At 55.8% G+C, this 52,439-nt stretch carries 55 protein-coding genes and 3 tRNA genes (1 of these 58 cut by a window edge); 26 read left to right on the forward strand and 32 right to left on the reverse strand.

Annotation, left to right across the window (positions count from 1 at the left end):
* Nucleotides 1–39 carry the 3' portion of a glutamate--tRNA ligase gene (gene gltX / locus ACR0NF_RS08645; RefSeq protein ID WP_480778086.1) on the forward strand. It extends 1,287 nt beyond the left edge of the window, so only the last 39 of its 1,326 coding nucleotides appear in the window; the start codon falls outside the window, past its left edge; its stop codon occupies nt 37–39.
* A gap of 80 nt (nt 40–119) precedes the next feature.
* On the opposite strand, the gene ACR0NF_RS08650 is transcribed toward gltX, so the two are convergent.
* Complete coding sequence (locus ACR0NF_RS08650; protein WP_480470835.1) at nt 120–689, reverse strand: gamma-glutamylcyclotransferase family protein; 570 nt, start codon at nt 687–689, stop codon at nt 120–122.
* Nucleotides 690–783: 94 nt separating this feature from the next.
* On the opposite strand from ACR0NF_RS08650, the gene ACR0NF_RS08655 reads away from it, so the two are divergent.
* Nucleotides 784–1,230 (forward strand): RrF2 family transcriptional regulator, encoded by a 447-nt coding sequence (locus ACR0NF_RS08655; RefSeq protein WP_480470834.1) that lies wholly within the window; start codon nt 784–786, stop codon nt 1,228–1,230.
* 2 nt (nt 1,231–1,232) lie between these two features.
* Here ACR0NF_RS08655 and ACR0NF_RS08660 read toward each other — a convergent pair whose 3' ends face one another.
* Together ACR0NF_RS08660 and ACR0NF_RS08665 are read right to left on the reverse strand one after the other, a co-directional pair.
* Nucleotides 1,233–3,761 carry an ABC transporter permease gene (locus tag ACR0NF_RS08660; protein WP_480778087.1) on the reverse strand — a complete coding sequence of 843 codons (2,529 nt, stop codon included), beginning with the start codon at nt 3,759–3,761 and terminating at the stop codon, nt 1,233–1,235.
* Nucleotides 3,758–4,453 (reverse strand): ABC transporter ATP-binding protein, encoded by a 696-nt coding sequence (locus ACR0NF_RS08665; protein WP_480659352.1) that lies wholly within the window; start codon nt 4,451–4,453, stop codon nt 3,758–3,760. Before ACR0NF_RS08665 ends, ACR0NF_RS08660 begins: the two co-directional genes overlap by 4 nt.
* Before the next feature lie 54 nt (nt 4,454–4,507).
* Here ACR0NF_RS08665 and ACR0NF_RS08670 point away from each other — a divergent pair, with 54 nt between their 5' ends.
* The gene (locus ACR0NF_RS08670; protein ID WP_480659353.1) at nt 4,508–5,143 is read left to right on the forward strand and encodes an arylesterase; all 636 of its coding nucleotides are present in this window, start codon (nt 4,508–4,510) and stop codon (nt 5,141–5,143) included.
* A gap of 10 nt (nt 5,144–5,153) precedes the next feature.
* Nucleotides 5,154–5,768: an SOS response-associated peptidase gene (locus ACR0NF_RS08675; protein ID WP_480778088.1), complete on the forward strand. Its 615-nt coding sequence runs from the start codon at nt 5,154–5,156 to the stop codon at nt 5,766–5,768.
* Here the strand turns inward: ACR0NF_RS08675 and ACR0NF_RS08680 are convergent.
* The gene (locus ACR0NF_RS08680) at nt 5,765–6,319 is read right to left on the reverse strand and encodes a L,D-transpeptidase (protein ID WP_480470829.1); all 555 of its coding nucleotides are present in this window, start codon (nt 6,317–6,319) and stop codon (nt 5,765–5,767) included. The genes ACR0NF_RS08675 and ACR0NF_RS08680 overlap by 4 nt on opposite strands.
* A gap of 167 nt (nt 6,320–6,486) precedes the next feature.
* The gene (locus ACR0NF_RS08685; RefSeq protein WP_480470828.1) at nt 6,487–6,693 is read right to left on the reverse strand and encodes a cold-shock protein; all 207 of its coding nucleotides are present in this window, start codon (nt 6,691–6,693) and stop codon (nt 6,487–6,489) included.
* Nucleotides 6,694–7,047: 354 nt separating this feature from the next.
* Between ACR0NF_RS08685 and ACR0NF_RS08690 the strand changes: the two genes are divergently transcribed.
* On the forward strand, nt 7,048–7,470 hold the full coding sequence (locus tag ACR0NF_RS08690) for a tellurite resistance TerB family protein (RefSeq protein WP_480470827.1): 423 nt from the start codon (nt 7,048–7,050) through the stop codon (nt 7,468–7,470).
* On the opposite strand, the gene dacB is transcribed toward ACR0NF_RS08690, so the two are convergent.
* From dacB to ACR0NF_RS08705, 3 genes are all read right to left on the reverse strand, one after another.
* Nucleotides 7,467–8,945 (reverse strand): D-alanyl-D-alanine carboxypeptidase/D-alanyl-D-alanine endopeptidase, encoded by a 1,479-nt coding sequence (dacB, locus tag ACR0NF_RS08695; protein ID WP_480778089.1) that lies wholly within the window; start codon nt 8,943–8,945, stop codon nt 7,467–7,469. The two genes, ACR0NF_RS08690 and dacB, sit on opposite strands and share 4 nt — an antisense overlap.
* A gap of 67 nt (nt 8,946–9,012) precedes the next feature.
* Entirely contained in the window at nt 9,013–9,633 is a 621-nt protein-coding gene (locus ACR0NF_RS08700; protein WP_480778090.1) for a nicotinate-nucleotide adenylyltransferase, read from the reverse strand.
* A gap of 32 nt (nt 9,634–9,665) precedes the next feature.
* Complete coding sequence (locus ACR0NF_RS08705; RefSeq protein ID WP_480470824.1) at nt 9,666–10,136, reverse strand: MOSC domain-containing protein; 471 nt, start codon at nt 10,134–10,136, stop codon at nt 9,666–9,668.
* Nucleotides 10,137–10,274: 138 nt separating this feature from the next.
* On the opposite strand from ACR0NF_RS08705, the gene ettA reads away from it, so the two are divergent.
* Nucleotides 10,275–11,942: an energy-dependent translational throttle protein EttA gene (gene ettA / locus ACR0NF_RS08710; RefSeq protein ID WP_480470823.1), complete on the forward strand. Its 1,668-nt coding sequence runs from the start codon at nt 10,275–10,277 to the stop codon at nt 11,940–11,942.
* 12 nt (nt 11,943–11,954) lie between these two features.
* Here ettA and ACR0NF_RS08715 read toward each other — a convergent pair whose 3' ends face one another.
* Nucleotides 11,955–12,515, reverse strand: a complete 561-nt coding sequence (locus ACR0NF_RS08715) for a hypothetical protein (protein WP_480470822.1) — start codon at nt 12,513–12,515, stop codon at nt 11,955–11,957.
* A gap of 1 nt (nt 12,516) precedes the next feature.
* Nucleotides 12,517–12,954, reverse strand: a complete 438-nt coding sequence (locus ACR0NF_RS08720; protein WP_480470821.1) for a hypothetical protein — start codon at nt 12,952–12,954, stop codon at nt 12,517–12,519.
* Between the two features lie 468 nt (nt 12,955–13,422).
* On the opposite strand from ACR0NF_RS08720, the gene ACR0NF_RS08725 reads away from it, so the two are divergent.
* From ACR0NF_RS08725 to ACR0NF_RS08735, 3 genes are all read left to right on the forward strand, one after another.
* Nucleotides 13,423–14,997 (forward strand): lysine--tRNA ligase, encoded by a 1,575-nt coding sequence (locus ACR0NF_RS08725; RefSeq protein WP_480778091.1) that lies wholly within the window; start codon nt 13,423–13,425, stop codon nt 14,995–14,997.
* Nucleotides 14,998–15,045: 48 nt separating this feature from the next.
* On the forward strand, nt 15,046–15,447 hold the full coding sequence (locus tag ACR0NF_RS08730) for a DUF4864 domain-containing protein (protein WP_480470819.1): 402 nt from the start codon (nt 15,046–15,048) through the stop codon (nt 15,445–15,447).
* 128 nt (nt 15,448–15,575) lie between these two features.
* Nucleotides 15,576–17,861, forward strand: coding sequence for a glycosyl hydrolase family 28-related protein (locus ACR0NF_RS08735; RefSeq protein ID WP_480778092.1), 2,286 nt, complete (start codon nt 15,576–15,578; stop codon nt 17,859–17,861).
* Between the two features lie 10 nt (nt 17,862–17,871).
* Here ACR0NF_RS08735 and ACR0NF_RS08740 read toward each other — a convergent pair whose 3' ends face one another.
* Entirely contained in the window at nt 17,872–18,558 is a 687-nt protein-coding gene (locus ACR0NF_RS08740) for a hypothetical protein (RefSeq protein ID WP_480667297.1), read from the reverse strand.
* A gap of 130 nt (nt 18,559–18,688) precedes the next feature.
* Here ACR0NF_RS08740 and ACR0NF_RS08745 point away from each other — a divergent pair, with 130 nt between their 5' ends.
* From ACR0NF_RS08745 to ACR0NF_RS08755, 3 genes are all read left to right on the forward strand, one after another.
* On the forward strand, nt 18,689–19,015 hold the full coding sequence (locus ACR0NF_RS08745; protein ID WP_480470816.1) for an antibiotic biosynthesis monooxygenase family protein: 327 nt from the start codon (nt 18,689–18,691) through the stop codon (nt 19,013–19,015).
* A 63-nt stretch (nt 19,016–19,078) separates the two neighbouring features.
* Nucleotides 19,079–19,486, forward strand: coding sequence for a universal stress protein (locus ACR0NF_RS08750; RefSeq protein WP_480470815.1), 408 nt, complete (start codon nt 19,079–19,081; stop codon nt 19,484–19,486).
* A gap of 69 nt (nt 19,487–19,555) precedes the next feature.
* On the forward strand, nt 19,556–19,993 hold the full coding sequence (locus ACR0NF_RS08755; RefSeq protein ID WP_480667298.1) for an excalibur calcium-binding domain-containing protein: 438 nt from the start codon (nt 19,556–19,558) through the stop codon (nt 19,991–19,993).
* A gap of 22 nt (nt 19,994–20,015) precedes the next feature.
* On the opposite strand, the gene ACR0NF_RS08760 is transcribed toward ACR0NF_RS08755, so the two are convergent.
* Together ACR0NF_RS08760 and ACR0NF_RS08765 are read right to left on the reverse strand one after the other, a co-directional pair.
* Nucleotides 20,016–20,444 carry a hypothetical protein gene (locus ACR0NF_RS08760; RefSeq protein WP_480778093.1) on the reverse strand — a complete coding sequence of 143 codons (429 nt, stop codon included), beginning with the start codon at nt 20,442–20,444 and terminating at the stop codon, nt 20,016–20,018.
* Nucleotides 20,445–20,494: 50 nt separating this feature from the next.
* Entirely contained in the window at nt 20,495–20,635 is a 141-nt protein-coding gene (locus ACR0NF_RS08765) for a hypothetical protein (protein WP_480778094.1), read from the reverse strand.
* Between the two features lie 224 nt (nt 20,636–20,859).
* On the opposite strand from ACR0NF_RS08765, the gene ACR0NF_RS08770 reads away from it, so the two are divergent.
* Nucleotides 20,860–21,150, forward strand: coding sequence for a hypothetical protein (locus ACR0NF_RS08770; RefSeq protein ID WP_480778095.1), 291 nt, complete (start codon nt 20,860–20,862; stop codon nt 21,148–21,150).
* 121 nt (nt 21,151–21,271) lie between these two features.
* On the opposite strand, the gene ACR0NF_RS08775 is transcribed toward ACR0NF_RS08770, so the two are convergent.
* The 3 genes from ACR0NF_RS08775 to ACR0NF_RS08785 all read right to left on the reverse strand — a co-directional run bounded on the left by ACR0NF_RS08775 (nt 21,272) and on the right by ACR0NF_RS08785 (nt 24,905).
* On the reverse strand, nt 21,272–22,138 hold the full coding sequence (locus ACR0NF_RS08775; protein ID WP_480778096.1) for a hypothetical protein: 867 nt from the start codon (nt 22,136–22,138) through the stop codon (nt 21,272–21,274).
* 32 nt (nt 22,139–22,170) lie between these two features.
* The gene (gene uvrB / locus ACR0NF_RS08780) at nt 22,171–24,357 is read right to left on the reverse strand and encodes an excinuclease ABC subunit UvrB (protein WP_480470809.1); all 2,187 of its coding nucleotides are present in this window, start codon (nt 24,355–24,357) and stop codon (nt 22,171–22,173) included.
* A 77-nt stretch (nt 24,358–24,434) separates the two neighbouring features.
* Nucleotides 24,435–24,905 carry an SRPBCC family protein gene (locus ACR0NF_RS08785; protein WP_480470808.1) on the reverse strand — a complete coding sequence of 157 codons (471 nt, stop codon included), beginning with the start codon at nt 24,903–24,905 and terminating at the stop codon, nt 24,435–24,437.
* A 157-nt stretch (nt 24,906–25,062) separates the two neighbouring features.
* Between ACR0NF_RS08785 and ACR0NF_RS08790 the strand changes: the two genes are divergently transcribed.
* The 5 genes from ACR0NF_RS08790 (at nt 25,063) to ACR0NF_RS08810 (ending at nt 26,729) form a co-directional block, all read left to right on the forward strand.
* A complete protein-coding gene (locus ACR0NF_RS08790; protein WP_480470807.1) occupies nt 25,063–25,374 on the forward strand; it encodes an ETC complex I subunit in 312 nt (103 codons plus the stop codon).
* Nucleotides 25,375–25,851 carry a GNAT family N-acetyltransferase gene (locus ACR0NF_RS08795; protein ID WP_480659379.1) on the forward strand — a complete coding sequence of 159 codons (477 nt, stop codon included), beginning with the start codon at nt 25,375–25,377 and terminating at the stop codon, nt 25,849–25,851.
* 21 nt (nt 25,852–25,872) lie between these two features.
* A tRNA-Arg gene (locus ACR0NF_RS08800) sits at nt 25,873–25,949 on the forward strand.
* A gap of 241 nt (nt 25,950–26,190) precedes the next feature.
* Nucleotides 26,191–26,316, forward strand: coding sequence for a hypothetical protein (locus ACR0NF_RS08805; RefSeq protein ID WP_480470805.1), 126 nt, complete (start codon nt 26,191–26,193; stop codon nt 26,314–26,316).
* A 173-nt stretch (nt 26,317–26,489) separates the two neighbouring features.
* Nucleotides 26,490–26,729, forward strand: a complete 240-nt coding sequence (locus ACR0NF_RS08810; protein WP_480470804.1) for a hypothetical protein — start codon at nt 26,490–26,492, stop codon at nt 26,727–26,729.
* A gap of 54 nt (nt 26,730–26,783) precedes the next feature.
* On the opposite strand, the gene ACR0NF_RS08815 is transcribed toward ACR0NF_RS08810, so the two are convergent.
* Nucleotides 26,784–26,882, reverse strand: a tRNA-Val gene (locus ACR0NF_RS08815).
* Between the two features lie 304 nt (nt 26,883–27,186).
* On the opposite strand from ACR0NF_RS08815, the gene ACR0NF_RS08820 reads away from it, so the two are divergent.
* Nucleotides 27,187–29,205 carry an ATP-binding protein gene (locus ACR0NF_RS08820; RefSeq protein ID WP_480778097.1) on the forward strand — a complete coding sequence of 673 codons (2,019 nt, stop codon included), beginning with the start codon at nt 27,187–27,189 and terminating at the stop codon, nt 29,203–29,205.
* Nucleotides 29,206–29,374: 169 nt separating this feature from the next.
* On the opposite strand, the gene ACR0NF_RS08825 is transcribed toward ACR0NF_RS08820, so the two are convergent.
* The gene (locus ACR0NF_RS08825; protein ID WP_480778098.1) at nt 29,375–29,953 is read right to left on the reverse strand and encodes a recombinase family protein; all 579 of its coding nucleotides are present in this window, start codon (nt 29,951–29,953) and stop codon (nt 29,375–29,377) included.
* Nucleotides 29,954–30,681: 728 nt separating this feature from the next.
* Nucleotides 30,682–31,938, reverse strand: a complete 1,257-nt coding sequence (locus ACR0NF_RS08830; protein ID WP_480778099.1) for a hypothetical protein — start codon at nt 31,936–31,938, stop codon at nt 30,682–30,684.
* 1,085 nt (nt 31,939–33,023) lie between these two features.
* Here ACR0NF_RS08830 and ACR0NF_RS08835 point away from each other — a divergent pair.
* Nucleotides 33,024–35,408: a hypothetical protein gene (locus tag ACR0NF_RS08835; RefSeq protein WP_480778100.1), complete on the forward strand. Its 2,385-nt coding sequence runs from the start codon at nt 33,024–33,026 to the stop codon at nt 35,406–35,408.
* A gap of 52 nt (nt 35,409–35,460) precedes the next feature.
* Here the strand turns inward: ACR0NF_RS08835 and ACR0NF_RS08840 are convergent, their stop codons facing one another.
* From ACR0NF_RS08840 to ACR0NF_RS08850, 3 genes are all read right to left on the reverse strand, one after another.
* Entirely contained in the window at nt 35,461–35,739 is a 279-nt protein-coding gene (locus tag ACR0NF_RS08840) for a hypothetical protein (RefSeq protein WP_480778101.1), read from the reverse strand.
* Nucleotides 35,740–36,116: 377 nt separating this feature from the next.
* Nucleotides 36,117–37,355, reverse strand: coding sequence for a DUF6538 domain-containing protein (locus ACR0NF_RS08845; RefSeq protein ID WP_480778102.1), 1,239 nt, complete (start codon nt 37,353–37,355; stop codon nt 36,117–36,119).
* A 101-nt stretch (nt 37,356–37,456) separates the two neighbouring features.
* A tRNA-Val gene (locus tag ACR0NF_RS08850) sits at nt 37,457–37,532 on the reverse strand.
* A 355-nt stretch (nt 37,533–37,887) separates the two neighbouring features.
* On the opposite strand from ACR0NF_RS08850, the gene modA reads away from it, so the two are divergent.
* From modA to modC, 3 genes are read left to right on the forward strand one after another with little or no spacing between them, the layout of a single operon-like run.
* Nucleotides 37,888–38,640, forward strand: coding sequence for a molybdate ABC transporter substrate-binding protein (gene modA / locus ACR0NF_RS08855; RefSeq protein ID WP_480470803.1), 753 nt, complete (start codon nt 37,888–37,890; stop codon nt 38,638–38,640).
* A gap of 4 nt (nt 38,641–38,644) precedes the next feature.
* A complete protein-coding gene (gene modB / locus ACR0NF_RS08860) occupies nt 38,645–39,337 on the forward strand; it encodes a molybdate ABC transporter permease subunit (protein ID WP_480667308.1) in 693 nt (230 codons plus the stop codon).
* Nucleotides 39,334–40,431 (forward strand): molybdenum ABC transporter ATP-binding protein, encoded by a 1,098-nt coding sequence (gene modC, locus ACR0NF_RS08865; RefSeq protein WP_480778103.1) that lies wholly within the window; start codon nt 39,334–39,336, stop codon nt 40,429–40,431. Before modB ends, modC begins: the two co-directional genes overlap by 4 nt.
* Here the strand turns inward: modC and ACR0NF_RS08870 are convergent.
* Together ACR0NF_RS08870 and ACR0NF_RS08875 are read right to left on the reverse strand one after the other, a co-directional pair.
* Nucleotides 40,428–41,348, reverse strand: coding sequence for a Hint domain-containing protein (locus ACR0NF_RS08870; RefSeq protein ID WP_480659393.1), 921 nt, complete (start codon nt 41,346–41,348; stop codon nt 40,428–40,430). The two genes, modC and ACR0NF_RS08870, sit on opposite strands and share 4 nt — an antisense overlap.
* Nucleotides 41,349–41,351: 3 nt before the next feature.
* Complete coding sequence (locus ACR0NF_RS08875; protein WP_480659395.1) at nt 41,352–41,864, reverse strand: toxin-activating lysine-acyltransferase; 513 nt, start codon at nt 41,862–41,864, stop codon at nt 41,352–41,354.
* A gap of 191 nt (nt 41,865–42,055) precedes the next feature.
* Between ACR0NF_RS08875 and ACR0NF_RS08880 the strand changes: the two genes are divergently transcribed.
* Entirely contained in the window at nt 42,056–42,463 is a 408-nt protein-coding gene (locus ACR0NF_RS08880; RefSeq protein WP_480659396.1) for a hypothetical protein, read from the forward strand.
* A 3-nt stretch (nt 42,464–42,466) separates the two neighbouring features.
* Here the strand turns inward: ACR0NF_RS08880 and hemF are convergent, their stop codons facing one another.
* Genes hemF through clpS form a run of 4 tightly spaced genes read right to left on the reverse strand, consistent with a single transcriptional unit; the run spans nt 42,467 to nt 45,527 of the window.
* A complete protein-coding gene (gene hemF, locus ACR0NF_RS08885; RefSeq protein WP_480778104.1) occupies nt 42,467–43,351 on the reverse strand; it encodes an oxygen-dependent coproporphyrinogen oxidase in 885 nt (294 codons plus the stop codon).
* 5 nt (nt 43,352–43,356) lie between these two features.
* Nucleotides 43,357–44,157, reverse strand: a complete 801-nt coding sequence (locus ACR0NF_RS08890; protein WP_480470796.1) for an SDR family NAD(P)-dependent oxidoreductase — start codon at nt 44,155–44,157, stop codon at nt 43,357–43,359.
* A 37-nt stretch (nt 44,158–44,194) separates the two neighbouring features.
* Nucleotides 44,195–45,157, reverse strand: a complete 963-nt coding sequence (locus tag ACR0NF_RS08895) for a class I SAM-dependent methyltransferase (protein ID WP_480470795.1) — start codon at nt 45,155–45,157, stop codon at nt 44,195–44,197.
* 28 nt (nt 45,158–45,185) lie between these two features.
* The gene (clpS, locus tag ACR0NF_RS08900) at nt 45,186–45,527 is read right to left on the reverse strand and encodes an ATP-dependent Clp protease adapter ClpS (protein WP_480470794.1); all 342 of its coding nucleotides are present in this window, start codon (nt 45,525–45,527) and stop codon (nt 45,186–45,188) included.
* A gap of 94 nt (nt 45,528–45,621) precedes the next feature.
* On the opposite strand from clpS, the gene ACR0NF_RS08905 reads away from it, so the two are divergent.
* A complete protein-coding gene (locus ACR0NF_RS08905) occupies nt 45,622–46,323 on the forward strand; it encodes an HAD family hydrolase (protein WP_480667312.1) in 702 nt (233 codons plus the stop codon).
* Between the two features lie 251 nt (nt 46,324–46,574).
* Complete coding sequence (locus tag ACR0NF_RS08910; protein ID WP_480778105.1) at nt 46,575–47,978, forward strand: D-alanyl-D-alanine carboxypeptidase family protein; 1,404 nt, start codon at nt 46,575–46,577, stop codon at nt 47,976–47,978.
* Nucleotides 47,979–48,046: 68 nt separating this feature from the next.
* Here the strand turns inward: ACR0NF_RS08910 and ACR0NF_RS08915 are convergent, their stop codons facing one another.
* From ACR0NF_RS08915 to ACR0NF_RS08930, 4 genes are all read right to left on the reverse strand, one after another.
* Nucleotides 48,047–49,294, reverse strand: coding sequence for a hypothetical protein (locus tag ACR0NF_RS08915; RefSeq protein WP_480778106.1), 1,248 nt, complete (start codon nt 49,292–49,294; stop codon nt 48,047–48,049).
* Nucleotides 49,295–49,424: 130 nt separating this feature from the next.
* Nucleotides 49,425–50,186 carry a LamB/YcsF family protein gene (locus ACR0NF_RS08920; RefSeq protein ID WP_480778107.1) on the reverse strand — a complete coding sequence of 254 codons (762 nt, stop codon included), beginning with the start codon at nt 50,184–50,186 and terminating at the stop codon, nt 49,425–49,427.
* Nucleotides 50,187–50,198: 12 nt separating this feature from the next.
* Nucleotides 50,199–51,194: a 5-oxoprolinase subunit C family protein gene (locus tag ACR0NF_RS08925; RefSeq protein ID WP_480778108.1), complete on the reverse strand. Its 996-nt coding sequence runs from the start codon at nt 51,192–51,194 to the stop codon at nt 50,199–50,201.
* Nucleotides 51,191–51,940, reverse strand: coding sequence for a 5-oxoprolinase subunit B family protein (locus ACR0NF_RS08930; protein WP_480778109.1), 750 nt, complete (start codon nt 51,938–51,940; stop codon nt 51,191–51,193). The genes ACR0NF_RS08925 and ACR0NF_RS08930 overlap by 4 nt, the downstream gene beginning before the upstream one ends.
* Between the last annotated feature and the right edge of the window lie 499 nt (nt 51,941–52,439).

Consider the following 52,439-nt stretch of genomic DNA (forward strand, 5'->3'; position numbering starts at 1 on the left):
CTGCTGCCGTTGTTGCAAGTCATCCGGGCGCGCGGGTAACAACGCGCCTTATGGCGGGGTGTTTCGAAAAAAGTATATTTGAACTAATGGAGGGGTGGGCCGGTGCGCCTGCCCCTTTGTTATGCTGGGTCTACGATCCTGCTGCCTAAACGGGTCAGGTGTTCGTCAACGAAACCGGTCTCGTCCGAATTCAGTTGTTGATGGCGCGGGTAACGGGGCGCGGCACGGTCGTTCAGGATCGGAGCGTCCCAGCCGTCGGTTGTTTTAAAGAAGCGGTCCGCGCCTTCGGGCCCGAATGCACGCAGATAACCCTGAACGACCACGTCGATATAGCTTAACAACAAGGGGTGTTGATCTGTTGGTTCGGTGTGCTTGCCTTTCGGGACGGCATAGACCGCGATCTCGACCGCGTGTTTCAGGGGGTGTGTAACGGCGTGCGTTGCGGTGATGCGATCATAAGCCCATTCGCGCTCGTCTAACGCGACCCAGTCATTTCGGGGAACGTGGGCGATCATTCCATCGATCTCTGAGGCCGGGTCAGGGACTGCCGTTAGAAAGGCGACGGGGCGCAGATCCGTATGCCGCCACGCGCGACGCCAACCTTTCAGCTGTGCCGGTCGCGGGTTGGGAAAGTCGTGTGTCGAGAGGTTCACCAGACTGCCATAGCCAAAGAAATAGGGATCTGCCATGCGGGCCACGTCCTTCGGTGATGATTGATGTATGTCAAACAATCTTTTTACGAGACATGCAATAAGGCTGCATCTTGAAATTTGGGAGGTCATGATGCGGATCACCAAAAGGACGAACATAGCGGTGCGCCTGCTGATGTATTGCGCCGCCCATCAGGATCGGCTGGTAACGAAGGCCGAGATCGCCGAGGTGTGCAATATCTCGGAAAACCATCTGGCGCAGGTAATCAACCAGCTGAGCCAGCTGGAGTATCTGAGCACGCAGCGGGGTCGTAACGGAGGCATGTCGCTTGCGCGGCCCGCGGATCAGATCCGGATCGGATCGGTCTTTCGTCACGTCGAAGGCGGTCTTCCGATTGCCGAGTGTTTTGCGGATGCCGACAATACTTGCCCGCTGACCGATGCTTGCCGGTTGCGGCTGGCGCTGCAGGATGCGGCTGAGGTGTTTTACGCCTCGCTGGACGAAATCACTCTGGACGCTTTGGTCTGTGACAACGACCAGTTGCTGAAGATTCTGCAGCCCGTGGCCTGTGTGCGCTGAGATCAGTCGCTGGCCCGCAGGATACGAGCGGGCCGGACCGAGAGCGGGCGCAAGGCAAAAGCCACGCCAGCGCCCAGCGTCACGCCGATGCCCGCGAGGACAATGCCGAGCGCGGATGGCCAGATGATCGTGAATCCGGTGTCGAAGATATAGGTCGCAACGGCCCAACCGCCCAGGATTCCTGTCAGCAGCGCGACACAGCCCGCCGCCGCCCCTAGCAGAATCGCGCGCAGGGCGAAGCTGCGTAGGATGCGGCCCCGATTGGCACCGAGCGTTTTCAGAATTGCAGCCTCATACCGCCGCGCGGGCTCACCCGCCGCTGCTGCGCCGATCAGGACGAGAAACCCGGTCAGCAAGGATATGCCCGCACCATAGGACGTCGCCGCGGCGAGCCCCGCCAACAGACCGGATACGCGGTCGATGGCGTCGCGCACGCGAACTGCGGTGATATTGGGGTACTGCCCCGCGAGATCGCGCAGGATGGCGGCTTCGGCCTGTTCCTCGGCATAAACCGTCGCGATGAAACTGTGGGGAGCACCGGCAAGGGCCGATGGGTTTATCGACATGATGAAGCCGATGCCGGCAGTTGAGAAATCAACCTCTCGCAAAGACGTAAGTTCGGCGGTGATGTCGCGGCCGAGGATATTAACCGTCAGTTCGTCGCCCAGTTTCAGGCCCATCTCGGCGGCTTCTTCGGCGGCAAAACTGACCTGCGGTCGGCCTGTGTAGTCCTCGGGCCACCACGTGCCTTCGGTGATCCTTGCATTTTGTGGCGGCAGATTTGAATAGGTGACGCCTCGGTCGCCTTCCAGAACCCAGTGATCCCCCGCGACCTCGCGGGCGGGCCTGCCATTGATTCGGGTAATGATCCCGCGCAGCATTGGGGCGCTTTCGATACGGCTTACGGCGGGATCGGTTTCCAGCCGCTCGGTAAAGCCCGGCATCTGGTCCTTTTGAATGTCGACGAAGAAATAGGACGGAGCCACATCCGGCAGGTTACCCGAGATGGCGTTGCGCAGGGTTCCATCGATCTGACCCACCGCCGCCAAGACCGAAAGGCCGAGGCCCAGAGACAGCACCACCGAGGATGCGCCCTCACGCGGGTCGGAAATTGCCGACAGAGCCCACCGCAGGGACGGGCGACCTCGGGCCCAGGGCGTACCCATCCGCGCCAGTCTGCGGATCAGGAAGGCCGAGAGTGCCAGAAGTGCAAGTGCGCCGGCCAACCCGCCGCTAGTCCAGAGCGTCAGCCAGGTTGAGCCGCTGAGCCACGAGGCTGCACCGATCAACAGGGCCAGCCCGATTGCCGTTGCGACGACATAGACCAGACGGGGTAGGCTGCGGGTCGTTGACAACGCATCGCGGAACAGGGTCGCAGCGCGCACCTCTTCGGTTCGGGCCAGCGGCCAGAGCGTGAACAGGAAGGCTGTCAGCACCCCATAAAGCGCGGCCTCGGCCAATGGTTGGAGGTAAAGCGAGAAGACGGCAGGGACGGGCAGGCGGGCTTCGATGATGGGGGCGATCAGCAACGGGATCGCTCCACCGATAATGAGGCCCAGGAGGATGCCTATACCCGATAGGACTCCGATCTGGATCATATAGGTCTGGAAAATCGTTGCCCGATCCGCACCGAGTGTGCGCAGCGTGGCGATGGTTTCCGTTTTCTGGGCCAGATAGGCACGTACGGCCGCGGACACGCCGATCCCTCCGACGGCCAAGCCAGAGAGGCCGACGAGCACCAGAAAGGCACTCAGGCGGCCAACGAACTCGGATATACCCGGCGCGCCGTTGCGCGCATCGGTCCATCGCATACCAGTGCCGTCGAAGGTTTGTCCTGCCTCGGTTGCCAGAGCTTCCAATTCGCCGCCCCGCGGTAGATCGAGCCGATACTTGGTGGAAAACAAAGTGCCCGGCGCGAGCAGGCCCGAAGCTTGCAGATCCTGCGTGCGCACCAAGGTGCGTGGCCCCAAGGTGAACCCATCCGCAGCACCATCAGGTTCATGTTCCAGCGACGCCATCAGGACAAAAGACTGGGTTCCAAGGGCGAACTGATCGCCAATTGATAGGCCCAACCGGTCGATCAAAGATGGGTCCATCACGGCCCCTGGCAGACCATCAGCCCCTTTGAATGCGTCGGGCAGGGGCAACTCTGGCAGCAATTGAACCGTACCCACCAGCGGGTAGGCAGTATCCACCGACTTCACCTGCGTCAGGCCACGCTGTATTTCGCCCCCGTTTTCCGTGACAGCCATGGACCGGAAATCAACGACCTCCGAGACCGCCTGCGCAGTCTGTTCCATCCACGCGCGTTCCTGGTCATCAGCAAAGCGATAGGTGAATTCCAGTTGGGCATCACCACCCAGCAGCGCGGCCCCTTCCTGCGTCAGGCCGGTCTGAATCGCCTGCCGGACCGAGCCTACGGCAGCAATTGCTGCAACCCCAAGCGCGAGACAGGCGAGAAATACCCGAAACCCGCGCAACCCGCCGCGCAGCTCGCGACGTGCCAGCCGCCCGGCGATGCGCAGGATCATTCGGCGGCCTCGCGCTGTGTGTCCTCTGCGATCCGGCCATCCCGCAAACGTATGACGCGGTCGCATTTCTGAGCCAAGCTGTGGCTGTGTGTGACCAGTATCAGAGTTGCACCGTGGCGGTCGCGCAACCCGAACAACAGGTCAATGATCGCAGCCCCATTGGTTTCGTCCAGATTGCCGGTGGGCTCGTCCGCCAGCAGGATTTGCGGGCGCGGGGCCGCTGCACGGGCCAGAGCGACGCGCTGTTGCTCACCGCCGGACAATTGCGCCGGATAATGGTCCCGGCGATGTGAGAGGCCTACGGCGTCCAATTCGGCCTCCGCGCGCGAAAACGCATCTTTGTGGCCTGCCAGTTCCAATGGCGTGGCCACATTCTCCAACGCTGTCATCGTCGGGATCAGGTGGAAGTTCTGAAACACAACCCCCATCGCATCGCGCCGAAATCGGGCCAGAGCGTCTTCGTTCATCGTGCTTAGATCATGACCCAGTGCGCTGACGCGGCCCGACGTGGCCTGTTCCAACCCGCCCATCAACATAAGCAGCGAGGATTTGCCCGACCCGGACGGGCCGACCAGCCCCAGCGTTTCGCCCTTGTTTACGGTCAAAGAGATGTCATGCAGGATATCCACCCGTCCGGCATTGCCATCCAGCGATAAAGCGGCATCTTGGAGGGAGAGAACAGGTGTCGTCATCAATCAGCCCAGTTAGGGGAGTACGGTTCATTGGGATATGGCGCGAAACAGAAAATGCGCAAGACTTTGATGGCCGCAGCGTTGATCTGTTGCGGTTTTGCAGCGACGGCCCAGCCGGTCGTGATAGCCGCGTTGGGGGATTCTCTGACGCAGGGCTACGGCTTGCCTGAACAGGATGGTTTTGTTCCGCAGCTGCAACGTTGGTTGGAGGATCAGGGAGCGCAGGTTCAGTTGATCAACGCAGGTGTCTCCGGTGATACCACCGCCGGGGGCGCGGCACGCGTCGACTGGACCCTGACACCAGACGTGGACGGGATGATCGTAGCGCTTGGCGGCAATGATCTGTTGCGCGGGATCGATCCGGACGTCTCGCGCGCCAATCTTCAGGCCATCTTGAGCGCAGCTCAAGCTTCAGAGGTTGAGGTATTGATGATCGGCATGCAGGCCCCGGGCAACTACGGGGCCGACTATAAACAACGTTTCGACAGCATGTATCCGGAACTGGCACAACAATTTGACGCGCTTTATGCCGAGAGCTTCTTCGAGGGTCTGACGGCCTCGGGTGATCCGGCAGCGGCGCGTCAGTATATGCAAGCCGATGGGATTCATCCCAACGCGCAGGGCGTGTCCTTGATAGTAGAAGCGCTAGGGCCCGAGGTGCTGGTGCTGGCTGAGGAGGCCGCTAAATAGGAGGTTTCCGATGCCCGGACGGTTCTTTTTGACACGACCGACGTCGCAGATCGCAGATGATCTGGGATTTCCGGGCAGCATCCCCGAACAACCAGCGCGCCAAAATATCCAGCCGGGAGAGGAGGTGGTTGTTCTGACCGGTACCGGGCTGACCCTCATGCGCTGGGGCATGATCCCGGTTGGCCGGGTGAATGCGCGAGGGCGTCCGGTGATGGAGACGATCATCAACGCGCGCTCCGAGACCGTCTTCGACAAAAGCGCTTTCGAAGGCGTCGGGCGTGCGGTTATTCCTGTTGACGGTTGGTATGAGTGGACCGGAGAGAAGCGGCGCAAAACCGCTTGGCGCATCTCGGCCAAGGATGGATCACCCTTGCTGTTTGCTGCGATCACCGACGTCTGGCAGGCACCCGGAGGGCTGTGCGTTGATCAGGTTGCTGCGGTGACGTGCGAGCCGAATGCGGACGTGAAGCCCATCCATCATCGGATGGGCGTGTTACTAGACCGCGATGGTGTTGAGCTTTGGTTGAACGGAACAGAAGAAGAGGCCCAAAACCTCGCCAGTCCGTGGCCTGACGGATGGCTGCGTATCGAGCAAGCCGACGATGTGGATTGGTCGGCCCCCTAGACCACTGTCACCACGGTTCCGATCGGCACCCGGTTATAAAGGTCGATCACATGCTCATTCAGCATTCGGATACAACCGTTTGAAACGGCATGGCCGATGGTCTGCGGCTGCGTGGTGCCGTGGATACGGAAATATGTATCGACCCCATTCTGGAACAGATAGAGCGCGCGTGCGCCCAGAGGATTGTCTCCACCACCGGGCTGGACATAGTCGTTGTCCTTGAATTTGGCGTAAGTGACCGGGTCGCGCTCGATCATCTCGTCGGTTGGCCGCCAAGTCGGCCATTCTTTCTTGACGTCGATGGTGGCCGAACCCGTGAACTCGAGGCCGGCTTTGCCAACGCCGCACCCGTAGCGGACAGCCTTGCGGGGTTCGGTCACGTAATAAAGGTAGAATGACCGCGGTGCGACCAGCAGCTGACCTGGCTGAAACTGCTTCTTAATGCGCACAAACTGCGGTGTCGGGTCGTATTCGACCGCTTTCTTGGCACTGGCTGTGCCGGGCAGCAGGCAGACAGCTGTCCCAGCCACAAAAGCGCGGCGAGTAAACATATTGCGTCCCTTCCAAAGACCAATGAACTTTTGATCCTAGTCTTGAAAGGATAGCCGATTTGGTCAATCGGCGGGGATGCATAACTGAAATGTGATGTATTCTGCGGGCCACACATTAGTCGTGGCCAAGGAAGAGGGCGGAGAGAAAGCTCCGCCCTTTGAACGGCTTAGGCCAGTTCGATATTATCCGCGCTTTCGCGGCCATCACGGCCTGCGCGCAGCTCGTAAGTGACTTTCTGGTTGTCGGCCAGGCCCGTCAGGCCCGAGCGTTCGACAGCTGAGATGTGCACGAACACATCTTTGCCGCCCTCTTCGGGTGCGATGAAGCCGAAGCCTTTGGTGGTGTTGAACCATTTTACGGTACCTGTAGGCATATCCGTTGTCTCCTGTTTTGGTGCTGCCCACGGAGTTGCGGCAGCCTGGCGTCGTCGGTCTGGATCGAATGACTGAGCGCCCATGAAGGAGACAGTAGGTCGAAATAGAAAAACGTTAGCGTTGTGGATATGGCATTGAGACGAACGCGTGGCAAGAGAGGAGTGTTCTGGTCGCGACGCCGTTTGGGAGATCGTTATCCGAATTGCGCAAGAATTCTCCGAGAGTTTGGGCGTCCGCATGTGCCTACATTCATTGCGCACGGCATTGGAACGCCGGCCGCATAAACAAGCGGTTGAACCTGTTTGCACCCCCTCCTATCGTGCGCGTGTAATATAACCATTCAGGACGATAACATGACCGAGCAAATGCCACATCCCATGTCTCCGCAGGATTGCCTTGTGGCGATCATGGTCGCGGTGTCCGCCTCGGATGAAACCATTCGCACCGCTGAACTGGTCAAGATCGAAACCGCGGTCAACATGCTGCCGGTCTTTGCCGACTACGATATCGATCGCACCCGCCGCGTATCGCAAATCGTGTTTGATCTGTTTGAGCAAGAGGATGGGTTGGACGCCCTTTTCGGTTTGGTTCGTGAAAACCTGCCTGAACGTCTGAATGAGACCGCCTATGCGCTGGCCTGCGATGTGGCTGCCGCCGATGGTTCATTGGCTGAGACCGAGCTGCGCCTTCTGGAAGAAATCCGCTATGAGCTGAGCATCGATCGCCTGCATGCCGCCGCCATTGAGCGCGGGGCGCGTGCACGGCATACCATCTAGCTGCCGTAAAGCGAGCCCCAACGCTCCAACAACGCCCGCTGCAATTTGCGTGATTTCCGGTTCCAAGGGCGCGCGCCTTCGGGTCGTTCGCGATTTGCGCGCGGGATTTTGGCGCGATGGGCGACATCTGCGGTGAAAATGGCAAAGGCCAGTTCTATCCCATCTGTTGTAGTCAGATAGCCACCAAGACCTGAGACGAAGTTCAGTGTTCCAGTCTTTGCATCCACCCGGACCGGATGGTTCTTGACCGGTCGCCCGTTCTGGTCGGTCAGGGCAAATGGTTTCAGCAACGGTCTCAGCTGATCAGAGCTGCCCGCCGTCGCCAATATCTTGGTCAATGCCACAGGCTCCATGCGCGACGCATCCCCGAGCCCCGAATGATCCACCATCGCAATTCCGTTCGCGCCAAACCGCTCGGTCGCCCAGCGGTTCATCTCTGCCGCTGACTCTGCGAGGTTTTCAGGTCTTATCCCACGCGCCTTTGTGGCCGCCATACCGACCATCTCGGCGGTGATATTGGTCGAGTATTTCAGCATTCCCTTCAAAATGCTCTGCAGCGGGTCGCTTTGATGGATCACCAAAGGCACCCCCTGCGGGGCTTGTTGGGTTACCTGTACCCGGCCCAGAACAATCCCGTTCACACGCGCCAGCGTACGGAACACGTCGCCTGCATAAAGCGCGGGCTTGCGCACTGGCAACCACCGCGCGCCCCCATTGCCCAACGCGCCTTTGGCCACGGTCCACCGATCTTGTCGCGCACTGGGCTGATAGGTGTAAATAGGAAGACTACGGCTTTCGATCCGCATCGTGGCCATATCGACCGAAGGCGTGTATTTTGTGCTGCGGGCGTCCATGGTCACGCCATAGCCATCGCTTTCGCGCTTCCACTCGAAATGCACCCGGTTGAAATTCAATGATATCCCACTGATTGCCGGGCTGTAGCCCAGATGATCGGGTTGCCCCGGGTCAACGCTGAAAACATAAGGCAGCGTTCCGTCATAGACCTTGAATGCGCCGCGCACCTCGGTAATCCCAGCCTTGCGCAGATTGGCCGCCATAGTGGCCAGCGCATCTGTATCCAGCAGCGGATCACCGCCTCCGGCGAGGATCAGGTCGCCTTTCAGGATTCCGTTTTCGATCGGACCATCCGCGATCAGAGTTGTTTCGAACCGAAACTCAGGACCCAGAACATCCAAGGCATAAAGCGCGGTCAGAGCTTTGGCGACGCTGGCAGGTGGCAAGCTTGCGCCTTCGCCGAATACCTCCAATGGCGTTCCGGTTTTTACATCGGAAACGGCAAAGACAACTTCGCCCCGCAGCCCTGCGGCCTTTACAAGCCGCTCGGAGGCGCTCGCCAACGGTCCGCGCAGTTGAGGGCGCAGAGACACCAAAGGCGCCTCGGCAAGGCCCGTGCCCGGAACCAGAGACGCCCCCAATCCACTCAGAAACAAACGACGCGAAATACGATCAACCATGGGTCTATTAGGATCCCAGAGCTTAAATATAGACAATCACTTGATTAAGATTATGCGCTGACTGGAGTCATTCGGGCAACACCCCATCGCCCCAGATGCCGCGATTGCGAAGATCAGTTGAACTGACGTCAACCATCGGCACGTTCACGAAACACCAGGCCGGAACCTCGGCCCGGCCCAGCAAATGCCGCGCCTGCCCGTCGATGCGGTATCTGGCATAGAGCCGCGCCGCCGGGGACATCCGCGCCGAAATCCGATCCCCCGGTCGCGCCACGACGCCAACGGGAATGCTATCCATGATCAGCCGCCAGTCTTTCCACTTGTGAAACTGCGCCAGATTATCCGCGCCCATCAGCCAGACAAACCGGACCTGCGGATAAAGCCGTCGCAGCGCCACTATAGTATCCGCCGTTGCCCGTGTGCCCGTAAACGTCTCGATATCCGTGATCTCGACCCTTGGGTGCTGCATCAATGCACGCGCGGCCTTCATCCGCTGTGCCAGAGGCGCCGGTCCGTGTGTTTTCAAGGGATTGCCCGGAGACACCAGCCACCACACCCGATCCAGCCCGAACGCCTTCAACGCCTCGCGTGTGACATGAACATGACCGCGATGGGGCGGATCAAAAGATCCGCCGAACAGCCCGATCACTTGTCCGGGCCGCGCATATGGAATGTGGTATCGCTCCATCCCTCGCTGATGTTCAGAACTGGGGGGCGTTGTCAATCAACAGGTTGCACCGCATCGCCCAGCTTTACGCGCCCGGGCCGGATAACTTCAGCGCACCAACCCCCATGCCCGCGCACGGCAGAGTAGCCACCTGCACCCAACGCCTCCTCCATCCGGCTGCAGGGCGCACAGATTACGGTAAAGCGCAGAATGGCATCACCAACCTGCACCTCACGCCCCTTGAGCGCTGCCAGATTGATCCCAGACACCACCAGATTGCGCCGCAAGATGTCAGGCGGAATCGATCCTCGCCCCAGATACAACCCAATCGCCCTCAGATGCTCTTGCTGGATCAAAGTCACCGCCCGCTTGCCCGCGCTGCTACGGTCGCCGTCGAGGCCAGAGACGGAAATGTTAGCTGTATCCTCTGCAACCATCTCCAGTCGCCGTTTGGGTCGCAAGCCAATCCATTCAATACGACCCGGCTGCGCCCAGCCCGCGATCAACTCTGCCAGTTCAGACAATCCAGTCCCTCCTATCGGTTGAAGCTCTTTAGCCCATACAAGCACGGTGCAAAATTCACAAAACCACCAGCTTGCCCCTCTCGCCCGGCTCGGATATCCAGCGTTTCAACCCAATTTCACCGACCCAGAGGACGCGACATGGCCGCCTATCAATATGTCTATCACATGCAGGGTGTCTCCAAGACCTATCCCGGTGGCAAGAAGTGCTTTGAAAACATCCACCTGAGCTTTCTGCCCGGTGTGAAAATCGGTGTCGTCGGCGTCAACGGCGCAGGTAAATCGACTCTGATGAAGATCATGGCGGGCCTCGACACCGATTTCACGGGTGAGGCATGGGCCGCCGAAGGTGCCAAGGTCGGCTATCTGCCGCAGGAACCGCAATTGGATGAATCCCTCACCGTCCGCGAAAACGTCATGCTGGGCGTCGCCGCAAAAAAGGCCAAGGTCGACCGGTTCAACGAGATTGCCATGGAGATCGCCGAGAACTACTCGGACGATCTGATGGAGGAAATGACCACCCTGCAGGACGCGATCGACGCGGAAAACCTCTGGGACCTCGACAGCCAGATCGACGTCTCGATGGAGGCGCTGCGCTGCCCCGCCGACGACGCCAACATCGCCAACCTCTCGGGTGGTGAGAAACGCCGCGTGGCGCTCTGCAAACTGCTGCTGCAGGCGCCCGACATGCTGCTGCTCGACGAACCGACCAACCATCTGGACGCCGAGACCATCGCCTGGCTGCAACAGCACCTGATCGACTACAAGGGCACCATCCTGATCGTCACCCACGACCGTTACTTCCTGGATGACATCACCGGCTGGATTCTGGAACTCGACCGCGGCCGCGGCATTCCCTACGAGGGCAACTATTCCGCATGGCTGGAACAAAAAGCCAAACGGCTGGAGCAGGAAGCCCGCGAGGACAAGTCCAAGCAGAAAACCCTGCAGCGCGAATTGGAATGGATGCGTCAGGGTCAGAAGGCCCGTCAGGCCAAATCCAAGGCCCGGATCAACGCCTATAACGAACTGGCCGAACAGTCCGAACGCGAAAAACTGACCCGTGCCCAGATCGTCATCCCCAACGGCCAGCGCCTTGGCGGCAAGGTGATCGAGGTCGAGGGCCTGTCGAAGCATATGGGCGACAAGCAACTGATCGAAGGGCTGGATTTTGCCCTGCCCCCCGGCGGCATCGTCGGCGTCATCGGCCCCAACGGTGCGGGTAAATCGACCCTGTTCAAAATGCTCACAGGTCAGGAACAGCCCGACGCAGGCACCATCACGCTGGGCGATACCGTTGAACTGTCCTATGTCGACCAGTCCCGCGACGACCTGAAAGACAACGACACCGTGTGGGAGGCGATCACCGGCGGCGCCGAGATCATCCAGCTGGGCGACGCGCAGGTCAATTCCCGCGCCTATTGCTCGTCCTTCAACTTCAAGGGCGGCGACCAGCAGAAGAAGGTCTCGTTGCTGTCAGGTGGTGAACGCAACCGCGTCCACATGGCCCGCCTGCTGAAAGAGGGCGGCAACGTCCTGCTGCTCGACGAACCGACCAACGACCTCGACGTTGAAACACTGCGTGCGCTGGAAGACGCGCTGGTCGATTTCGCCGGCTGCGCCGTCGTCATCTCACACGACCGCTTCTTCCTAGACCGGATTTGTACACATATTCTGGCCTTTGAGGGCGATGCCCACGTGGAGTGGTTCGAGGGCAACTTCGAGGATTACGAAGAGGACAAGAAGCGCCGTCTGGGACCGGACGCGCTGGAGCCCAAGCGGTTGAAGCATAAGAAGTTCGCGCGGTAAAGGTTCCGGTTCTTATTGAACAGCAAGAGCTCCAGATATCGAATTTAAGACGACGGTGAACTCAGCTATTTTCCAAGTTAGCTGATTTACCAATCTTCTTGATTCCTCATTTGCCGCGTCGTTCGGGCCAAATTTTTGAGCTTCGAGTTGAATCATAAGCTGAGCTATTTGATTGCAGCTTGATGCAGCGTAATCTGCCAGATCCTTCACGGTGGTAATTTCAACCCCCTGCCGCTGGATCATCCTTAATGTGTTTTGAGCTATGAGGCCTTGATCAATCAAAACGCTTTCGAGCTCTTCCTGAGGTAAACTCGTATATAGTTCACGAGCTGTTTCAAGACTGCCAACAACATCAGAAAAAGAACCAACATCGCTTATCGATATCTCACCACCTTCAGCTTGGGAGAAAGTCGAAAATACAATCGAAAAAGCAGACATAGTAATCTCAGAGGCAGAGCTGAACTGAAGCACTGTATCCTCTGAAATGTTGTCATTCGTTTGAGGTTGAAACAACCAAGCAAACGAAACATTTGGAAGCAATAATACCAGAACAATAGCGATCTTCTTTAGCATATCAGCAGTCTTTCAATATTTTGACGAAGTCTTCCGGATAGCTGCTAGCCTCTAACATGGGCATAGCCATTTCATTAAATGAAGGGATCAAGTACACAGCGCACATGTCTTCCTTGGCGCGCTTCCACACTGAACTATCGATAAGACCGTTGTCATAGAAAACGTACTGCTCTGACAAAAAGCTCAGTGTTTTGCGGACAAGGGTCCGGTATTTTATCTCAGCTTGGTCTACTCCGAAAACTCTAGCTGCGATTTCCGGATTATCAGCCAAGTCTTGAGAGAGATCTCTCCCACTATTAAGTAGATTAGATATCGCCTGCGCTTGCACGGCGTTTCTAGTCAATTTGAATTGCCAGAAACTCAGCCCTAGGGCTACAACCGCCAAAATTGCCGCCGCAGAGCTTATTTCATCTTTGTAAGTCTTCAAAAAACAAGCCATTACACTACCAATGAACCACATTCTTAAAATACAAATCAGGATAGAAATTTACCATTTTTTTGCAAGCTTTTTGACCCTGTTCCAGTTAAGCCAGACCGTTTGATAGCAAGCGGATGATGGGATTACACTCCATCACTCACTCGAAGAACATACCCGAACAGCCGCACCATCTTTTCCCGCGCACCAAACCATATCCAACTCCATCCTCTCAGATGATAGGGTGAAACCCCATCCTACGGCTCTCCGAACGTGCCATCGGTGACCACACCACGCCACGCCGGATCAACCCGGCCTGCGCGAATATCGCGATGGATTGACGAATACGCCCAATCGGTCAGAGGCTTCGCCAACCACTCAACTCCCAAAAATGCCCGTGCTTTGTTGACTCATGCTGCACCGGCACAATAGGAGGGGTCGGTCGGCTGCATAGGGCGGCGGGCTGATTTCTTCCGATGGAGCTGAACTACTATGTCTGAACTGCGTGAAACCGCGATGACGTCCAAGGCGTGGCCGTTTGAAGAGGCGCGTCGGTTGCTCAATCGCTATCAGAAAGGTGCTCCGGAGAAGGGGTTTGTGCTGTTCGAGACAGGCTATGGCCCCTCGGGCCTGCCGCATATCGGAACCTTTGGTGAGGTGGCGCGGACCACGATGGTCAAGCGCGCGTTTGATGCGCTGTCGGACATCCCGACCAAGCTGATCTGTTTCTCGGACGATCTGGACGGGATGCGCAAGGTGCCCAGCAACGTGCCGAACCCGGAGATTCTCGAGCAGCATTTGCAGCGCCCATTGACCTCGGTGCCTGATCCGTTCGGCGAATATGACAGCTTTGGCGCGTATAACAACGCGATGCTGCGGCGGTTCCTCGATACCTTTGGGTTCGAATACGAGTTCTACTCGGCCAAGGAATTCTACGAATCCGGTCAGTTTGATGAAGTGCTCAAGCTTGCGGTTGAACGCTATGACGAGATCATGGCGATCATGCTCAAAAGCCTGCGGGAAGAGCGCCAGCAAACCTATTCGATCTTCCTGCCACTGCATCCTGAAAGCGGGCGGGTGATGTATGTGCCGATGAAAAAGGTCTGTGCCGAGACATATACCGTGACCTTCGATGATGAGACGGGCAAGGAATGGACTGTTCCAGTCACCGGCGGCAATGTGAAGCTGCAGTGGAAGCCGGATTTCGGCGCGCGCTGGGCAGCTTTGGGCGTCGATTTCGAGATGTACGGCAAGGAACATGCCACCAACGAGAAAATCTATGACTCGATCTGTAGGGCACTTGGCGGTCGCGCGCCCGAGCATTTTAGCTATGAGCTGTTTCTGGACGAGAATGGGCAGAAGATTTCCAAGTCGTCGGGGAATGGTGTGTCGATTGACGAATGGCTGACCTATGCGCCGACCGAGTCGTTGGCCTATTTCATGTACCAGAAGCCCAAGACAGCAAAGCGGATGCATTTCGATGTGATCCCGAAAGCCTATGATGAGTATCATCAGCAGTTGCGGGCCTATCCGGGGCAGGACCTGAAAGCGCAGTTGAACAATCCGGTGTGGCATATCCACGGCGGAGAAGTTCCTGAATCAACGCTGATGGTGCCTTTCGCCATGTTGCTGAACCTCGCGTCCGTGTCGGGGGCTGAGGACAAAGAGGCGCTGTGGGGCTTCATCCGTCGTTATGCGCCGGAGGCTACGGCCGAAACGCATCCCGATCTGGATCAGGCGGCGGGCTTTGCGGTGCGCTACTTCAACGATTTTGTCAAACCGACGCGCCAGCATCGTGCGCCGACGGATCAGGAGCGGGATGCGCTGGAGGCGTTGAAGGCAGCCCTAGAAGCTTATGATGGACCGATGGAAGATGAGGCACTGCAATCGGTGGTCTATGCCATCGGGCGCGAGCGGTTTGATCCGATGCGCGGCTGGTTCACAGCGCTTTATGAAGTGCTGCTGGGCGCGTCGCAGGGGCCTCGGTTCGGTGGGTTCATCGCGCTTTATGGTGTGCCGGAAACCATTGCTCTGATCGACAAGGCATTGGCCGGAGAACTGGTCTGATTTGACCTGACCTCGTGTGGGGCTACCCTTGGTTCAGGAGGTGGCCCCATGCGTCGACTATTGCTTGCTGTATCTCTGAGTGCCGGGCTGGCCTCGGGCGCTTTTGCGCAAAACGCCGAGATCGAGGCAAATATCTCGGCGCAGATACAGGCCTTCAAGGCGGATGATTTCGCCACCGCTTTCACCTTTGCCAGCCCCAATATCCAACGCCTGTTCGGGTCGCCCGAGAATTTCGGTATCATGGTGCGGCGCGGCTATCCAATGGTCTGGCGCCCGACAGATGTAAGGTTTCTGGAGCTGCGCGAGATCAATGGTGCCTTATGGCAGAAGGTTATGGTGGTGGACCGAGATGGTCGTGTCCATATCCTCGATTACCAAATGATCCGGCAAGAAAACGGCTGGAAGATCAATGGTGTGCAATTGTTGGGCAACTCCGATCCGGCGGCGTGATGCAACACCACCGTCACGGTGATATGAGCTGCGATTAATTCCTTTTCGATACCAAGACCTCCGCGCTCGGGGAATGTCCTGAGCTTTGGGTTTTGGCGCGCGATGGCGCGATTGGGAAAGGGATTTTCATGAACAAGGCTATCACCGACGGTATCGTGTTTATGCCGCCAGCATTCGCGGATGGTCTGGGAGTATGGTCCAGCGGCGACGGCACGCCTGGCGCGCCGACCTATGAGGGGTCGGGTACGGGTGTGTTTGTGCCAGCGGATGCGGATTTCGCAGGCTGTCTGGAGATCTACAAAACTGAGGCCACGCAGCAACTGCGCTATATGGGTCAGACGCAGCTGTTGCCGGGCTGCTATTTGCAGATCAAGGCACGGGTGAAGGCGATCAGTGGACCTCTGCCGGAAGTGCGGATAGCGGGTTGGGCCGGGGGTGCCGGGGATGCGCATGTGAGCGGTTTAGTCGAGCAGGGCCCGGCGACACAATTGACCGGCTATGGCACGGTGCATGAGATCACGGCGATCGTGGGCGTTGGTCAGCGGCCGGGTGTGGACATGCCTTGGGGTCCTGCGGCGCTTTATGGTCATTTCGGGCTGAATATCGACGGCACCAATGGGGCCGTGGTGCGGGTTGACGATCTTGAGATTGTCGACATTACGAGCGCGTTCCTGCGTGACATGATCGGCGTTGTCGACGTGCGTGACTTTGGCGCTTTGGGCGATGGTTCCACCGATGACTCCGAGGCGTTCGAGGCGGCGGATCAGGCTGCGAACGGACGCAAGATTTATGTGCCACAGGGAACATTTCTGCTCGACGAGAATACCTCTATCGGCTCCGAGATCGAATTCGATGGCACGGTGACGATGCCTGACGACAAGATGCTTCTGCTGACCAAGAACTACGATCTGCCCACCTACATCTCAGCCTTTGGGGATGAGATGCTGGCCTTCAAAAAAGCGTTTCAGGCATTGCTGAATGGTTCAGACCATGAATCGCTTGACCTGGGTGGGCGCAAGATAGCGGTGACCGAGCCCATTGACATGGCTGCAGCCGTACCCAACCGAACAGGCTATGCCACCCGTCGGGTGGTGCGCAACGGTCAGTTCGACGTCAAAAGCAGTGCAGCCTGGGATACCGAGAGTTTTGAGTCGGTCGCAACCTATGATCCGAGCGATTCCCGCAAACTCACCAATGTGGCCAATATCGCAAACATCCCTGTGGGTTCATTGGTCACCGGCAGTGGGGTGGGGCGCGAGATTTATGTGCGTTCCAAAGATGACAGCGCTGGTGAAATCACGTTGAACGAACCGATCTATGATGCAGCCGGGACGCAGAACTTTACCTTTACGGCATTCAAATATCTGTTGGACTTTAGCGGTTTCAGCGCATTGCAGAAGTTCAACATGGAAGGGATCGAGTTCCAGTGCAATGGTCGTTGCAGCGCGATCCGTCTGTCGCCTGGGGGTAACACCTTTGTGCTGAAGGATTGCTTTATCAGCCGTCCCAAGGATCGCGGTATTACCTCAATCGGGCAGGGTTGTCAGGGGATGTTGATCGACGGGTGTCAGTTCTTGTCGACCGAAGAGAGTCTGGACGTGGCGGATCGCAGCTCAATCGCCCTGAACACCAATGCCAATGACGTCAAGCTGCGCCATAACCGGGCAACGCGGTTCCACCACTTTGCGGTTTTGGGCGGTGACAACAATCTGGTGCTGGGTAACCACTTTTTCCAGGGTGACGGCGTGCCCAACGGTATCCGCAACGCGGGGCTTGTGCTGATAGGAGGGTACAACAGCTCTTCGGTTGCCGAGAACTATGTCGACAACTGCTTCATCGAATGGACCAATGAACGGGATCCGGACCCTGATTACAGCACTGGTTATTCCTTCAGCGCGTTGAGCGTCACAGACAATATCTTCTATGCCAGCAATGTCGCGCCTTGGTTTAGCTACTTCGTGATCCGTCCTTATGGATCGGGGCATTTTCTGAATGGTCTGACGGTGACTGGCAACAAGTTCCGGGTCGCCAATGTGGATATTGACCGGGCAGAGCGCGTGGATACCAGTTTTGCCAACCTCAACCCAGAGCGGCATACAAATGTCAGCTTTGAAAACAACACGTTCCATGGGATCAGCACGCCTTGTTCCAACCCGCTACGCGTTCGTCACTCGCAAAGTTCGACCTCGTCGGCCTGGACGGTCAGCTCGCAGGGGCGGTTGCCGTTTGGCGGTTGTGCGCGCGGGTGCGACGCGGTGGTGGCCGTAAGCTCGCTGAGATCGGTCTTTAACTCAGTGCGCTACACGGTGCCGTATGTCGAGCTGAAGCAGGGATCGAGCCAAAACAGTATTCGCCTGCGTTGGTCTGAGGCATTAAGAGGCACAGTCTCGGCCATTCTGCGGATCGATACCTGACCGGAGGTGCTTAGTAGTTGAGCCATAATGCGAGTTTGAAACCTGTGTGTTCGCGAACTGAATTCCGTTCAACTCCAATGACCCAGCTGGCTATACCGGTTTTCGGACGATAAATCAGCGAGGGCCGGGCGCTCCAATACCAAGGGCGACCCGGCTCGTATGACGTTTCGATTTGCAACAGAGGGTCGAAGCGCCGCCCCGATGACAGACCTGCAGTGAAATCCAGCTTTCGGATCAAGGCCTCATGCGTACGGTATTCCAGCGCTGTGTCGACTGCGATCCATCCCGGACCCAACCCGGTTCGGATACCTTTGCCATACGACAATGTGGTTTTATACATCGCCCAGGCGCCGTCCTGCCGGTGATGCAACCCGGCGCCGAATTCGGCGGCTATGCGCCCGGCTGAACCGAAATCAGCGACAGGGATTCGGGCAAAGACCAGGGCGTGGCCGTAAAGATCCTGATGTTCTTCAGCGTCCAGCCCGATTGTCAGATTTCGCCTGAACCCCCATTCAGCATAGAACGCCCCCTTGTACTTGTAGGCATCATCGTTTTCCCGGAATGCAGTGACCGAGGTCGCGGCAAAGAGTGAATCTTTCTCGCGCAACCATGCCCCGGCGTTACCCGGGCCGCAAAGCACGAAGGATAGCAAGAATATGAGAACCAGACGGGCCATGCGCGCAGCATCCGCGGACATGGTTAACGGATCGTTAGTTTCCTGTTCATCCTTGGGAAAGAAATTCTCCAAATCCCGGTTTTGGCTCAGGAAATAGATGGCGTTTGTGAAAGCTGTGTTAGGCTGGACCTGACAAAGTAGGAGGAGCCACATGCCGCAGATTTCCAAAAACAACAGCTATCAGACGGTCATTACTACCTTTGAGATGACCCCCGGAACCTGTCAGGATCTTCTTGAGGCGCTGACGGATGCCTATGCCCATTTCATTTCGAAACAACCCGGTTTCATCTCTGCAGGGCTGCATGTGAACGACGCGCAGACGCGCATTGCCAATTATTCACAATGGGAGCGGCGCGAGGATTTCCTGTCGATGTTGCGCACACCAGAAATGCGCGAGCGCAATCGCCGGATCAATGAGCTGTGCAAAAGCTTTGAACCCGTCATGTATGACGTGGCCGAGACATTTGGCGAGACCTGACCTGGATCAAGGCAGCGATGCAGGTTTACAGCGACGATGGCGGCGCAATGACGGAGATGTGCCATGTATCACAATATTCTAGTACCGATTTCCTTTGATGCCGAACGAGATACCTCGGCACCTTTGAAGCTGGCGCAGATGCTGGCGACGCCCGAGGCCAACGTGACATTGCTGCATGTGGTCGAGCATATCCCGGATTATGCGATTTCTTACATGCCCGCCGAGTATCTTTCCGAGGCCCGTAAAGCCATCCAGACAGAGTTGGACACGTTGGCGGCAAAGGTGCCCAACGCGCAGGGGCTGGTCGTGGAAGGCCATTCCGGGCGCACGATTCTGGATTGGGCCGAGGTGAACAAGCCCGACCTGATCATTATGGCATCGCATCGCCCCGGAATGCAGGATCTGCTGTTGGGATCAACCGCGACTCATGTCGTGCGGCACGCGAAATGCGCCGTGCATGTGGTGCGTTAAGGGATAATTTTTCGACCTCGGGCCCACGCGGCCATGGCTTTGCCACATAGGCATCGTATCACGGCCGGCATGAGCCCTAAGCGACCAAAAGAACAGACGACGCCCGGCCCGCGCCTGACCAGACGGCAGCGCAGGGCTGAGGCTGTGCGCCGCAAGGCTCTGTCTCCGATCCGGATTCTGATGATGGTGCTGGCCTTGCCCCTGACCACGGGGATGATCGCAATCGGGGTCTATATTCGGGTGAGCGACTATGACCGTCCCGAAGCCGTTGTGCATCTGGTAGCCATGGCTGGATGTGATGTCGTGCAAAAGCTCGTCCCCGGTCCGTTTTATGAGGGCGGTCCGGGATATCACAAACGCAACGATCCCGATGGCGATGGCGTGGCCTGTGGGCCATCCGCATCCCGCGCGGTTTCAAGCTTTGCGCAACAAGCTCCGACGATCACACCAGAGGTCGAGGCCCCGAAAGAGCGCACCGTCGGGACCGCCAAGTTCCTGAAACCCTGATCTGCATTTTGCGGGGATGCGCTCAGGACAGCGGAGCCCTGGCGCAGTCGCGAAAGAGGCGCACCTGGGGTGCGGCGCCATCCAGTGCGAACTCGGTCAAGCTGTCTGGTGTAAAGGCATAGGCGGTCTGATTGTATTCTAGCCCATCCAAAACATTGCCGAACCCGGTGTCCGTCACGGTAAGGGATGCAGCGTTTCCCGACAACACATGACGTTCCGTAGCGATTTCGATGGGGTTCGGGCCGTCAAACCGCATGGCAAACCATGGGGTCTGGGTCCAGCCTTCGGCCTTGTGAGTGATGGTCAGGGTATAGAGCGGCTGAGCCGGGTCGTAGGTCAGGAAAATCTGTGCCGTGCTCGTGTCATGCGACAGGGTGCAAATTTGTCCGACCGTTGCCTCCCATGCGGTGGCTGGCGTGGCTAGGATGAGTGATAGCAGAATGACGCGCATGGGCGATTATTTAGCTGCTGATGGACCTCAGGCAAGAGTGGCGACCTGCCTTATCTCAACAGATTGGTGTCGCGCGAAACGGCCTGATTGTTCACTGCGTCGCGCGCCAGATCCTTGGTCTGCCCCCCGCGTATCCCCTGCACGACACGTTTCGCAATACTCGTGTTGGGCACGGTGTTCGGGTATGTCATGGCAACCATTTGGAAATACGGTTTGTGATCTCAAACGTGGCGGAGGGGACGCTGGGCTGCAACCTTGAAGTGTCAGGGCCTGCGTTTGGGTAAGGTGCTAGGTTGAAAATAGCCTGATTCCTCAAGTATCAATGCGAGATTTCAAGTCGCTATGTTACGTTGCGCGCGGCGCGGCCGTCCCGGTCACGTCTTATGGCAATTTCGCCAGACGAGGGAGGAAAGTGATGTTTGCACGTATTACCCAATACAAAATGAAGCCCAGCTCGCGTGAGGCGGCGACGGAGAAAATGAATGAATTGAAATCCGAAATCATGGGCATGCCCGGCATGCACAGCTTTACCAATGTGATGAACGAGGACGGCTCGGGCTATGTGATCTCGGTGGTCGAGAGCGAGGCGACCTCGAACGCGAACGCGCCCAAAGTGGCCGAGCTATGGGGCCATTTCGCCGAATTCATGGAAGGCCCGCCGACGCCGGTTGGGTATGATGTGATTGCCCATTGGGATAAGGGGTAAGCGATGGGGCGGGGATTTCCCCGCCCGTTATTATTTTGGCGCGGCTTGTAAGATGGGGCTTTACCCCATCATGCGCTTTGGTCGCCTCGGAGTGAAGGATTGGAAACCCATCCTACGACCATCAACTCATCATTTGATCGTGCGCATTGCAGATCAGTTCGACAAGAAATTGATCATTCAACCCCTCATCGTCAGACTTCAGGCTGAATTTGTATGTTCCATACCTTTGATTATAGCCCAGATAATCACACATAGACTCTTCGATTGATGCCAATGTTTCAGCTTCTTGAGGCAGCCTAACTTCAAGGACCATTGTAGATTTTCTGGGGTGAAAGACACAGAAGTTTCGCGAGCGACCGTCGATTTTAGGTCCAATGTAGTGTTTGGCGAAGTTGAGTTCTGAGTTTGGGATCTGGGCTTCCATCAGTTGAAAAATTCGCTCTACAACACCGATTGAAGCTGAAGACGCACGTTCAATCCAATATGAGCGATCTGTTTCAACGAACTCTTCGAGCTCTTTGTCGCTGCCATAGTATTCTTGCCGTGTATCCAAGATTTTGGAGAACATGATACTTAAACCGAGATTGCTTTTTGTAGCCGAAAGCTTCAGAGCAATTATCGGCACTGAATTTCCTAGCAACGTAATAACGTTAAAGAAGCGACCGGTGATTTCTTCTGCAATCAATACACAAACGTGATCGATTCCCTTGTAGCGCGAGCGCTGCAAGTCCCAATATTCTATTGCGCGAATAATGTGAGACGGGTCGGTTTTGCCAAGTTGAATTTCCACGCAAAAACGAGTCGGCTCACTGTCTTGAAGAAGAAGGTCTAGAAAGCCGCCACCAACCTGCGGCACTTCCGCTCCGATCAGATCCAATTCACCTAATCCGAGGCACCCGGGTGAAGATTTAATCAACTCTGCAATTTGTTTTTCGCTAACGCTTTTCTCGCTCTTGAGATTTATCTCTCTAAGTATTTCTAATTCCATACCTTTTTCCTATTTCGTGAGGATTCAATTCCTCACCGCTTCCGTCTCTTCACATTCCCACCCCGCTGCCCCGGCCTGCCAGCCGTTGACCGCCCGTGCGATTTCACTGCGTCTTCCGAGGCTTTTTCGACCGCCCATTGGCGCGCCATGGGGTCGTCGGCGACGGCGAGGTCGACCGCTTCCAGACGTTTGATCTCGTCCCGGATGTTGGCGGCCTCTTCGAATTCCAGGTTCTCGGCGGCTTTGCGCATTTGCTCGCGCAGGCCGTCCAGATGAGCCTCGAGGTTCGCGCCGTGCATCGGTTTGTCGATGGTGGCGGTGACGCGGTTCATGTCGACATCGCCTTCGTAGAGACCCGCCAGAACGTCCTCGACATTCTTCTTCACCGTCTCAGGCGTGATGCCGTGTTCTTCGTTATAGGCGAGCTGTTTGGCGCGGCGGCGGTTGGTCTCGCCCAGGGCGCGCTCCATCGAGCCGGTGATCTTGTCGGCATACATGATCACCCGGCCATCGGCATTCCGCGCGGCACGGCCGATGGTCTGGATCAGCGAGGTTTCCGAGCGCAGGAAGCCTTCCTTGTCGGCGTCCAGAATGGCGACCAGCCCGCATTCTGGGATGTCGAGCCCCTCGCGCAGCAGGTTGATCCCGACCAGCACGTCGAAGGCACCCAGCCGCAGGTCGCGCAGGATTTCGATACGTTCCAGCGTGTCGATATCCGAGTGCATGTAGCGGACTTTGATGCCCTGTTCGTGCAGGTATTCGGTCAGGTCCTCAGCCATGCGTTTGGTCAGCGTGGTGACCAGCGTGCGATAGCCATCGGCGGCGACCTTGCGCACCTCGTCCAGCAGGTCGTCCACCTGCATCGACACGGGGCGGATTTCGACCTCGGGGTCCAGAAGGCCGGTGGGGCGGATCACTTGTTCGGTGAAGACACCGCCGGTCTGTTCGATCTCCCACTTGGCCGGGGTGGCCGAGACAAAGATGGATTGCGGGCGCATGGCGTCCCATTCCTCGAACTTCAGGGGGCGGTTGTCCATGCACGACGGCAGGCGGAACCCGTGTTCGGCCAGCGTGAACTTGCGGCGATAGTCGCCCCGGTACATGCCGCCGATCTGCGGCACGCTGACGTGGGATTCGTCGGCAAAAACGATGGCGTTGTCGGGGATGAATTCGAACAGGGTCGGGGGTGGTTCGCCCGGTGCGCGACCGGTCAGATAGCGCGAGTAGTTCTCGATGCCGTTGCAGACGCCGGTGGCTTCGAGCATCTCCAGATCGAAGTTGGTGCGCTGTTCCAGACGTTGGGCTTCCAGCAGTTTGCCTTCGCCCACCAGTTGGTCCAGCCGGATGCGGAGTTCCTTTTTGATGCCGATGATGGCCTGCTGCATCGTTGGTTTCGGCGTCACGTAGTGGGAGTTCGCGTAGACACGCACATGCTCCATTGTGGCGGCGCGTTCGCCGGTCAGCGGATCGAATTCGGTGATCTGTTCCAGTTCTTCGCCGAAGAAGGAAAGCTTCCACGCGCGGTCCTCAAGGTGGGCGGGCCAGATTTCCAGACTATCCCCGCGCACCCGAAACGACCCGCGCTGAAATGCCTGATCGTTGCGGCGGTATTGCTGGGCGACCAGATCAGCCATCACCTGCCGCTGATCATATTCGTGACCCACCTTCAGGTCTTGTGTCATCGCGCCGTAGGTCTCGACCGAACCGATACCGTAGATGCACGAGACCGAAGCCACGATGATCACGTCATCACGTTCCAACAGCGCGCGGGTGGCCGAGTGGCGCATCCGGTCGATCTGTTCGTTGATCTGGGATTCTTTCTCGATATAGGTGTCCGAGCGCGGCACATAGGCCTCTGGCTGGTAATAGTCGTAGTAGGATACGAAATACTCGACCGAGTTCTCTGGGAAGAAGCCCTTGAATTCCCCGTACAGCTGCGCTGCCAGCGTCTTGTTTGGCGCCAGGATGATCGCAGGCCGCTGCGTTTCCTCGATCACCTTGGCCATGGTGAAGGTCTTGCCCGTCCCGGTCGCACCCAGCAGAACCTGATCTCGCTCACCATCATTCACTCCGCCTGCCAGCTCTTTGATCGCCGTGGGTTGGTCGCCTGCAGGATTGAACTCGGTATGCATGACGAACTGCTTGCCGCCTTCCAGCTTCAGGCGGGCGCGCACGTCCTCGGCAGTCAGTTGGGTTTTGTCGGAATGGGCGTATGGCATAGGCAAGCTCCGGGTCAGGCCCCTACATTTGTTCTTATTTTGTCCATCTGCAAGGTCAGATCTGGATTCATTTCCTGCTATGCGGTCCGGTGTTGAGCGTCAGGGTGCGTTTGAAGCTTCGCCGCCAAAGCGGACAGGTTCTCGGCCAGCACGCGGCCCATCATCATCTTCAACAGGGTTTGCCCCATCAACCAGCCGAGGGGGCCGTATTTCATGCGATAATCCATGCTCCAGATAACACGGCTGCGGGTGTCGGACAGCGGTGTGATGGCAATCGTTGCCTGCGCCTCGTGCAGAGGCATCGCCATCTGCGACAGCCGCACGGTGTAGCCTCGGTTGATCTGCCAATCCGTCACCTCTTCGACCAATGATGTGCCGTTCGCGAAGTGACACCGACGTTTCGATCCGACCCCATCCGATCCCTCGGTCAAAGCATCCACCGATGTCACCTGCGGAGCGAAGTCGTCGATATGCATGAAGCGGCTGAGGATAGCCCATATGTCCTCAGGTCGAGCGTTGATGTCGAGGTGGCGTTCGTGGTGAATCATCTAGCTGTCCTTTTCTCGGGTTCGTGCCGTAAATAGCTCCACCTGATGACAGTTCCTGACATCAATATTTCCATGACATCCGCGACAATTGTCATCTTGTCCCGGCGCGCGCTCTGACGCATAAACAGCTTCAGCCAAGTGAGTACGGAGAGGCGACATGCGCGCACGGATTTACCAGCCTTCGCGAAACGCGATGACCTCGGGGATGGCCAAGACCCGTAAGTGGGTTCTGGAGTATGCTCCTGCGTCGGCGCGTGAAGTTGATCCGCTGATGGGCTGGACCTCATCCAACGATACGCAAACTCAGGTGCGCCTTAAGTTTGATACCAGGGAAGAGGCGTTGGACTATGCCAAGGACAATGGCATCGAGGTGCAGGTCAGCGAGCCGCATAAACGCAAGCCGAACCTGCGCGCGCGTGGCTATGGGGAGAATTTCGCGACTGACCGGCGCACGCCCTGGACACACTAAGTGATCGAAATCCGCGAAGCCGACCCGACATCGGACGCCTTGCGCCCGCTGGTCGAGGCGCATTTCGCCCATAGCGAAACGGCTGGACCGGCCGAGAGCAACCATACCATGGATGCCGCGTCACTTGCTGGTCCGGGGATTCGTTTCTGGGCGCTGTATGAATCAGGCAAACCTTTGGGTTGCGGCGCGCTCAAGGCTTTGCCGGATGGCACGGCGGAGGTGAAATCGGTTCATATCCTGTCCTCCGCGCGAGGACGAGGGCTGGCACGCGTGATGATGATTCATCTGGCGGATCTGGCCCGTACCGAAGGCACTACAGCGCTGGTTCTGGAAACCGGCGCGGCCCATTTACCCGCCTATGACGCCGCGCGTCGGCTCTATGAAACATTGGGCTACGGCTATTGCGACCCGATCCATGGCTACGAGCCCGATCCGAACAGTGCTTTCATGCGCTTGGCCCTTGAACCCGGGTCGTAAAAACCGCAAGAAGGGCGCAGCGGTCCCTTAGCTCAACTGGATAGAGCAGCTGACTTCTAATCAGCAGGTTGAGGGTTCGAGTCCTTCAGGGATCGCCATCAAACTTGGATTTTGACCGTATATCTCCGTTGATGTGCATTCGGATTGGGCCGCGGAATTGCTGGCATCGACGATCAATCGGATCGACTGATGCAGGAAAGCTACAGGTCAAGCGTCGAACCAAATTCGAAACGGTCGTAAGACACGTGCCTAAGCGATTATGCGCCGTGCACGCGGCAACATTCCGCAACGTAAAGAAAGCCTCTCTTTTCGGCGCTCACGCATTGCCGTAAGCCAAGCATGCTGAATTTGGTGGGGGCCAAGATGAAACTCAGTGCGTTGGAAGTTGTCTGCATAATTCTGGCAAGCGTCGTGGCGTTTGCCGGGTTTATCGGTGCCGCAAGTGCCCTGATTTCGGCTGTCTGAAAACGGCCTGGATCGATAGCGGTAGAGCGCCGTCTACGACTGTTAAGGCCGATACTGCCGAACACCGAAGAATGATCCCCGGTGGTGCATCTCAAGCGCATTAACAAAAACTAATTTGGATTGAAGGCCGTCCGTAACCAACTCAGGAGATGAACGGACACGGAGGTTTCAGGATGTTCGACAGCAAATCTATCTTTGCTGCCGGTGGGTATGATGGCGATGACCAGATCAGCAGGATCGGCAAGCTCACCATGACATCAGCGGCCAATACTGCGGAGCTTGTTTTTGACACCCCTTGCGGGCGCGGTCAGGTGCGGATGTATATGCCAGCCGAATTAACGGCAGATGATCGTGCCGAAATGTTCGCACAGCTCGCTGAAATCGAGCGGGGTAAATCGGCCAGAAATAGCTGAAGCGTGAGCCTCCATCCGCGAACCCAGAGGCAATGCACCCAAAGTTTGATGGAATGGTGGGTGATGAGAGACTCGAACTCCCGACATCTTCGGTGTAAACGAAGCGCTCTACCAACTGTTACACAGACGCTCCGCTGTCTGAGCTAATCACCCGTGAGGGATTGTACGTGTTTTCCCAAAGCATCAACTGCGGTTTTCTCAGGTGAACCCTCGTGGTTCGAGTACGACACTTACTGTAACGGAATCGGAGGTCAAGTCGTTACATGTACGGGTAGGTGTATTTGGTTCAGGCCCGACAAAGATTGTTAAGGGGATTACTGCAATCGAGAACGGTGTAGCGGTAATTTTGTTTAACATCATCACGTTGTTGCAAATACTCTGATCGGAGGACAAAGTGCCTTCCAACGGTTAGAGGATTCTTCACGAGGAATGAAGTTTGAGACATAGACCACCCGATTTGGCAACGCAGATTGAACGTGCAACTCTACCGCGCGGCTTAGAGGGCTTTCTGTTCCCTTTGTTTGAAGCTGTAACGAACTCACTCCACTCGATTGAAGATCGCTTTGATGATGAGGCACAGCGGAAGGGTTTGATCAAAATTGTGTTTGATCAGGATCATCAACGCATTGACGTAATTGACAACGGTGAAGGCTTCACTCGAGCAAACACAGAGCATTTTCTAACTCCGTTTACTGGGCACAAGCTTCGGCGAAATGGCAAGGGATTTGGACGATTTATCTCGTTCAAGATATTCGACGAAGTCTTGTATGCTTCGCCCACCGAGAACTCTGATGGATCATTTCGTAATACCATTTATGAATATCGCCCTGTTGATCCCGAAGATAATTTGGTCCCTTTGGACGGGACGGAGAAGATCGCACGACATGCGCATGACAGAGGGGTTTCGGTTTCGTTTCGCAAACCAAAGGAAGAGCACCTCAAATATTTCGACTTCACGTCAGAGGACGCAGACGAAGACTATTCTGAACTGAGTATTGTCACAGCGATTCTAGACCACTTTCTTTTACAGTTCATACAGAACAAGGTGCCTACCAACTTCTTGCTAGAAATAGGTGGGGTTACTTTCAACTTGTCCGAATACTTCTCAAGCAGCATTTATAGAAAGGGACAGCGCTTAGTTCCAATCGAGATCGGAGGCGAAGAGCAGAATTTCGAGTTCAACATCATGCAGATTGACGCTGACAAAGCAAAACAGCACGATCTGTATTTTTATGCTGACAACCGGGCCACAAGTGATCTCGAACACATCTCAAAAGGTCTGAAAGAAAGCGCCTTTCAAGACGAAGAGGGACGAAGATATTTCTACCTATTGGCTGTTACCAGTCAGTATTTCCGTGCAAGTCAATCACGTGATCGTATCGAAAACTTGAATGAACAAGTTGGAGAGGGGAAAAGTAGTAAAGCACTCAAGAAAGTTCTGACTCAGTGTGCCAAGGACATCATTCTCGAATTGGAACCAGCTTACACAAAAAAGCGCAGAGACGTTATTCGTAACAACCTTCAAGAAATTCTCGTACTAGATCCAATTCTTCGCCGTGGTCTTGGCAACAAATCCATTGAGGAGTTTGTGAATAGCCGAGGAATTTTGGAGAGCAAAGAGCAACTCGCTAGTGATTTGTTCATCGAAAGACAGCGACTTAAATTCGATTTCGCCAAAGTCAATTCCTCGATGCCCTATGAGGAACTTCAACGAGTCGTAAGAGACAATATTCGAGACGAAGCCAAAGAAGCTCTAGCGGTATACGTTGCTTATCGCACCAACGTCATAAAAGTGCTTACTGAGATGCTGACACGTCGAGATGGCAAAGTCGCCAAGGAAGATGCAGTTCATGAGCTAATTTATCCCCGTTACAAAGATAGCGAAGAGATCGACTACGAAGGACACAACCTTTGGCTGATTGACGATGACTTGGCATACGCTGAATACATCTCGAGTGACAGAACGACGACGGGCACAAGAAGAAGAGCCGGTGACTATGCACACGATCTTTTAATCAACAGTGAAGAAGAACTGTTAATAGTCGAGTTGAAGCGGCCTCTTAAGGAATCATTTGATAACGATGAAGAGGCTAGGCACCCAACCGACAACCCCGTGCAACAGGTAAAGGATCAAGTAGCGCAAATCAGAGACAAAGGTTTCATCAAGGATAGCAACGATAACAAGATTACAATTAAACGTGAAAGAATGGTCCGATCATACATTCTACTGGATTGGAATGAAAAATTGGAAGCCTACTTAGGGCGTGAAGAGTTCGTACTTTCCAACTTTGGTGGCCCCATGGCTTACCGATACTTTCCTTGGCACAATATGATGGTGGAAGTGCTCGATTATAATCGTTTGGCAGATCGAGCGGCTAAGCGAAATGAAGTTTTTGAAAACATACTAAAAGGTAATGCCGATTACTCTGGTCGAATGCTTTCAGACCCCCTGTTGGTAGAGGTAAAAACTGGGTAAAACTAACGCTTACCGTGCAGACCCTCTGGTAGAAAATTTGGTAGGATATCAAAAGAAACACTTCTTTCCTTTGGCAATGGTTTCACTCGTCTTGCTTCTAACTGGTCACAGCTAAAGGTAGTTTTGATTTTGTATTCAATTACCTCTAGCTGTGTAACTTTTTTCTATCTCAGCGGCTATTCTCCACAACCACTGACTGATGAGCCTCATTAACGATCCGATAGACTGATCTCTGAGAAATACTTAAGCGCTGGGCGATCTCGTGCTTCCTATAGCCTTGACCTAGTAGCTGAAGCACCTCAGAGGTTCTCATACGTGCCGTTGGTTTTCTGCCTTTGTATCTACCCTCGGCTTTGGCTTTGGCTATTCCCTCTCGCTGCCGTTCCAGCATCATCTCTCTTTCAAACTGAGAGATAGACCCTAGGACATTAAGCATGAGTTTCCCTGTAGCTGTGGAGGTATCAAGGGACATGTCGAGTACTTTTAGACCGACGCCACTTTGAGTTAAGTCATCCACTATCTCTCCGAGGTGTCGGACCGAACGAGCAAGGCGGTCAAGCTTGGTGACTATGAGGACATCTCCTTCTCTGCAGTAGCTGAGAGCTTCACTGAGCGCCTCTCTGCGGGCTACTGAGGAGACTTGTTCGGAGTAAATTTTCTCGCATCGAACCTCCGAGAGTGTCTTCTGTTGGGCTTCCAGTCCTGCTTGTTGTTCCAGTGTAGATGTTCTTGCGTATCCAATGATCATGTTGGTGGTCTCCTTTAGGTTCCTAGATGTTGAGGCAGTTGCCTGCCAAAAGCCGAGATCGACTTCATTGCCACCATTTCCGCCACCCTCGGCAGATGGACACAGAACCTTGGCCTATTGGCAGCGTTTTTTGTCTGGAAACAAAGGGGTGGGGGGTTTTAGAAACCGACTTCAAAAAGTAGGGGATTATTGTTCTTATTATTACCTCTGAGAAACGGTCCCTCGGTCCATAAAAGGGGCCATCTCACGCAAAGTAGCCTCACCCGAGCTTAGAGTTCCGCTGAGTTATGGAGCTAAATCACCAAGGGTGGATAGTATGTGTTTGCCTCTTGCGGAAGTATGTTGCTCAGTGCAGGTGAAAGAGGAAGCCGCTACCTTAGACTGATCCAAAATAGACTGAGAAATCATTTTGGATGAAGCTGCTGATGGGTTAGCTCTCAACTAATCTCATTAGTAGGAAGAGGATCAGCTTCTATCGAGTTCTTTCAACTGACACGATGCCCAGCGCTGAGAGTAATTCAATGTCAACTGAATAGCTTTTTAGAAGCTTCCTCAGCATCCAATCCTCTATCTTTCAAAGCCCACCGTATGCCGACATAACGAGACATACAGTTGACCCGGTACTAGTGAGTTCCTCAAGGTTTTCTTCTTTTACGGGTTCGGCCATAAGATACTGTTTATAAATGCAAAATAAGGGCCACCACACTTCTGTTTTTGTGGCGCCCAATTCAGGACCTGATCTTGCTCCATTCCTCAGATGGAATTTCACCTTCCCACAACCAATTCAGCAACAGCTTCTGCATCCGCAAAGATGGCAAAAACAGCGTTATCGGTTTCCCGTCTCGGATTTGAGTTCTCCAGAGCCACTGGATCAGTTCAGTTAAGGCATAATCATCATTAGAGATTACGTCTGGACCACCGAACCAATTTAGGATCGAAGGATTGAGGTTTTGGTCATACAGGTAAATTGCATGGGTACAGTGCTTGTAATCGTTCGTACCACGAGTTGTATTCGGCACCCAAGTGGCTCTAGCCTTGGAACGACCACCGAGAGATAGACGACTACCACTGGCATAAGGCCCCGGCATAAAAGCTGTTAGCAATTCGCCATCACTGCCAATCTTCGGGCCGTTCCCGTTCCGATACCATTTAGTTTTGGGACACGTAATCAGAATGTTTTCAAGGCTTACCTCGGACAAACGGTATCGCCTAAGACCACTGAGAGCTTTGGGAACCACTGCGTTCAATATCGTAGAGTTCGCTTTTGTCTGGCTGTTGTAGGAGAGGCTAATTCCTCTGATTGAGCGGATGTCTTGAATGGTGATGAGTTCTCTTGCTCTACGGACGAACTTTCGCTCAATCTCTGGAGAACCTGTGTCGTGCACTGGGTCCAACCCAAGGCGCTTGAGGTAAGCGTACATAATAGACCCCTCAGCTTTGTAAGTGTAGACAGTCAGAGAGTTGCCAGCCTTGAGCAGACCCTCAGGCATGACCGCAAGGTTAATACCGTCAGTGATATGGTAGAGACGACCAGCATTGGCCGTTCGAAAGATATCAGGACTCAGTGCGTCGTCGACTTCATCTATGTTCCTAGCCCATCGATCGGTCGGTGTGATCAATCCAGTGTCAGGATCAATCACTACGTAGCCATCGTTTACGTAGAACTCTTCCCACGATTTCTTTTTAACTCGGTACCCGTCTTCAACAACGGTCATTACCTCATCAATGATGATCTCGTACCCGTCCAACAGCCCCATCTGAGCAACGTCAGCAAGGTTATTGAACATGGCGTGAGTGGTGACGACGTTGTGCTTCGCCTCCAGCAGTGCAATCAGATGATCTTTCTTAGTGTCAATTTCACGCTCGTCTTGCACTACCTCTGGCTGTCTGACGGAGACACGGGCGTCTCGGATGATACGATCACACTCAGACAACAACGGAGTGACAATGAGGTAGCGTTTTGTTGCCTCTAGGTTGTTGATCATCTCGGTTGTCTTTCCGGTACCACATGGTCGATCAATGATGACAACTCGGCGGACTGGGGATGTTGCATCGGCAAATGGCAGAGGATCATGCCTCATAGTTGTGTTCACTTTCTAAGAAATTGTGGGGTTGATGGTTGACTGAAGTGGTGCTTCTCAGTCGAAGCGGATTTCGCTCCTTAAGAGTATAGTTGGAGACCCCTATGCGCTGGGCGTGACAGAGGCGTGGGCAGGTAACATATCGACTGTGGCAGTTCGTTTAGTGAGCACTGGTGAAGGAAAACCCTCATCATCTGGGACGCTGCTACTTGGATCGCTGTAGAGCCGGTCAGGCGGTCGCTCAGAGCTTCAAACTACTCCTCGGAGAGATAGTCTTATCTCATTCCCAAAGGTCTCTCCCGAGGAAGTCATTTTGATTTTCCATTGGACCGATCCAAAGAAGCGGTTTTCTCCAAGGCAGATACTGCCGTATCGAAAAGAACAAGAAATAAAGCCGCTAGTGTTTTCCACTGCGACCCATAGTTTCGAAATTTGTGAAGGAAGATCCGAGCGCTGCATCGTCGACAGATGATTTGTCTCTAGGGTCAGGACCTATAAGCACAGCCCTTCACTTTCTGGGTAAAGCGGACGTTTGTTGCTGTGCAGCGTATGACGCAACGAAGCCCAAAATTACCATTAGTCAGATCGCAGCGAATGTCTGGTTTTCTAGACCTGTTAAAAACATGTGGATATCAGGCCAAACGAGAGAGGAGGCACAGACGGAGAGTTCCGTGAGAGACCGAAAGAGCTTTGCTTCGGCTCAACGCGCGTTCCAACTCACCTCTCAGATGCGATCCATAATGAAGGGTTGGAAACAATGTGGTCCAGACAATCAATGCGTCATTGAAGCTCGGTTATTCGAATCCTCGACTACGGCCCTGGTGAGCTATAGACTTTCAGAATTATTTCGCTGGGCTACGCACTCATAGTTGCGGGGCACTTTTCAAATTTGATTGGGGTGTACGCAAATGCACATATCTATTAGCAGACTGAACAACACAAGAATTTTCATTTCTCGGCTCCTTGTTTTACAACTTATCGCTTTTGTAGTGTTTGCCGCCAGCAGTGCACCAACCCAAGCAAGCGACCCAGATTTTGACGGATTAACGGATAACGATCCGCGTCCCACCGTCGCTGATTTACCTATAGTTGTTGTGAAAGCGAAAGAGGCGACGGCAGGTGTTACGGTGCAAGTGAGCGCGACGGATACACAGTCGGCGTCAACTTCGTTCAATCAAAATGATGTCCAACATTTCAGTAGACTGCGCCAATCTGAAGATACTGCAACTTTCTCGAAATCTGAAACTTGGAAAGCCGATCTCGGGTTCAGTGTTGGTACAAATATGAGCATTAATTTTGGTATGGGTCTATCTGGAACTCGCAGTCGCTCGTTTGATTACAAGAATTTTGAGCGTGCTGAAGATTTTATGAAAAATATGACAACGACCACTCGCTCATTTAGCGAGCTGTCGAAAAACACTCAGTCCTACGATGGGAGTTCCGGGTTTTACAGCATATCGGCCGAATTCTTAAACATTGGGCACTACCCAGTCACCATCACCGAGTTCAACATAAGCTTAAGCTTACTTGACCCCGAAAGCGGTGAAATCAATGAAGTCGTAAACAATCTACCTGTTGGATTTGTTGAAATGCCAACAGGCAAGTTGCTGCCCACAACCAGCAATCCGTCGGGCAACGTGAGGCCGCTTCGTATAGAGTTACCGCCGAATGGGCCGGCAGTGGAGCCATTCGAAGTAAATTTTGAATTTGGCGGACTAAATACAGCTATTATTCAGAGGATTGTTGAAGCACTTGCTTCAGGTAGGATGCTCACCATTGACGTCAACCGCTTTAAGATGGAGTGGACCCCACCGGGTTCAGGCGCTGCCACTACGCTATCCAGCGAAATGTTAGGAAATACGCTTAGCACTCTTGTCAGGCAGGCGATACCGATCCGGTATACTGGGCTTGATGGGGTGAACCGCTTGGATTTTGTAAGCTATTCACAGGACAAAACTATCGATCATTATTTGACCGAATTGGGTTTTGACTTCTCTCATTTTGGCACGGACTCCAACGGCGCAAGTTTTACGTTTGGCCCCGGCTATCTAGTCAGCATGCATAACAGAGAGTCTCAGACAAACTACTTGGAAATTGCAGCTGACACCAATCGATCGGGGATGTGGGTTGTGCAAGAACGCAACATGGACGACCCAACGGACATTTGGAAACCCCACACAAATGGCGTTGTCGAGAGGCAAACTGGTCTTTCAGTCCTGTTCGACACCAACCGCCGCGTGAGGGAGAGTATATTTAAGCACACACCAATAGAGTTGGTAGTAGCTAGCACCGAGCAAGAACTACCCAACCACATAAGACGTACTTTCGCGGACTTTGAAAACGAGACACTTCAAAACGCAAACAGTCTCAATGGGATTTGGAGCAGCTTTGTAAGCGACTCCTCGCCTAGAATTGACACCGCTTTGAATGAACTAAACGAAACGACAAAAGTTGATCTTCAACAAGACAGTACGTTAGGCGGCATAGTTGGCGTAAACCCAGCAAGCGTGATCTCCACCTTACCCAAAATGGTTCTTGAGCCTGTACCGCGTAGACAGTTTCTTGGGCTGGCACTCAATCAATCAGCATGTGTAGAAGTCGATCCAACACTTGATATTAAGCCGACGGATTTGATCGAAATCGCGTTTATCGTAGGTTTGACTGGCTACCCCTCATACGAACTTCAAAAAATTGATACACAGCGACTTTTATCAATTTGGAAGCTTCCAGAAACTGCTACAAATATCGCGTTTGCGAAGAACAAGATTGAGGAGTTTGAACCTCAAGAAGTTAAGGCCGAGTTTGTGGATGGGTTTCTGCGATCGTCAATCGTTCCAGAAAACCAGCTCGGAGTACAATTCACTTTTGGAAATTCAGCACCGACCGCAATGGAGGTTCTTGCATCCGAAGGCCATCTGATCCCAACCCCAATTTACGGCGAGAACACTCAGAAGCTGGCCGAGATAAATGACGTCGCGTTCTTTCTAAGAGTATCGGGGCAGATGGTGCAAAGCATTTTGGCAGACCCAAAACGCAAAATCTGTATTCGCTTTGGAGAAAAGTCGAAGTTCAGCGAACTGGAGGGAAGATGGCTTTCTAAGTTCAACAACCTTCCAAGGGCAGTGTGGGATTTACCTTCGATAACAAGCCTTCAAAATTATCCATTTGTCCGGCAGGATATTCCGCCATGGAAAGGAATAGATTTTCGCCAAGTCGTTATTGACGCACAGGAAATTTTTCGCAACCGACCGATTGTCGAATGGGAACAGGGTGCGCCGCTCGGTCGGGTTGTGAGACGAGGTGGGCTTTCCCTTGCCATGTACGTTGGGCTAAGAAGGAATTTAGTTGGTCGTACACCCGACATGCTTGAGTAGCTACAACTTAACCTCACGGCTTGCCAATCCAAGTGTGTGTCAATCGTCGCCCTTAGGGCTTCGGATAGTACCGCACTTCGGCAAGAAAACCTGTATCGCACATTTTGATGCTGGATATGCTCAGTGTAATTGAACCAAAATGAGACGTTAGCTCTTTCCATTCGCTCCAAGAGAATGGCGGAGCCAAGATATCTAACGAATGCGTACCTGCACTAAACCTCGTTGCGCAGGCTCCGGGACCAAGCGATTGCGCGCGCACCTCGATTGTCGCTGCGTCATCAGAGGTCGTTATGGTCATGCCGTCAATAAACGGCACTGTGGTCTTGCTCATCTGTCCACCGATTACTTTGTAACTGTACAGGTAGACTGTCGCACTTCTAGGGCACTCATTCAATCTTTGGAACAGATATTGGCTTAAGCGCCATGAACACGCAAAACAATCGACTGATCATAGTACAAACTACCTGCTATCTCACTGGAGTCCTGGTGGTCTATCGAGCCCGCCTACTGATTCTCACTTCCGCAATGAGGATATGGGCTAAATGGCAACTTTTTGTCCGCAGAGCGGTCTCTCATATCTAACACTGGGAATGACCGCTCTGACCTTCATTTTAAAGTTCATGACCCTAAGCCCGACAAGGGCTGTCAATCGACGCCTCTCAGAGTTTCTATCTGCCAAAGGTACAGTTTGATACCTCCTGCATTGGATTACTCCAAAGGAACCACTGCCACGAGACTCCCTCCAAGCTCTTTATGTAGGACCTCGAATGTATTCCTGATGATCCCATGTAGTTCGGCTCTCTTCGCATAAACACTTATGCCGATGTCGTCTTTGTTGGAGTGACCCACGATAAGATTTCTGGCTTCTCGGGAAACCCCGGCATTCACTAGGGCGGACACAGAAGTCCTCCTGAATGAATGCATATCCCAATTGGAATTATCGCCATCAAGGTTCTTTCGGGCTTTCTCAAGCGCCTTCCCGAGGTAATGACTGGGGTGTCTATCGTAGCCACCCAATGCAATACGAGGAAACAACCTACCGATATTCTCTGGACAACTTGGCTCTACTATCGTTGCCCTTTTGGTAGCTTCCCGGAGTAGCCGACAATCCTCAGCACCAACGATCATTACATCCCTTATTCCGGCTTCTGTCTTGCTATGAGGGATGCTAATTTTGATGTGGTCTCCTCTGTCCTCAATGTCCTTTAAGTACCTTGAACAGATTTCATTGAGTCTGCATCCAGTGACCCATAACAGTCTTACTGTGACGTACATCTCGAACTGATATTTGAGGCCATTGTTGCCAGCGATGTACTGCAGCAGCTTTTGAGCTTCATCTCTAGTGACAGGTCTCAGCTTCTTAATACGTGGGTCCTTCTTCTTTCTTTGACCTGCCACACGCCTCAGGAGAGAGCCAAAGGGGTTCCGTATATCGGGATCAACCAAACCCCAGTGATCCAGCACGCGCCAATAAGAAGCCAAGCAAGATTGGCATGATTGAAGAGAGCGGCCCGAGAGTGCTTGCCCAGTTCGCTCTGAGGGAGTGGCCTTAAGGTGCTCAATGAAGCTCAGAGCCAGAGAGCGGTTAATGTCCGTGACCTGTATGTTTCCAGAGTACGCCTCAAATGTCCTAAGGTGTTGGCGGTATCTGACCTTTGTGCTGTTATTTATCCCGTCCGCTTCAGCTAACCATCTGTCGGCGGTATCTCTCACAGTATTCCCCTGCTTCGGACTATTAGGGCGAATAACTTGAGACGGTGTTTGTCCCTCGGTGATTGCTTCAAGAATTTCTTCAAGGACTCTTGGACGGCGCTTCAAAGCTTCTGCTAGGTCCTGAGTTCCCAATCCTCTGACAATCTCTCGTTTGCCAACAATGTCTTGGTACTCAGTCGGTACAGCTACTCTGAGAGCGTACCCTTTACCTCTAAGGAACAATCCTCTGGGCATCCCAACACGGTTTTGAGGTTTCGATTCCCGTACATTCATCCTCAAATAGTCTCCAAGTTCTCGTTACAAGACCCTGAGTAAACTATTGAAAATGAAGGGAATGGTGGGTGATGAGAGACTCGAACTCCCGACATCTTCGGTGTAAACGAAGCGCTCTACCAACTGAGCTAATCACCCGTGAGGGCTGATGTAGCCAAGGCTGCGCTTGGGTGCAAGAGGGTCTGGTAGAAATTCTTCACGATATCTTACGGCAGGCAGAAGATCAGGTTTTCTTACCTTCATCGTCGAGGACGCCTCAGGCAGCGGTTGGGACCATTCGGACTCTCCAAACCTTAGCGGATACATCTATGGGTTTGCTCAAAATGGGCGAATTGTGTTGGCGCTTGGTAACGGAAATACTCATCCCTGTTCGGATGGAAATACACACCTGTTCGTGCAGCAATCTTAGGTCCATAGGCAAAGGGCCTTGCCTGCCCCATGTTGCCTCCGATATGCCCAGAGGGATTGCAACCCTCTGAACCGGAGGAACAGGATGCGCCGTCTGTTTGCGGCTTTGGCCATTTGCGCAACGCTTGCGGCCCCGGTTCGCGCCGAGGGCACGTTGGTGTTTGCTGCGGCGAGCCTCAAAACTGCGCTGGACGCCATTGCTTTGGGGTTTGAGGCTGAGACAGGGCAAGAGGTGACGATCTCTTATGCGGCCTCTTCGGTGCTGGCGCGGCAAATTCAGGCAGGGGCGCGGGCGGATATGTTCATCTCGGCCAACACGGACTGGATGGATGTGCTGCAGGAAGACGGCTTGATCGAAAACGCTTCGCGCGTGGATTTGCTGAACAACGGGTTGGTTCTGATAGGGGCCCCCGATGTTGACGCCGCCGCAATCGAGGTGGGTTTCGATTTGATCGCGCAGCTGGATGGCGGGTATTTGGCAATGGCGTTGGTTGATGCAGTGCCTGCGGGCATCTACGGCAAAGCCGCGCTTGAGCGGCTGGATTTGTGGAATGACGTTCAGCACCAGGTCGCCCAGACGGATAATGTACGCGCCGCGCTGGCGCTGGTGGCGGCAGGGGCTGCGCCGTTGGGCATAGTCTATCGTTCTGACGCAAAGGCCGAGGAACGGGTCGGCGTGGTCGGGGCTATCCCGGCAGAGTACCATCCCGCAATCGTCTATCCGGCGGCCCTGACCGTTTCGGCAATCCCTGAGGCACACGCGTTTCTGACCTATCTACAAAGTGATGCGGCGCAGGCAGAATTTCTGAGGCAGGGGTTCTCCCTGCCCGAAGGGTGACGGAATGGGCTGGCTGGGTCCGGCGGAGATGGAGGCGTTGCGCCTGTCGTTGCGTGTCTCGTTCTGGGCGACACTGATCACGCTGCCTTTTGGGATCTTCGTAGCCTATGCGCTGGCGCGCTGGCGTTTCCCGGGGCGGCAAGTGCTGAATGGTTTGGTGCATCTGCCTTTGATCCTGCCGCCGGTTGTAACCGGATATCTGTTGCTGTTGACCTTTGGTATTCAGGGGCCGTTGGGCAAACCGCTGTCCGAGATTGGCATTGTCTTTGCTTTCCGCTGGACCGGGGCAGCGCTGGCCGCCGGGATAATGGCCTTTCCACTGATGGTGCGTGCGATCCGTCTGTCGATTGAGGCGGTGGACCCGAAACTCGAACAGGCCGGAGCCACGCTCGGGGCCTCGCGACTGATGGTTTTCGGTACTGTGACGCTGCCGATGATCTTGCCCGGTGTCATTGCGGGCGCGATTCTGGCGTTTGCCAAGGCGATGGGAGAGTTCGGGGCTACGATCACATTTGTCTCCAATATCCCCGGTCAGACGCAGACGCTGCCGTCGGCCGTCTATGCGTTCTTGCAGGTGCCGGGGGGCGAGGCGGCGGCGACGCGGTTGGTCATCATCTCAATCATCATCGCAATGGGTGCACTTCTGCTATCGGAATATGTGGGCCGTCGTGTGGCCCAACGGGTGGCCGGATCATGAGGTTGTCCGTCCGTCTGAAACATCAACTGCCAGGGATCGCACTGGACCTGGAATTCGACGCGCCTGCTGGCGTTACGGTCCTGTTTGGTCGGTCGGGCTCGGGCAAGACCACGGTCGTGAACGCGGTGGCTGGATTGCTGCGCCCCGAAGCGGGACGCGTTGCGGTGGATGATTGGGTATTGTTTGATACGGATCGTGACGTCTGGTTGCCGCCGCATCGGCGGCGTCTGGGTTATATCTTTCAGGAAGGCCGCCTGTTTCCGCATCTGACCGTGCGCCAGAACCTGAGCTATGGCCGCTGGTTCGCCCCACGTGGGGCACAGCGCGAAAACCCGGATCGCGTGATTGAGATGTTGGGCATTGGCCATCTGCTGAACCGCCGCCCCGCGATGCTGTCGGGGGGCGAGAAACAGCGCGTTGCCATTGGGCGGGCGCTGCTCGCCAGTCCGCGCTTGATCCTGGCCGATGAACCGCTGGCGGCATTGGATGATGCACGCAAGGCTGAAATCCTGCCCTATTTTGAAAGGCTGAGGGACAAGGTCTCGGTCCCGATCCTTTATGTGACCCATTCAGCGGCCGAGGTCGCACGGCTGGCGACATCTGTGGTGGCGCTACAGGATGGGCGTGCTGTGCGCCATGGTCCGGCGTCCGAGGTTTTGGCCGATCCGTCGGTTGCCCCTGCCGGGGTCCGAGCGGTGGGCGCGGTGTTACAGGTCCGCGTTGCGGCGCATCACGACGATGGCCTCTCCGAATTGGATGCGGGCGGTGCGCGCCTGTTCCTGCCCCGCATTTCTCATAAGATCGGAGAGGAATTGCGTATCCGTATTCCTGCGCAGGAAGTGATATTGTCAAACAAACCGCCCGAGGGGCTGTCGGCACTGAACATACTGTCCGGCCAGATCGAAGCGATCCGCGCGGGCGAGGGGCCGGGGGCCATCGTATCGGTGAACACTCCCGCCGGGGTGGTTCTGGCGCGGGTGACCCGACGCTCTGTCGCGGCTCTGGGCCTGCAAGTTGGTAGCGTGTGCCATGCAGTGATCAAAACTGTCGCGCTGGCACCGCAGGATGTTGGCGGTCGGGTGGAGCTGCGTTAACTCAACGCCCGAACCTCATGCTCTCGCAGTATACGTCGAGCGGCACGCCCGAACCCTTGGGCACCGGCGTCGCCCGGGAAGATCTCCGATAGCTCTTGCAGCGCCTCAGACGACAGGGTGTGAAGGCTTTCCTCACCCAGATACAGGCTTTCGGCATAAGCGCCTTCGGCGACAAGAATTTCGTGCCGGTCCAGAAGGATGTGCAGATACTCGACGGGCGTGCCGCTGGTATCGATCTCGATACCGGGCCACGCGCACAAGTGTTTGGCCGCGATCAAGACCTCGGGCGTCCCGAACAACAATTCAACCTTAGGTCCGCGAAGTAGAATGCGATGCTGCTGCGATACCAACAGGTCCCGCGCCGGGGTGCCGGGGCCAAGACTTCCCGCAGCCACGCGCACGGGCCGCATGGCCGGGTTAGCACGCAGCCGCTCAGGTGTCAGAGCGCTGCTTTCGATCCAGCGTATCGGCTGCAATCCGTGATCAAGCGTGGTGACTTCATCATCCACGCGCAAGGTTTCGATGGCACGTGCGCCTTTTGCGGTCTCGATCAGGGTTCCGGAGGTGAAGCAGACACCCTCGATCGTGATGTCAACGATCTGGGTTTGTGTGCCGGTGAAGGTAAAGAGCCCGTTGTCGAAGGTCGCCGTCACCGTGACCTCGAATGAATCTGGCACGATGTCACCATCATCAAGACTGTCGAAGAAGGTGGGATCGACGGTGTAGGTCCACTCACCAGTGTCTGGATCGATTGAAGCGGTGCCAAAATCCGGTGGGTCAGAGATCGCCCAACTGGCCTCGGTGAAGGTGCCGAAATCCGACGTTGCTGTTACGTCGAGATCGCCAGAAGCCACGTTGGGAGGAAAGCCGGTTACGTCGCCAGTGATGGTGCCGCTGATCGTTACGTTCGATGTCATGGCCTACCCGTTCTCTTGTTCCAGCAGACTTGCAAATTCGGTTGTACGGTAGAGCCGCATATGCACCTGGTGCTGCGCGTCGCGGGTCCATTCTACGATGCGTTTGGTCGACATATCACTGCTGAGGCGGTTGGTGCGCACGCGCGGATGGGGGATTTCACGCTTCAACATGCTAACCATCTGGCGCGTTTGCCCGAATGGCGCAACCATATCGACGATCCAGAAGGATGGTCCGCTGGTGAAATCGGTATCGGTCAGAGGTTCTTCCCGCACCGCATAGCGATATTCGGCTTCGGGACTGAGCCCCGCAAAGGTCACGAAGCCGCGCGGGAAGCCATTTTGACGGAAGATGTGATACTGCTCCAGCCTGAGGGGTGTTTCAAAGGCGTGCAGAACCTGCGCCAAGCTACGGTTGCGGTGTGTTTTCGTCAGCGCTGCCAGATAGAACAACGCGCCGAAATCGGCATATTTTTCGGGCGAAAGATCAAACCAGTCTTTTGGGAACGGTTTCTGCACTGACCATCCTGCAAATGCGTATACACGAGATCATAGCGTGCATCATATTCAATGAAAGGATTTTCATGGCGGGCGGCAGAGATGAAACCGAAATGGACGTCTTGGTCGAGTCAATTATATTGTTCTGATGTATTTCTATTTGAATTCATGCTCTGCTGCTGCGGGCCAGGCTAGGGAAAAGGGTATTCACTATGCGTTTTCTGAAACTCACCTGCGTGATGACAATTGTTCTGATGCCAGTTGTTGCGCAAGCCGTCGGCGTTGGTTTCGGCGTCCGGCCCGCGTTTCGGACAACAGTGACACCGCTGCAGGACGGTACCTTTGAGGTCGCTGCCATCGGATCTTCAGCGCCCGTCGCCTATTGGTGCGGGATCGGAGATTATGCGATCCGCACATTGCGGACGCCGTCCAACCAACGCATCTATATCTCAAAGCCTTATGAGAGGGGCGTTCGCACCGTGCAATTCTCGCTTACGCCACCTGAAGGGGCCGAGAACGTCTCAACCTATTCCGTAACCGTAAAAACTGTGGGTGCCAGCATGACGGCTGCCTCGGCGCAGGGGTATTGCTGGGACAACTTCATAGATATGGGCTTTTAGCCATCAGACCCATTTTGCCAGCGGCGGCAAGCTCATCAGGACTGCATCCGGATCGTGCCCGGTCTCCAAGCCAAACTTGGTGCCCCGGTCATAGACCAGATTGTATTCGGCATAGAGCCCACGATGCACCAATTGTGCGTCCTTATCGGCGTCGTCAAAGCTCTGCACCCGGCGTTTTTGGACCAGTGGCAGAAAGGCGGGCAGGAAAGCCCGGCCTATATCTTGCGTCAGGGCAAAATCAGCCTGCCAGTCGCCGGTGCAGTAGTCATCCATGAAGATACCGCCGACGCCCCGCGCACGCTTGCGGTGCGGAATATAGAAATATTCGTCGGCCCAGTCCTTGAGGCGCGGGTAATGCCCTGGCCCGTGCGGGTCCAGGTGGGCCTTCTGGGTGGCGTGGAAATGGGCGGTGTCCTCATCGTATTCGATGCAGGGGTTCAGATCGGACCCGCCGCCGAACCACCAGGCGTGTGGGGTCCAGAACATCCGCGTGTTCATGTGGACGGCAGGCACATGCGGGTTCTGCATATGCGCCACCAGACTAATGCCCGAGGCCCAGAACCGCGGGTCGTCCTTCATACCCGGAATGCCTTTGCGCGCGGCCATGGCGTTCTGCGCACGTTCGCCTAGCGTGCCATAAACGGTTGATACATTGACGCCTACTTTTTCGAATACGCGGCCGCCGCGCATCACAGACATCAGACCTCCGCCTGCGTCCGAGCCATCGTCGGACTGGCGTTGCGTCTCTTTCACCTCGAACCGGCCCGGTTCGGCCTGCGAGAAAGGACCGGTGTCGTGGCTGTCTTCCAGCGCCTCAAACGCGGTGACGATCTCATCCCGCAACTGGCGGAACCAGGCAGAGGCGGTGGCTTTTTCAGTGTCAAACATCAGGATCAATGGGCCGGGGCTGCGACGGGGTCCAGCAGCGTGCGGCCTCCGTCAATGGTGAGGATTTGTCCGGTCATGAAGCCAGCAGCGTCCGAGGCCAGGAATTGCGCGGTTTCGACCAACTCGTTCGGGGCGGCGATCCGGGCGAGCGGCGTGTGTTTTTCGATATCGACACGGAAGTCGCGGTTTTCTTTCAGCGTGGACTGCAACGAGGCACTCATCACTGATCCAAGCGCGATCGAGTTCACCCGGATGCGGCTCGGCGCAAGCGCCACGGCCAGCGAACGCGTCATCTGATCCAAGGCGGCCGTCGAGACGGAATAGGCCATCAGGTCCGGGTGCGTGCGGCGTGCAGCAATCGAGGACAGATTGATGATCGATCCGGCGGGGTTCTCATCATCGCCATCGGCTTGTTTGATAAAGCGCTTGGCGACCAGTTGGCTCAGCCGCAACGCGGGCATCAGGTTCTGATTCAGCAAGATGCGCACCGAGTCGTCATCACTGTCCAGCGGGTCCGACGGGATCACCTGCCGTGCGCCGTTGATCAGGATATCGACCTGATCGAACGCATCCAGTGTGGCTGAAAGAAGATTGGCGATGGTCAGCTTCTCGCGCAGGTCTCCGGCGAAGTAACGGATGTTACTGTCATCGGCCTGTTCGCCCAGCTCTTCGGACAGGCGTTTTTCGTCCATATCTGCGAACATGACATTGGCTCCCGCATCGGCAAAGTGCCGTCCGATGGCCAGCCCGATGCCGTTTGCACCGCCTGTGACGATTGCGGTTTTGCCCGCGATGGAAAAGGACATGCGAATCCTCCTGAGTTCTGGCGCAGGTTAACGGGCCCTACCTGCGAGGGCGAGAGGCATGGAACACCTTGAACCGGTTGTCTCCTGCGATTTCTTCGACCTGCGCGAAGGCCTCGGTCAGTGTGGCTTCGTAAGGAAGGTGGCGATTGGCGACCATCCACAGGTTGCCATTTCGTGTCAGATTGCGCGCTGCACTGGCGATAAAGCCCTGACCCAGGGCCGGATCGGCACTGCGCGAGGTATGAAAGGGCGGGTTCATGACCACCATATCCAGCGGCTCGGGCGCAGTCCAAGTGGTGGCGTCGGCCCAATGAAACTGCGCGCGTGGGTCCGGCACATTGGAACGGGCGCAGGTGAGGGCGGTGTGATCGGCCTCAACCAGATGTAGGCTATGCAGCGTATCGTCGATCAGGTTGGCGGACAGAAAGCCCCAGCCCGCGCCCAGATCAGCGATGCGCGCACCGCGTTTCGCCGGTAGAGATTTCAGCAGCAGCGCAGAGGCAGGGTCGATACCGTCAGCGGAAAACACGCCGGGTGCTGTCTGGAAGCCGTCGACCATCTGGCCCTCGGGCGCGGCCCAGTCGGCAAACGCATCCGCATTGGACTGAAACCAGAAAATCTTGCCATGCGCCTTCGAGATCGGCCCTTCGACCGCAACGCGCTTGCGGATGTCTTTCAACAGGCTGTCCACGCCATTGGTTTTGGCCCCGTCTACCACCACCACGCCGCTGGCGCGGCTGCAGGCCTGATGGACCAACGCACGGGCCAGCGCTTTGGCGCGAGGCAGAAAGACGATGGCATCCTGACAGGGCGCATCGCTTTCGGGTGTGGCTGCAAAGCCTTGGGCGGCAAAGTGATCGTGAAAGGGTTTGAACGGCTGCACCACCTGCGTCTCATGCGCCAGATCCGTCAAATCTTGGTCGGTGGCCGGGGCCAGAACAGTCAGCGGCTGCGACAGGCTGAGCCCGCTGTTCAGGGCTAGATCGAGACGAGGGGACATGATGGGCAAACCCGGCTGCGGACGCGCGTTATTCTTCGCGTTCCATGGTGCATTGCAGAGGGTGCTGGTGCCGGCGGGCAAAGTCCATCACCTGACCCACTTTGGTCTCGGCGATCTCATGGCTGAACACGCCAACCACCGCAACACCTTTCTTGTGCACGGTCAACATGATCTCGAACGCCTGAGCGTGAGTCATGCCGAAGAACCGCTCCAGCACATGAACGACAAACTCCATCGGTGTGTAATCGTCATTCAGCAACAAAACCTTATACAGAGGCGGACGCTTGGTCTTGGGACGCGTCTGCACCAGGACCGACGTTTCGTCGCTCTCGTCATCCTTGTCGGACATGATCCACTGGTCTTGGCGCATTGCTGTAAGAGAATCCCGATTCACGCTTCGGTTTGTTTCAGGGCTTATATAACGTCACCATTGCCAGAGAAAAGAGCTACGAGTCGGAATCGCTATGCAGGACAAGCTGACCACAATCGGGTTCGATGCCGATGATACGCTCTGGCATAACGAACGGTTTTTTCAATTAACGCAGGCATACTTCGCCGAGCTGCTGGCAGATCATGCAGAACGCGATCATCTGATGGAGCGTCTGCTGGCCGCTGAAAAGCGTAATATCCGGCACTATGGCTATGGCATCAAGGGCTTCATCCTTTCGATGATCGAAACCGCGATTGAAGTGACCGAAGACCGGGTTCCGGCTGGGGTAATCCGCCAATTGATCGAAGCTGGCCAAGAGATGCTGGCCCATCCCATCGAATTGCTGCCCCATGCCCGCGAGGCCATCGAGGCGGTGGCTGAGACGCACAGGGTCCTGCTGATCACGAAAGGAGATTTGATCGATCAGGAGCGCAAGCTGGCGCAATCCGGTCTGGGTGAGCTGTTTGACGGAGTTGAAATTGTGTCCGAGAAAACGGCAGCGACCTATGCGTCAATCTTTACCCAGCATGGCGATGGCCCCGAGGCGGCGATGATGGTGGGCAACTCGATGCGGTCCGATGTGGTGGCTTCGATTCAGGCCGGTTGTTGGGGCGTGTATGTGCCGCATGGGCTGGTCTGGGAAATCGAGCAGGCAGAGGTGCCGGCCGCCAGCCCTCGATTCTGTGAATTGCGCGATTTGGGCGATCTTGCGGCGCTGGTTGCGCGGATTTCCTGACCTGTTGCCGTTTCGCCTCAGTTGCCGGAAAATTGTATCGACGCTCTGCCCGATTTCTGGCGCAATCGCCGGTTTGGTAGATAGAGCGACGAGTTCCACAAGATATGGCGTTGCGACTTCCGGGATTGTGATCGCTGCGCCCCGAGCTTTCGGTTTCTTTAAATCAGTCTCTGTGTTAGCCTGCGAGATATAAAGAAAAGAATTGCCGACCGGGAAAACCCGGCGGTGCGAGGCAGACAGAGGCAAAGATCGTGCAGATTCGGCGGACAGTTCCGGCCCGAACGGGCTTATTCCTTATAGCATTCCTGTGGCTGCTTTCTTTTGCGCCACTCCAGGGCCTTGCGGCCCCTTACGCGGCAATGGTCATTGACGCGCGCACGGGTGAGGTGCTGCATTCGCGCAATGCCGACACGCGGCTGCATCCGGCATCGCTGACCAAGATGATGACGCTGTATATCGCGTTCGAGGCGGTCCGAAACGGTGAGATCACACTGGACACTCAGGTACGCATCACCAAGGCGGCAGCGGCAGAGCCACCTTCCAAGCTGGGGCTTCGGTCGGGGCAGAAGATTGCCTTCCGCTATCTGATCCGTGCGGCAGCGGTGAAATCGGCCAACGACGCCGCGACCGCAATCGGCATCACGCTCAGCGGGTCCGAGGCGGCCTTTGCGCGCCGCATGACCCGCACCGCCAAAGCGATGGGAATGAGCCGGACGACCTTCAAGAATGCCCATGGCCTGACCGAGTCGGGGCATTTGTCGACCGCGCGCGACATGACCACGCTGGGACGGCATCTGCTGTATGATTATCCGCAATACTACAATCTGTTCTCGCGCCAATCGACAAATGCCGGGATCAAAACCGTTCCGAATACCAACCGCCGCTTGCTGGCGGCTTACAAAGGCGCGGACGGAATCAAGACCGGCTATACCCGCGCGGCTGGTTTCAATCTGGTCGCCTCGGCCAAGCGCAAGGATGAACGTATCATCGCCACTGTCTTTGGTGGCAAATCGGGTGCATCGCGTAACGCCCGTGTGGCCGAACTGTTGGATATGGGTTTCCGCCGTGCCCCCTCGCGTGCGCCAATCCGCAAGCCTGCACGCCCGGCCTATGCTGGGAATGCAGGGGTAGGGGCGGTTCAGGTTGCTGCGGCCGGTGCACCCAAGACCAGCCTGCGCCCGGTGCTGCGTCCGGTTGCAGCCGTGCAGGTGGCAGGCTCGGTGGCCGAGACCGCCGAGAAGAACCGCACGCGGATTCAGGATGGTATTGCCGCAGCCATTGCGCAGGCAGATGTTGCACCATCTGAGGCAACAACACGCCCCGAAGCGCGTCCTGACGATGTGGTGCTTGCCTCTGCTGCGCCCGCGAAACAGCCAGAGCCCGAACAGGAGGTTGTAACGCGCCTGTCGACCTCAGGCGGGCATCTTTGGGGTGTCAACGTGGGCCGCTATACAACCCGGTATGAGGCCGAGAAGGTTCTGTTGAAAACTGCCCTGTCGGAAATGACCACCCTGGAAGGCACGCTGCGCAAGGTGAACCAGAGTTCGCGCGGTTTTGATGCTACATTTCAGGGCATGACCCGCGAACAGGCAGATTTGGCCTGCCGCCGGTTGCAAGCACGAAATGTCACTTGTTTCATGATCGGGCCGTCATAAGACCCGGCATATTCTCTCCTGGATGGGCCTGGGCTGCGATCACTTCGCAGCCCTTTTTTGTTACCTCGTCAGTCGAATACGTGGCCGTGCTGGTATTGTTCGTCCTGACCCGCAGCGGCTGTCAGCGCGGCCACATTATCTTTGGTAAAGAACCCGTCATAGTGATGGCAGCGTTCGATATATTCGGTAATCAGCAGCGTGTTCTTGGAGTGTTTCGAGAAAATCTGCTTCAGGTTCGGGTCGTCTTTGCACTCGCCCACCACATGGGCCAGAAACGGCACGCCTTTGTCTTTGAGTGTGTTGACCACGAAGTCGACATTCTTTTCGCCCGCGCCATGATCGCCGTCCTGGATTTCGACCGCCATATGGTGCAGGCGCCGTCCGAAGTTGCGCACGAAATCCTCGGTCGGCATGGGCAGCTTGGCGAAGGAATTCACGAAGGAAGGCGTGTTATTGGCCGTGAACACCTTTGCGGGGGATTTCTTGTCGTCATCCACATTGGCATTGCGGTTCACATTGGTCGACGAGTTCATGTCGAATATGTTGTACGCCCCCCAGAAGTAATAGGGGACCATGGTCAGAAATTCGAGGATCGCGTCCTCACGCTCGCCCGCCAGAACGCGGGTGGCGAGGTGGTCGATGCCCAGCATCAGCGGCGCGATCTTGCTGTCTGTGCCAAATGCTGCGGCCTGATCCAGCCGCGCCTGTTCTGCATCGCTCAGCAGCACCCGATCGCCCAATCCCAGACTGTCGGTGTCGTTGAAATCCAGCGTCGAGTATCCCACCCGATTACAGGTGAAATCTGAAGGGGTTGTGAAACGGAACCCGTCCAGCGTGTAGAACGGGTTCTCGGTGTCGCCAGAATACTCGAACCGAATATTCTGATCCTCAAGCGTTCCGGTCAGCGCTTTCAGATCGGTGGCCCCGTAGATTTCGCCGACATAGCGTGTTTGCGGAGTGCCGCGTGCCAGAGGATACATGCGATTGATACGGGGAATGAAATCCTCGAACGCCGGGCTGAGTGGGGCCATTAGGATCAGCGCAGGATAATCGGAGTGCGAATGCATCACTGAGAACTTGTGTGTCTGACCCAGATAGCTGGCCGTATGGCGATATGGGGTCATTACATAAAGCTCGATCAAAGTGTCGAACAACGCATCGGGTTCAACCTGAATGACAATCGCACGCATTGCGTCAACCTGATCTGAAATTCCCGAGCTGACGCGGCGCTCGTAAATCTTTGGCAGATATTCGGTGAAGAAGTCCGAGTTCTTCTTGTCGCCCCGGGGTTCATAAGACATCAGATCAAAAGACATTGGCGCACCTCCCTGTGCGGTCTCGTGCAAATTTGTGGCAGTCGGAACATACACTTGCCGTTCATGCTAGGCGCTTAGGCCTGCACGGGCAACAGTCTGCACTTGGGGTTTGAACCTGACGCAAAGATGACTAAGGCATGAATTTCGTGACCTCGACACCGCCCTCGATCAAGTTCTCACGCACCGACTGCGCGATCTGAACCGCCGTCGGACCGTCCCCATGCAGGCAGATCGTATCGATTGAAGTCTCAAGCCGCTTACCGGATTCGGTGATGATCGCGCCCTCTTTCACCATGTTCAGAATACGCGGCCCGGCCAGTGCGGGGTCATGAATAACCGCTCCCGGCAGAGACCGATCCACCAGCGTGCCATCGTCATTGTATGCACGGTCGGCGAAGATTTCGCCGACCCACTTACAGCCCAGCCCACGTACGGCTTCTTCCTGTTTGGTGACTGCCAGCACCATGATGATGATGTCCGGATCCACATCCAGCGCGCCCTGATAACAGGCCCGTGCCATATCGATATCGACCGAGCACATATTGGCCAGCGCCCCGTGCAATTTAAGATGCCGCACTTCGGTGCCGACCGCCTTGGCCATGCCAACGGCCGATCCCAACTGATAGCGCACCAGATTTCGCAAGCTTTCGTGGGGCACTTTCATGTTCCGCCGCCCGAACCCCTGCAAATCAGGAAAGCCGGGGTGCGCGCCGATGCCAACGCCGTTTTCGGCTGCCAGAGCCATGGTCTTGGCCATCACATCCGGATCTCCGGCGTGAAAACCACAAGCGATATTGGCCGAAGTGATGATCCTCAGAAGGTTTTCATCATTGCCCATGTTCCATGGGCCAAAACTTTCCCCCATATCGGCATTCAGATCGACGCTCGGCATCGCGATAACTCCCTAGTCAGTGGCGGAGACCATTCCGCTGATCAATTGGTAGGACAAAAGGTCCGGAATGTCGTGTGGATCGCGGACCAGAGGTTCAACACGACCAGGCAAGCGCGCAAGGTCAGCCTCGAAAGCGGCTTGCAGTGCTGAGGCCTGTTCCAGCGATATGAATTCGAACTGAATTTGATCGTGCGCCGGGGTTTGTGCCGCGCGGGGCAGATCACAGGGCAAGACGGTTGCGATGCGCGGATAACCTCCGGTGGTCTGACATTCGGGCAGCAGGATAAAGGGCGCGCCAGTGCCCGTCATCTGGATGTCGCCGGGGGTGATGACCTCGGACAGGATGTTCAGCTGACCCCTGGCTGCGAACCCGTCACCATCGCTGTCCAATTGCATGCCCATGCGGTTGGCCCGTGCGCCCCGTTGAAATATCGTTTGCGTGAACCGCTCCAGTGTCTCGTCATCAAACAGCGCGGTTTGAAAGCTGGCGATCACCCGCAAGACCCCGCCAGAGAAGCGATCATCCAAGCGCAGTTTCAGGCCTGTTTTGCCCGTTCCGGCTGCAGGCAGGTGATCTCCCACCTGAACGGCACGCCCGATTCTGGCGGTCAGATGGGCCGAACGAGATCCCAACATGACGTCGGCTTCAATTCCACCACCCAGATGCAGGTACCCATAACTACCTTGCAGCACCGACCCGATCACCAACCGCTGTCCGGCCTCCATCTGATGAGATGCATTCCACGCAACCGGGCTGCCACCAATGCTGGCTTGCATCGGCGCTCCGGTCAGGGCGATGGCGGTGGACGCAGTCGCTTCGAACTCACCGCCCATCCCCGCCATTTCCAGAGCGGCACAGGCAGGGTTCTGTCCCAATAGAGCAGCCCCTTCGTACAACGCCGATACATCCGCCGCACCCGAGCGCGACAGACCCTGATCCAGATATCCGGTACGCCCTTGATCCTGAATGGTACAGGCGGGACCAATGCGATGAACGATCAGACTCATACCGTGATCTCCTCGCAGGTTGCGCCGCCTGTCCCGTCGGTGCATGTCGCCCGGATATTCTCCAAGTCATCGCGCGAGACCGAGACGAATTGCATCTCATCACCGGGGTTGAGCGCAAAGCTCTGCTCCATGTCAGGGCGAAAGCACCTGAATGCGGTCTGTCCGACATGGCGCCATCCGGTGGGCGTGGGCCCCGAGAACAACACAAATTGCGAAATCGCCAGAACCAGCGCTCCTTCGGGCACCATTGGCGTTAACTCCTTCAGACGCGGAATGTTGAACTCCGGTCCCAACGGGCCGAGATACGGCTGCCCCGGTGCAAACCCAATTGTCAGAACCCGCACGCGCGTCTCGCTGAGTCGTTTGATCGCTTCTGCCGGATCCAGTCCTGCCGCCGCCGCCGCGTCTACCAACTGTGGCGCAAGATCGGTGCCGTAGACCGTCGGCACTTTCCAGAACCGTCGCCCGGTTGGCAGCGGCGCGTGATACCAGTCGCGACTATCCAATAGAGCGTGCAGCTGGGCTTCGATATCTTGATGCGACACCTGTGATGGGTTGAACCGCACGTAGGCAGATGCCAGCGAGGCCGAGGTTTCAAGCACACTGTCTAGCTGTAACATCTCAACAGCCCCTCGGAACGCTAAGGCAGCGCGGTTTGACGGCTCAGACATGGTTTCAGCAAATGTCACCAGCAGCCCGTCAAATCCGACGGTTCGCATCAAGGGGAATCGAGGGTCAGGTGTCATGTCACGTTCGCGGATTTATAGTTTGTGCGTTGAGGAGACCTGAGCCTATCCGCAGAGAATGCGCAAGGCCTTGCAAGGCTGGCGGGTGTCGCGCCGAACTGAACCGATTGGGGTAGCGATTCTGAACTTGAAAATGAATCGGTTTTCGCAATCGAGTCGGATCAGTCTTGTGGCGAGTTTGGAAGTTCTCACTATATATAGGGGTCGAGCAGACAGGCTCCGAACGTCGAGCGGGACGGCCAGACGCCTGAGTGGTCGATTTCGGCAAGCTTCTTCGCAACTGCGTCTCGTCAAACATTTGATATAATTGTGTAAAACATGATTTTGCAGTTTTTTGCGAGTTTCTTGAATTTTCCACTTGCGCGTTGAATGCGTAAGGCATAGAACGCCCTTCACCGGCGCTGCTGAGGTGGTTGTTGGGACGCTGGGAACGGCGGAGACGGGCCGGAGAGACGGTTGGACGCTCGGGAGAGACTGGGGGCATCTGAGGTTTGGATTT

This window comes from Ruegeria sp. CF4 (genome assembly GCF_056537345.1).

Excerpts from the sequence above, each read along its gene's own strand:
- ACR0NF_RS08650 (WP_480470835.1), bottom strand. The coding sequence starts at position 689 with ATGGCAGATCCCTATTTCTTTGGCTATGGCAGTCTGGTGAACCTCTCG.
- ACR0NF_RS08655 (WP_480470834.1), top strand. The coding sequence starts at position 784 with ATGCGGATCACCAAAAGGACGAACATAGCGGTGCGCCTGCTGATGTAT.
- ACR0NF_RS08660 (WP_480778087.1), bottom strand. The coding sequence starts at position 3,761 with ATGATCCTGCGCATCGCCGGGCGGCTGGCACGTCGCGAGCTGCGCGGC.
- ACR0NF_RS08665 (WP_480659352.1), bottom strand. The coding sequence starts at position 4,453 with ATGACGACACCTGTTCTCTCCCTCCAAGATGCCGCTTTATCGCTGGAT.
- ACR0NF_RS08670 (WP_480659353.1), top strand. The coding sequence starts at position 4,508 with ATGCGCAAGACTTTGATGGCCGCAGCGTTGATCTGTTGCGGTTTTGCA.
- ACR0NF_RS08675 (WP_480778088.1), top strand. The coding sequence starts at position 5,154 with ATGCCCGGACGGTTCTTTTTGACACGACCGACGTCGCAGATCGCAGAT.
- ACR0NF_RS08680 (WP_480470829.1), bottom strand. The coding sequence starts at position 6,319 with ATGTTTACTCGCCGCGCTTTTGTGGCTGGGACAGCTGTCTGCCTGCTG.
- ACR0NF_RS08685 (WP_480470828.1), bottom strand. The coding sequence starts at position 6,693 with ATGCCTACAGGTACCGTAAAATGGTTCAACACCACCAAAGGCTTCGGC.
- ACR0NF_RS08690 (WP_480470827.1), top strand. The coding sequence starts at position 7,048 with ATGACCGAGCAAATGCCACATCCCATGTCTCCGCAGGATTGCCTTGTG.
- dacB (WP_480778089.1), bottom strand. The coding sequence starts at position 8,945 with ATGGTTGATCGTATTTCGCGTCGTTTGTTTCTGAGTGGATTGGGGGCG.
- ACR0NF_RS08700 (WP_480778090.1), bottom strand. The coding sequence starts at position 9,633 with ATGGAGCGATACCACATTCCATATGCGCGGCCCGGACAAGTGATCGGG.
- ettA (WP_480470823.1), top strand. The coding sequence starts at position 10,275 with ATGGCCGCCTATCAATATGTCTATCACATGCAGGGTGTCTCCAAGACC.
- ACR0NF_RS08715 (WP_480470822.1), bottom strand. The coding sequence starts at position 12,515 with ATGCTAAAGAAGATCGCTATTGTTCTGGTATTATTGCTTCCAAATGTT.
- ACR0NF_RS08720 (WP_480470821.1), bottom strand. The coding sequence starts at position 12,954 with ATGGCTTGTTTTTTGAAGACTTACAAAGATGAAATAAGCTCTGCGGCG.
- ACR0NF_RS08725 (WP_480778091.1), top strand. The coding sequence starts at position 13,423 with ATGTCTGAACTGCGTGAAACCGCGATGACGTCCAAGGCGTGGCCGTTT.
- ACR0NF_RS08730 (WP_480470819.1), top strand. The coding sequence starts at position 15,046 with ATGCGTCGACTATTGCTTGCTGTATCTCTGAGTGCCGGGCTGGCCTCG.
- ACR0NF_RS08735 (WP_480778092.1), top strand. The coding sequence starts at position 15,576 with ATGAACAAGGCTATCACCGACGGTATCGTGTTTATGCCGCCAGCATTC.
- ACR0NF_RS08740 (WP_480667297.1), bottom strand. The coding sequence starts at position 18,558 with ATGTCCGCGGATGCTGCGCGCATGGCCCGTCTGGTTCTCATATTCTTG.
- ACR0NF_RS08745 (WP_480470816.1), top strand. The coding sequence starts at position 18,689 with ATGCCGCAGATTTCCAAAAACAACAGCTATCAGACGGTCATTACTACC.
- ACR0NF_RS08750 (WP_480470815.1), top strand. The coding sequence starts at position 19,079 with ATGTATCACAATATTCTAGTACCGATTTCCTTTGATGCCGAACGAGAT.
- ACR0NF_RS08755 (WP_480667298.1), top strand. The coding sequence starts at position 19,556 with ATGAGCCCTAAGCGACCAAAAGAACAGACGACGCCCGGCCCGCGCCTG.
- ACR0NF_RS08760 (WP_480778093.1), bottom strand. The coding sequence starts at position 20,444 with ATGCGCGTCATTCTGCTATCACTCATCCTAGCCACGCCAGCCACCGCA.
- ACR0NF_RS08765 (WP_480778094.1), bottom strand. The coding sequence starts at position 20,635 with ATGACATACCCGAACACCGTGCCCAACACGAGTATTGCGAAACGTGTC.
- ACR0NF_RS08770 (WP_480778095.1), top strand. The coding sequence starts at position 20,860 with ATGTTTGCACGTATTACCCAATACAAAATGAAGCCCAGCTCGCGTGAG.
- ACR0NF_RS08775 (WP_480778096.1), bottom strand. The coding sequence starts at position 22,138 with ATGGAATTAGAAATACTTAGAGAGATAAATCTCAAGAGCGAGAAAAGC.
- uvrB (WP_480470809.1), bottom strand. The coding sequence starts at position 24,357 with ATGCCATACGCCCATTCCGACAAAACCCAACTGACTGCCGAGGACGTG.
- ACR0NF_RS08785 (WP_480470808.1), bottom strand. The coding sequence starts at position 24,905 with ATGATTCACCACGAACGCCACCTCGACATCAACGCTCGACCTGAGGAC.
- ACR0NF_RS08790 (WP_480470807.1), top strand. The coding sequence starts at position 25,063 with ATGCGCGCACGGATTTACCAGCCTTCGCGAAACGCGATGACCTCGGGG.
- ACR0NF_RS08805 (WP_480470805.1), top strand. The coding sequence starts at position 26,191 with ATGCTGAATTTGGTGGGGGCCAAGATGAAACTCAGTGCGTTGGAAGTT.
- ACR0NF_RS08810 (WP_480470804.1), top strand. The coding sequence starts at position 26,490 with ATGTTCGACAGCAAATCTATCTTTGCTGCCGGTGGGTATGATGGCGAT.
- ACR0NF_RS08825 (WP_480778098.1), bottom strand. The coding sequence starts at position 29,953 with ATGATCATTGGATACGCAAGAACATCTACACTGGAACAACAAGCAGGA.
- ACR0NF_RS08830 (WP_480778099.1), bottom strand. The coding sequence starts at position 31,938 with ATGATCAACAACCTAGAGGCAACAAAACGCTACCTCATTGTCACTCCG.
- ACR0NF_RS08840 (WP_480778101.1), bottom strand. The coding sequence starts at position 35,739 with ATGAGCAAGACCACAGTGCCGTTTATTGACGGCATGACCATAACGACC.
- ACR0NF_RS08845 (WP_480778102.1), bottom strand. The coding sequence starts at position 37,355 with ATGCCCAGAGGATTGTTCCTTAGAGGTAAAGGGTACGCTCTCAGAGTA.
- modA (WP_480470803.1), top strand. The coding sequence starts at position 37,888 with ATGCGCCGTCTGTTTGCGGCTTTGGCCATTTGCGCAACGCTTGCGGCC.
- modB (WP_480667308.1), top strand. The coding sequence starts at position 38,645 with ATGGGCTGGCTGGGTCCGGCGGAGATGGAGGCGTTGCGCCTGTCGTTG.
- modC (WP_480778103.1), top strand. The coding sequence starts at position 39,334 with ATGAGGTTGTCCGTCCGTCTGAAACATCAACTGCCAGGGATCGCACTG.
- ACR0NF_RS08870 (WP_480659393.1), bottom strand. The coding sequence starts at position 41,348 with ATGACATCGAACGTAACGATCAGCGGCACCATCACTGGCGACGTAACC.
- ACR0NF_RS08880 (WP_480659396.1), top strand. The coding sequence starts at position 42,056 with ATGCGTTTTCTGAAACTCACCTGCGTGATGACAATTGTTCTGATGCCA.
- hemF (WP_480778104.1), bottom strand. The coding sequence starts at position 43,351 with ATGTTTGACACTGAAAAAGCCACCGCCTCTGCCTGGTTCCGCCAGTTG.
- ACR0NF_RS08890 (WP_480470796.1), bottom strand. The coding sequence starts at position 44,157 with ATGTCCTTTTCCATCGCGGGCAAAACCGCAATCGTCACAGGCGGTGCA.
- ACR0NF_RS08895 (WP_480470795.1), bottom strand. The coding sequence starts at position 45,157 with ATGTCCCCTCGTCTCGATCTAGCCCTGAACAGCGGGCTCAGCCTGTCG.
- clpS (WP_480470794.1), bottom strand. The coding sequence starts at position 45,527 with ATGCGCCAAGACCAGTGGATCATGTCCGACAAGGATGACGAGAGCGAC.
- ACR0NF_RS08905 (WP_480667312.1), top strand. The coding sequence starts at position 45,622 with ATGCAGGACAAGCTGACCACAATCGGGTTCGATGCCGATGATACGCTC.
- ACR0NF_RS08915 (WP_480778106.1), bottom strand. The coding sequence starts at position 49,294 with ATGTCTTTTGATCTGATGTCTTATGAACCCCGGGGCGACAAGAAGAAC.
- ACR0NF_RS08920 (WP_480778107.1), bottom strand. The coding sequence starts at position 50,186 with ATGCCGAGCGTCGATCTGAATGCCGATATGGGGGAAAGTTTTGGCCCA.
- ACR0NF_RS08925 (WP_480778108.1), bottom strand. The coding sequence starts at position 51,194 with ATGAGTCTGATCGTTCATCGCATTGGTCCCGCCTGTACCATTCAGGAT.
- ACR0NF_RS08930 (WP_480778109.1), bottom strand. The coding sequence starts at position 51,940 with ATGACACCTGACCCTCGATTCCCCTTGATGCGAACCGTCGGATTTGAC.